Below are 57,671 nucleotides of genomic sequence, written 5' to 3'. Positions count from 1 at the left end.
CAAGACGCCTCGTGCATGAATACGCTCGCCATTGCCACCCAATACCCGCCCAGCCGCGGCAGCAACAATGTAAGGCGCGTTATCCAGAATGTGCGGGGTATCAACAATTCGATTGTGTAGCAAAAAGCGCTGGATGGCCTTGCGGGTATGGCTGTCCAGCACCTGCAGATGCGGTGGATAAATGTCAGTGGCGGGAGCGGGTACATGGGCCTCGGCGACCATGGCCCACAACAGCAAGACGAGTAGCGATTTCCTCATGGGGTGAATCTCCTTTATTATGTACGTTCGCGTGAAACGCCTTGGCCTTCGCGGCTTTCGAGCGTTTTCCACCGGCAGCCCGGGTCCATCCCGGTGCCGACTTGCCTTTACCTCACATGTGCAGCAATTACGCTTATGGCTATTTTGAACATCCTCGAATTTCCGGACTCACGCCTGCGCACTATCGCCAAGCCAGTGGCCGTAGTGGACGCCAAGGTTCGTCAGTTGGTCGATGACATGTTTGAAACAATGTATGAAGCACCGGGTATCGGCCTCGCCGCGACCCAGGTCGACGTGCATCAGCGCGTCGTGGTCATGGACCTGTCCGAAGATCGCAGCGAGCCTCTGGTGTTTATCAACCCAGAGTTCGAAACCCTGACCGACGAGATGGGCCAGTACCAGGAAGGTTGCCTGTCGGTACCGGACTTCTACGAGAACGTCGACCGCCCGCAGCAGGTCAAGATCAAGGCCCTGGACCGCGACGGCAAGCCGTTCGAGCTGGTTGCCGAAGGCCTGTTGGCGGTGTGCATCCAACACGAGTGCGATCACCTCAACGGCAAGTTGTTCGTCGATTACCTGTCCACGCTTAAACGCGACCGGATCAAGAAAAAGCTGGAAAAGAAACATCGCCAGCAAGCTTGATTCCTTTCTTTCAAAGGCTTGCTCCGGCAAGCCTTTTTCTTTTGTGAGACGTTTCCCATGACCGAGCCACTGCGCATCGTTTTTGCCGGTACCCCCGAGTTTGCCGCCGAACACCTCAAGGCCCTGCTCGACAGCCCCCACGAGATCGTCGCGGTTTATACCCAGCCGGACCGTCCGGCGGGTCGTGGTCAAAAACTGATGCCCAGCCCGGTCAAGCAGCTTGCTCTGGAGAACAATATTGTCGTGCTGCAACCGCCGACCCTGCGCAACGTCGAGGCCCAGGCCGAGCTCGCCGCGTTGAACCCCGACCTGCTGGTGGTAGTGGCCTATGGGTTGATCCTGCCCCAGGCGGTGTTGGATATCCCGCGACTGGGCTGCATCAACAGCCATGCGTCCTTGCTGCCGCGCTGGCGCGGTGCTGCGCCGATCCAGCGCGCCGTCGAAGCCGGTGATGCGATGAGCGGCGTGACCGTGATGCGCATGGAAGCAGGCCTGGACACCGGTCCGATGCTGCTGAAAGTCACCACACCGATCAGCGCTGAAGACACCGGCGGCAGCCTGCATGACCGCCTGGCCGAAATGGGCCCGCCCGCCGTCGTCCAGGCCATCGCCGCTCTGGCGGCAGGCACTCTGGAAGGCGAAATCCAGGACGATAGCCTCGCCACCTACGCCCACAAATTAAACAAGGACGAAGCACGCATCGACTGGAGCCGTCCGGCGGCTGAGCTGGAGCGACTGGTGCGCGCCTTCAACCCATGGCCGGTCTGCCACAGCACTCTCAATGGCGAAGCCTTGAAGGTCCTGAGCGCTAGCCTGAGCGAAGGTAAGGGCGCCCCAGGCGAGATCATCGGAGCCAGCAAAGACGGCCTGCTGGTCGCCTGCGGTGAACAAGCACTGTGTCTGACCCGTCTGCAATTGCCCGGCGGCAAGGCGTTGAACTTCAGCGATTTATTCAACAGTCGCCGTGAGAAATTTGCCGTCGGGATCATTCTCGGCCAAGCGGTGGACGCCCAATGAACCCACGTCTGGCCGCCGCCAAGGCCCTGGCCGCCGTGCTCAACGGCAAGGCTTCCCTCAACAGCTCGTTGCCGACCCAGTTGGATAAAGTCGAAGACCGTGACCGCGGCTTCACTCAAGACCTGGCCTTTGGCACCGCCCGCTGGCAGCCGCGTCTGTCCGCGCTGGCGGCCAAGTTGCTGCAAAAACCGTTCAAGGCTGCGGATGCCGATGTCGAGGCATTGCTGCTGGTGGGTCTCTACCAGTTGCTCTATACCCGCGTCCCGGCCCACGCCGCCATCGGCGAAACCGTCGGTTGCGCCGATAAACTAAAAAAACCTTGGGCCAAGGCCCTGCTCAACGCCGTGCTGCGCCGCGCCCAGCGCGAGAGCGAGGCGCTGCTGGCCGAGCTGGAACATGACCCGGTGGTGCGCACTGCTCATCCACGCTGGTTGCAAAAGTCCCTGAAAGCCTTCTGGCCCCAGCAATGGGAAGCCATCTGTACGGCCAACAACGCCCACCCTCCAATGATCTTGCGGGTCAATCGCCGTCATAACAGCCGCGGTGCTTACCTCAATCTGCTAAGCGAAGCCGGTATCGCTGCCACAGCGTGTGTCTACAGCCAGGACGGCATCGTGCTCGACGCCGCTGGCGATGTACGCAACCTGCCAGGCTTTGCCGAAGGCTGGATCAGCGTACAGGACGAAGCCGCCCAACTGGCCGCGGGCCTCTTGGACTTGGCCCCAGGCCAACGGGTGCTGGACGCTTGCTGCGCACCAGGCGGCAAGACTTGCCACATCCTGGAAGTCGAGCCCGGCCTGGCCAGCGTGGTGGCCGTGGACCTGGAAGCCAAACGCCTGGTGCGCGTGCGGGAAAACCTGGCGCGCCTGGGCCTGAGTGCCGAGCTGATCGCCGCCGATGGCCGCGACACAACCACTTGGTGGGACGGCAAACCGTTCCAGCGCATCCTGCTGGATGCCCCCTGCTCCGCCACCGGCGTGATTCGCCGCCATCCAGACATCAAGCTGACCCGCCAACCCGACGACATCGCCGCCTTGGCCGTGCTGCAAGGCGAGTTGCTTGACGCACTGTGGCCCACCCTGGAAGTCGGTGGCGTCCTGCTTTATGCCACCTGCTCGACGCTGCCCACCGAGAACACCCAAGTAATCGAAGCCTTCCTGGCCCGCACCAGCGGCGCGCGCGAGTTGGACCTCGACATTCAGGCCGGGATCAAGCAGCCTCATGGACGCCAGTTACTGGCCCAGGAAGGCGGCCACGATGGCTTCTACTACGCCAAGCTGATCAAGATTGCCGCCGCACGCGGCGCAATGGTTTAAGGGAGTAAATGGGTGAAAATCATCATCCTCGGCGCAGGGCAGGTCGGCGGTACGCTGGCCGAGCATTTGGCCAGCGAAGCCAATGACATCACCGTGGTCGACACCGACGGCGAACGCCTGCGTAACCTGGGCGATCGCCTGGACATCCGCACCGTCCAGGGTCACGCCTCGTTCCCCACGGTGCTGCGCCAGGCCGGAGCGGACGATGCCGACATGCTGGTGGCGGTCACCAACAGCGACGAGACCAATATGGTCGCCTGCCAGGTTGCCCACACGTTGTTCCACACTCCGACCAAAATCGCCCGGGTACGTGAGGCCGCCTACCTGACCCGCGCCGGGCTGTTCGACAACGACGCGATTCCGGTGGACGTACTGATCAGCCCGGAGCAGGTGGTTACCCATTACATCAAGCGCCTGATCGAGATTCCCGGCGCCTTGCAGGTGATCGACTTCGCCGAAGGCAAGGCCCAACTGGTGGCGGTCAAGGCCTATTACGGCGGGCCGTTGGTAGGCCAACAACTGCGGCAGTTGCGTGAGCATATGCCGAATGTCGAAACCCGAGTGGCCGCGATCTTCCGCCGCGACCGACCGATACTGCCCCAGGGTGATACGGTAATCGAGGCTGACGACGAAGTGTTTTTCATCGCCGCCAAGGCCAATATTCGCGCAGTGATGAGCGAAATGCGCCGCCTGGACGAGAACTACAAGCGTATCGTCATCGCTGGCGGCGGGCAGATCGGCGAGCGTCTGGCCGAGGCCATCGAAAGCCGCTATCAGGTGAAAATCATCGAGATGAATCCGAGCCGGTGCCGGTATTTGTCCGACACCCTCGACAGCACCGTCGTCTTGCAAGGCAGTGCCTCGGACCGCGATTTGCTACTGGAAGAAAATATCGCCGACGCCGACATCTTCCTGGCCCTGACCAACGACGACGAGGCCAACATCATGTCGTCCTTGCTGGCCAAGCGGTTGGGGGCGAAGAAGGTGATGACCATCATCAATAACCCGGCCTACGTCGACCTGATCCAGGGCGGCGATATCGACATCGCCATCAGCCCGCAACTGGCGACCATCGGTACTTTGCTGGCCCACGTGCGCCGCGGCGATATCGTCAGCGTGCACTCACTGCGCCGGGGCGCGGCTGAAGCCATCGAGGCGATTGCCCATGGTGACTCGAAGTCGAGCAAGGTGATAGGCAAGGCAATCCGTGACATTGGCTTGCCGCCTGGGACAACCATCGGCGCGATCATTCGTGATGAAGAGGTGATCATCGCCCACGACGACACAGTGATCGCCACGGGCGACCATGTGATTTTGTTCCTTGTGGATAAAAAACATATCCGCGACGTGGAGAAGTTGTTCCACGTGGGGTTGAGCTTTTTCTGATTAAACGGAGTACACCTGCATGCTCGAATCCCTGGAGAAGATGCTGGCCAAGGGTGTGGATAACTCGCTTCTTCGCTTCGGCTTGGGCAAGGGCTATCTGGATCTGAAGGACAATGCCAAGGCGGCGGAACATTTGCAGAAGTGCGTCGAATTTGATCCAAAGTATTCGGCGGCGTGGAAGCTGCTGGGCAAGGCGCAACTGGGGCAGGCTGATCACGCCGCTGCACGGCAAGCGTGGGAGAAGGGCATTGAAGCGGCCCAGGCCCATGGCGACAAGCAGGCCGAAAAAGAGATGAGCGTATTTCTGAAGAAGCTGGCCAAACAACAGTAGGAGCGAGCTTGCTCGCGAAGATCGTTAACGATGACGCGTACAGACTGAATGTACGCGGTGCTCTTGAGTTTTTCGCGAGCAAGCTCGCTCCTACAGGGTGATCGTTCCCACGTGGGAACGATCAGTCGATCAGTACCACCGCGCCTCACCCGGGGGGCGTTTCTTGAAGCGCTTCATGCTCCACATGTACTGGCTCGGATAAGCCCCGACATAGCGCTCCACGACCTTGCTCATCGCCGCGCATGAGGTGGCGGTGTCGGTGCTGTACATATCTTCTGGCGCAGCTTCCAGAATAACTTTATAGCCAGAGCCATCCGGCAGCCGCAGGGCGTGCAGGAATACCCCCACCGCTTTACCGCCCGCCAACATATTCGGCACAAACTTGCTGGTCAGCGCCTGGGTGGCGAAGAACGGCACGAAGATCCCGGCAGACTCTGACGGCTCCGGGTCGGCGGGAATGCCCACCTGACCGCCTTTGCGTACTTCCTTGATGACGCTGAGGATGCCTTCCTTGGTGGACGCCGCCACCCGGTTGCCCAATTGCACCCGCTGTTTGCGCAGCAGGTCATCCACCGCCTTGAGCTTGGGCGGGCGATAGAAAATGATCGGTTTGCACTGGCTGCAATAGAAATGGTTCAGCACTTCCCAGTTGCCCAAGTGGCTGGTGATGCCCACCACACCCTTGCCGGAGGCCAGCGCCTCATGGAGCACTTCCAGGCCTTCGACTTCGCGCACCAGGTCTATGGAGCGCTGGGCCGGCCAGATCCAGGCACAGGCGCTTTCGGTCAAGGACTTGCCAATGTCCATAAGGCTCTGGCCCGCAAGACGCTCACGCGCGGCCGGGTCCATGTCCGGGAAGCACTTGGAAAGGTTGATCCGCACCGTCTCGCGGGAGCGGTTAGGGGTTTTCCACATGATCCAGCCAATGGCTGTGCCTACCGCCTGGACAGCGCGCCAGGGCAGCAGGGCAAACAACCGAAGAGCGCCTACCAGCAAGGCGCCTTTAAACTTTTCCACAGGTCACTCCTGATATTGTGCGGTGCGCAAAGTGCACCATTCTAACCGGCGTTGACGAGGGTAGCGTAACGGTCACAGTCCTGGGTGTGATCCATGACCATGCCCGAGGCCTGCATGAATGCGTAACAGATGGTCGGGCCGACGAAGGTGAAGCCGGCTTTTTTCAAGGCGCGGCTCATGGCTTCGGCCTCTGGAGTAATCGCCGGGACTTGGCTGCGGTCCTTGAAATGATTGACCTTGGGCGCGCCACCGACAAACGACCAGAGCAACCCCACCGGGTCTTCCAGCGCCAGCCAGGCTGCGGCATTGCGCCGGGTGGCGTTGAGTTTCAGGCGGTTGCGCACGATGCCCGGATCCTGCATCAATGCCTCGATCTCGGCATCCGTCAACTGCGCCAGCCGTTGTGCATCAAAGCCGAACAAGACCTGTCGATAATGCTCGCGCTTGCGTAAAACGGTGATCCAGGACAGGCCCGCCTGGAACCCTTCGAGCAAAAGCAGTTCAAACAAACCCTGCGCATCGCGCAGCGGCGTTCCCCACTCCTGATCGTGATAAGCCATGTACAGCGGATCTTCAGAACACCAAAAGCAGCGTGGCATAAGGCTCCAGGGAGTGGTGGCGGGGCCGAATCGGGTATACTCCCGCTCTTTAAATCGCAGCCCAAGTAACAGGTGAATTTCGTGAGCCAGCCTACGCCAGCCGTGCGTACCTTCCAAGACTTGATCCTCGCCCTCCAGCAATACTGGGCCGAGCAAGGTTGTGTGGTACTTCAGCCCTACGATATGGAAGTAGGCGCCGGCACTTTCCACACCGCTACCTTCCTGCGGGCCATTGGCCCGGAAACCTGGAACGCCGCTTATGTGCAGCCCAGTCGTCGCCCGACTGACGGCCGCTACGGCGAAAACCCCAACCGCTTGCAGCACTACTACCAGTTCCAGGTAGTGTTGAAGCCCAACCCGGACAACTTCCAGGAGCTGTACCTCGGCTCGCTGAAACATGTCGGCCTGGACCCGCTGGTCCACGACATCCGTTTCGTCGAAGACAACTGGGAATCGCCGACCCTGGGCGCCTGGGGCCTGGGCTGGGAAGTCTGGCTCAATGGCATGGAAGTAACCCAGTTCACCTACTTCCAGCAAGCGGGAGGCATCGAGTGCTACCCAGTGACCGGCGAGATCACCTACGGTCTCGAACGCCTGGCCATGTACCTGCAGGGCGTCGATTCGGTCTACGACCTGGTATGGGCTGACGGTCCGTTCGGCAAAGTGACGTACGGCGACGTGTTCCACCAGAACGAAGTGGAGCAGTCGACCTATAACTTCGAACATGCCAACGTTGAAAAACTGTTCGAACTGTTCGACTTCTATGAAAGCGAAGCCAAGCGCCTGATCGAACTGGATCAGCCGCTGCCGTTGCCGAGCTACGAAATGGTCTTGAAGGCATCCCACACCTTCAACCTGCTGGATGCTCGCCGTGCCATCTCGGTGACCGCGCGCCAGCAATACATCCTGCGTGTACGTACCCTGGCGCGTTCCGTCGCCCAAGCCTACCTGCTGGCTCGCGCCAAGCTGGGCTTCCCGATGGCGACCCCGGACCTGCGTGATGAAGTGTTGGCTAAGCTGGAGGCTGCACAATGAGTGCTCAAGATTTCCTGGTTGAACTGGGCACCGAAGAGCTGCCACCCAAGGCACTGAATACCCTCGCCGACGCGTTCCTGGCCGGTATCGAAAAAGGCCTGCAAACCGCCGGCTTGAAGTTCGAAGCCAAGCAGGTCTACGCCGCGCCGCGCCGCCTGGCAGTCCTGCTCACTGCGCTGGAAACCCAGCAACCGGACCGCAACATCAATATCGACGGCCCGCCACGTCAGGCAGCGTTCGACGCCGAAGGCAACCCGACGCAAGCCGCCCTTGGTTTTGCCAAGAAGTGTGGCGTCGAGCTGAGCGAGATCGACCAGAGCGGCCCAAAACTGCGTTTCAGCCAAGTCATCCAGGGCAAACCCAGCGCCAGCCTGTTGCCGACCATCGTTGAAGACTCCCTGAACGACCTGCCAATTCCCAAGCGCATGCGCTGGGGCGCTCGCAAGGAAGAGTTCGTACGTCCGACCCAATGGCTGGTAATGCTGCTCGGTGACCAAGTCATCGACTGCACGATCCTCGCCCAAAAGTCCGGACGAGATTCCCGTGGTCACCGCTTCCATCATCCGGAAAGCGTGCGCATCACCTCGCCGGCCAACTACCTCAATGACCTGCGCGCCGCCTATGTGCTGGCTGATGCCAATGAGCGTCGCGAGCTGATCAGCAAGCGCACTGAAGAGCTGGCCCGCCTGCAGGAAGGCACCGCCATCGTGCCGCCAAGCCTGCTGGACGAAGTAACCGCGCTGGTTGAATGGCCGGTGCCGCTGGTGTGCTCGTTCGAGGAGCGTTTCCTCGATGTGCCGCAAGAAGCCTTGATCACCACCATGCAGGACAACCAGAAATATTTCTGCCTGCTGGATGCGGACGGCAAGTTGCTGCCACGTTTCATTACCGTGGCCAACATCGAAAGCAAGGACCCGCAACAGATCATCGCCGGTAACGAAAAAGTCGTTCGCCCGCGCCTGACCGACGCCGAGTTCTTCTTCAAGCAAGACAAGAAGCAGAAGCTGGAAGACTTCAACCTGCGCCTGCAGAATGTGGTGTTCCAGGAAAAGCTGGGCAGCGTCTACGACAAGGCCGTGCGGGTTTCCAAGCTGGCGGCCTACATCGCTCCACGCATTGGTGGCGACGCCGCCTGGGCAACACGTGCGGGCCTGCTGTCCAAGTGCGACCTGGCCACCGAAATGGTCGGCGAATTCCCTGAAATGCAGGGCGTTGCCGGTTACTACTACGCCCTCAACGATGGTGAGCCGGACGACGTCGCGCTGGCGTTGAACGAGCAATACATGCCGCGCAGTGCAGGTGCCGAGCTGCCAACCACGCTCACCGGTGCGGCCGTAGCCATTGCCGACAAGCTGGATACTCTCGTCGGAATCTTCGGTATCGGCATGCTGCCCACCGGCAGCAAAGACCCGTACGCCCTGCGCCGTGCGGCTCTGGGCGTGCTGCGGATCCTGATCGACAAGAAGCTCGACCTCGACCTGGCCCAGGCCGTGGTCTTCGCTGTCGGCCAGTTCGGCACCAAGGTCAAGCAAGCCGGCCTCGCCGAGCAAGTACTGGAATTCGTGTTCGACCGCCTGCGTGCGCGTTACGAAGATGAAGGCGTGGACGTTTCGGTGTACCTGTCGGTACGTGCTCTGCAGCCGGGTTCGGCACTGGACTTCGACCAGCGTGTGCAAGCTGTACAAGCATTCCGCAAACTGCCGGAAGCCGATGCACTGGCCGCCGTGAACAAGCGCGTGTCGAACCTGCTGAGCAAGGCCGACAACCTCGGCAATGCCGAAGTCGACCCGGGCCTGTTCGCCGATGCCAAGGAGTTCTCGCTGAACTCGGCGATCGCCAAGGCAGAAAACGCCGTGAAGCCGTTGATTGCCGAGCGTAACTACGCCGAAGCACTGGCGCGCCTGGCCAGCTTGCGTGAGCCGGTGGATGCGTTCTTTGAAGCGGTAATGATCAATGCCGAAGATGCGGGTGTACGGAAAAACCGCTACGCCATGCTGGCGCGTCTGCGCGGGTTGTTCGTCAATATCGCTGACATTTCGACGCTGAGCTGATCATGTTGAAACTGCTGATTCTCGATCGGGACGGGGTGATCAATTATGACTCCGACGCTTACATCAAGTCGGTGGCAGAGTGGATTCCACTGCCCGGCGCGATCGAGGCCATCGCGCAGTTGAGCAAAGCCGGCTGGACGGTGGCAATCGCCACCAACCAGTCCGGTATTGCCCGCGGTTACTACGATATCGCCACCCTGGAGGCCATGCACGCGCGCTTGCGCACGCTGGTGGCGGAGCAGGGCGGTGAGGTGGGGCTGGTGGTGTACTGCCCCCACGGGCCGGATGAGGGCTGCGATTGCCGCAAGCCCAAACCAGGCATGCTGAAAACCATTGCCGAATATTACAATACGCCGTTGACGGGCCTATGGTTCGTCGGGGACAGTCTCGGTGACTTGGAGGCGGCCAAGGCCGTCGACTCACAGCCAGTTTTGGTAAAAACCGGGAAAGGCGAAAAGACCCAGGGGAAACCCCTGCCGGTAGGCACCTTGATTTTTGACGATCTGGCGGCGGTTGCCGCAGAACTTATCAACAATTAGCAGCCCTCGACTTCCTGGCCAAGGATTGTTCGGGAGCGCGCTTTTAACAGACGGGCCTTGTCCCGCAACGGTAAATGCCGCCATGTCGATTTTGCAGGCCATCAGAACCTTCTTCTTTTACCTGCTGCTGGGCACCAGTTCGTTTCTTTGGTGCACCCTGAGCTTTTTTATTGCGCCCTTTTTGCCATTCAAGGCGCGCTATCGTTTCATCAACGTCTATTGGTGCCGCTGCGCGTTGTGGCTGACCAAGGTGTTCCTGAACATTCGTTTTGAGGTCAAGGGCGCGGAAAACGTCCCGGATCAGCCTTGTGTGATCCTGTCCAACCACCAGAGCACCTGGGAAACCTTTTTTCTTTCGGCGTACTTCTCACCCCTGAGCCAAGTGCTCAAGCGTGAGCTGCTGTATGTACCGTTCTTTGGCTGGGCCATGGCCATGTTGCGACCGATCGCCATCGACCGTGATAACCCCAAGGCGGCGCTCAAGCACGTGGCCAAGAAGGGTAATGAGTTGCTCAAGGACGGTGTTTGGGTGCTGATCTTCCCGGAAGGCACTCGGGTGCCCTTCGGCACCGTGGGCAAATTCTCTCGGGGCGGTACGGCGCTGGCAGTCAACGCCAACCTGCCCGTGCTGCCGATTGCCCACAATGCTGGCAGGTTCTGGCCGAAGACCGGTTGGGCCAAGCGTGCAGGTACCATCACCGTGGTAATCGGCGAGCCGATGTACGCCGAAGGTGAAGGACCACGGGCTATTGCAGCGCTCAACGACCGCGCGGCAGCGTGGAATGAAGCGCAACAGCAAGCTATGGGATCCTTGCCACCGACGCCTGTTGTGGTAGACCAGACGGTCATTTGAGTTTCTGTGGATAACCTGTGTACGATTTGTTCAAAAATTGGCATTTTTAATATGTAATACGATGATTTAATTACATATTTCTTAAGCTCATAAAACGACGAAAAAGGTGCATAAGTTTTTTTCGCATTAAAAAACCGGCTCTTGTGCCGGTTTTTTATACACAGGTAAAAAGTGCCTCGTGACCGTGGCGCTTCACTCTTTCCACATCGGCAGCTGCAAGCTGAAAGTGGTGCCTTTCCCCACCTCACTGTCACACTTGATACGACCACCATGGCGGTCCATCACCGCCTTGACCATGGTCAGCCCCAACCCTAATCCTTCGCTGCCCTGGGCCGATGTAAAACGCCGGTACTGACCGAACAACTCAGGCAAGTCCTCAGAGGCAATGCCCGGGCCCTGGTCACTGATCCGACAATCCAGCCAATCGCCCGCACTGCCAAGGCTCAATGTCACCGTAGTGCCGGACGGGCTGTATTTGATTGCATTCTCCAAAACGTTGAACAAGGCTCGGGTCAGCAGCGACTGGTCCGCCAGAACCATCTCCTCTCCGGACTCATCCAGGTCATGCACCAGGTGGATGCCTTTCAACTGGGCAAGCAGTGCGACTTGGTCAAACGCGTCCAGCACCAGCATGGCGAATAGGCTAGGCAGGAACTGGTAGCCGTCAGATTCGGCCTTGGCCAATTGAACAAATGACTCGGTGAGGTTCAAGGCGCGTCGCACCTGCTGTTCGACCAGGGCAAACACCGGCGCGCTCCCTGGATGTTCGTGGCGCTGTACGTCCAACAAGGCCAGGATGGCCGAATGAGGCGCACGCAAGTCATGAGACAAGAAGCGCAACAGGGTTTCTCGTTGCTGCTGGGCATCACGCTCGATGCTCAAGTCCGTCAGGCTCAGCAGCCAACCCAATGCGACATCGCCGTCTGCTGGCAGGAGGGGGGCCAGATCCAGGCGCAGGCTGCGATGCTGGATGTCACGAAACTCGACAATTTCCAACGTCGACAGCGCAGGACGAACGCCATCCTGCAGCGGTGGATAACCCAATGCAGCCAATTGTTCGAGCAAGCTTTCAGCAATCAATTCATTGCCAAACACATCTCGGGCAATTCGGTTGGCCAGCAGGATATTTCCCACCGGGTCGGTGATTAACGTCGCCACTGGCAAACATTCCAGGCCATCAGCCATAAAGCGCCGGGTATCGCGGGTGCGACTTACGGCCTGTTCCAGGGCAAAGATCCGCCCTTGCAATACATCGCCCTTGCTGGCGGGTGCACGACGGCGCTCCGGTAGCACCTTGGGTTCGTTGTCCAGTCGTGCCAACTCCCAGCCAAAATAGGCCAGGATTACACTCAGGCGACGCCAGTTCCAGATCAGATAGGCCAGCAACAAGCCGATCAAGCCGGCTGCTGGTGACCACCAGCCACCCAGCCGTAACAGGCCCCAGGAACCGAGGAGCGCGGCGCTCATACAACCCAAGGTCAACCACAGCGCATAGCGCGGACGAAACAGCAGCAGCCCCAACAGCAACGCCACCATAGCAGTGGATATCAGTGCCGCCAGCCAACCTGGCAAGACCACGATGCTGCGTTCCTGTAGCAAGCCATTGAGGACATTGGCCTGAATCTCGACGCCGGCAGTAGTGCCCGCACTGGCCGATAATGGCGTGACATAACGGTCGCCCATGCCGGGAGCAGTGGCGCCCACCAGGATCAAGCGATCACGTAAAATCTCAGGTGGCACCTCACCCCGCAACACGCTGACATAAGGCACGCTGGCAAAGCCATGACTGGCATCAATGAAAGGAATGCGAATGGCGTTTTCCCGTTGCCAATCGGAACGATCCGATGGATTGGACAAACCGGGCATGGCAGCCGCGTGCTCAACCTGCTCGAACGCCAGCCACGCCAACTGTGGCGTCATTCGACCAGGAGGCCCTTCACGTAGAAAGAGGCTACGAACAATACCGTCGCTGTCGGCCTCGACATTGATATGGCCAACTTCCCTGGCACAGTCTCGAAGGGGTAACACAGGCAGGATTTGCACCACCGGCTGGCCATAGCGGGGAGTACTTTCGCGGATCACGGGCAGCAACACATTACCAGCGTGGCAGATAGCTTCGGCCAAACGCTGATCATTGGCAGCTTCACGCGCTGGCTCGCTGAAAATCACATCAAATAAAATCCCCGTAGGCTTGGCAGCACTGAGGCGATCAATGAGCTCGGCATGCACTCGACGCGACCAAGGCCATTGACCCAGCTGTTTCAGGCTGCGGTCATCAATGGTCACCAGCAGAATTCGCGGATCAACCGGCAAGGGGCTCAAGCGGCGAAGGTGGTCATACAGCAGGTTATTTAGCGCCAGGCCTGGGCTTAGAGACAGGAATGCCGTCATGGGCAACAGCAGCAGGCTGATCCATAGCCACTCACGAACCAAGCCATTGAACAGCCGCTGAGCCTGGGTTGACTGGCGCTTTTCAGACCTGCGCCACAGCCTCACCGGCCAACTACCGAACTACTGCACACGAGTTGCGGGCGGGTAGTAGAAAATGTCATAGACCCCTGTGGCTCCCTCCAGTCCCTGTTCATCATAAGCAGACAAACGCACGTGATAAAACGATGCCTTCAGCCCAGTGAAGCGCATTTGCGGCTTGCTGGAGAAGTTTTCCTGCTTGATGTTCATGAATTCCTTATCAGTGGCTACTTGCGCACGATAACGCTGGGCACCTGGCAACGGTCGCAGGAACAAGGTCCAGATCGGAGAATCGCCTTTCTGGCCATCCTGGCCCACCAACGTGGGAGGGTCCAGCAGCTCCACCGGCTTGAGCTCCCCTTGTTTCTTGAACACCAACCCTTGGCGAGCACCGACCTTCACTTCGCCCGCCACTGGACCTATTACCGGTTTCTTTTTGGCTGCTTGCTGGCTTGGTGGCATCTCATCACGATTGACCGCCACTTGCCCATTGAGCACCTCGAGAACCGATTGCTCGCCATCGTTGCGAACCCTGAAGTGGGTACCGCGTACACCCAGCACGCCCACCGGGGTCACAATCTGGAAACGGTCATAATCGCTGGCACGCTTGATCACATAAGCCTCTACCTGGCCCTGCTCAAGAATGACCCGGGGAATCGCCTGCTCTTCAATCAGGTGCAACCGAACCTGAGAACTGGAAGGCAGCACGATCCGCGAACCATCCCCCAGCAACAAGCTGACAAACGCCGAAGTGGAGGTTTTCACACTCTCCTGCTCATCAATGACCATACCTTCGGTCAGCACACTCGACACGCCTTTGGCATCCAGCTTCCAGGCCTCGCCCGTCAGGTGCTGGACGACAGCCGGCAAGGGCTGGGCGCGGCAGAGTTGGTTGTCATCAATATAGGGAGCGCGGGGAGGGGTGGAGCGCGCCAGGGCAGGCAGACTCACAGCGCCAAGCGTGATAATCAGGACACAAAGGGCATGGCGGTGCTGGCAGGGAAAGAAGGTCATGGCGCTCATCAAGATTCTGGTTCTAATGGGTCATCAGAAAGCACTTTCAGAAAGCGTCTTGCAGCGAGAAGACCTTGAATGCGGCTTACGATACCTGATGATGCACCGCACTCGATAGACGTATTGTCTGGGGCGTGAAATCCATTGCAGAGGATGACACATCCTTGTGTCGAACCCGGCCTGTGAACCAGCCCGGGCATATCGAAGAAATGCCGTCCCTCTCATCCCTTCGACAACAGTCCGTGGCGAACCTCGAACTGTGATTGACACATCCTGTGTCGGAGCGCTTCCTACGCTCCAATCTGTGTGTCACTCAGCGAGAAAGAATTTACCTACAGCAGAGGTGCATCAGGGGAATCTGCGACATTTGTTCAGATTTGACATGGGCGATCGCTCGTCTCGACAGAGCATAAAGCCTGATTGCCATTGATCCTTTTCCTGACGGTCTCGAGCCGGTATCTTCTGCGCTTGGGTATTGACGATTTTCAATGGCTTAACGGCCATTTGATATCAGCGTACCCAGAGATTCAGGAGGCATGAGAATTGGCCATAATTGTTCAGATTCAACGGCCGGTATCTGCGCGTCTACACCGTGCAGCCCTGAGCGAAATAGGCTGATAGCTACCGCACTCTTCAAGAAGAAAGGACCCTCCCATGCGTGTCGCAATACTGGATGACGAACCTGCGGAACTACGGCGGGTGGAACAGACACTGCGACAAATCCCCTCCGCCTCGGAGCAGCCATGGACGCTGCATTGTTTTGAGCGCGGTGAAGACCTCCTTCGCCAATTGCGCAGAGAAACGTTTGACTTGCTGGTACTCGATTGGCAGTTGCCTGACCTCAGCGGGCTGGCAATTTTGCGCTGGACCCGCGAACACATGGAGGTGCCGCCGCCAGCCATCATGCTTACTAGCCGAGATGCCGAGAGCGATATCGTCCAGGCGCTCAACAGCGGCGCGGATGATTACGTCAGTAAGCCTTTTCGGCCTAATGAGCTCAAGGCACGGGTAATGGCCGTCCTGCGCCGCCATGGGCTGCAAAAGTCCACAACCAGCGAAGTACTGACCTTCAATGACCTGACGTTTGACGATGCCGAATTAACCGTCACCCGTGCCGGAAACCCCATCAGCCTGACCGAGCGAGAGTATCGCCTGGCCCGCTGCCTATTTGCCAACCTGGCACGACCGCTATCCCGAGAGTACCTCTACGAACGTTTTTGGACCCATGAGGAAATGGTGTCGTCGCGACCACTGGATACGCATATCTATCGACTGCGTAACAAGTTGGGGCTGACTGCTGATCGTGGTTGGCAGTTGCTGACGATCTATGGGTATGGGTATCGGTTGGAGAGCGTGACCACTACCCATAGCTAAAACGCAGCGGGTTTTGTTGATGTTCCACGTGGAGCATTTCAAAACCGTTGTTTTTCTCCCAATAAAAAGGCCAACGCTAAGCGTTGGCCTTTTTAGTTTTGCCTGTTGAGAACCCGATCAGAAATCCAGGTTGGACACGGCCAAGGCATTACTCTCAATGAAGTCGCGACGAGGTTCGACCGCATCACCCATCAGGGTGTTGAAGATCTGGTCCGCGCCAATGGCGTCTTCGATGGTCACACGCAACATACGACGCTGGCTTGGATCCATGGTGGTTTCCCACAGCTGATCCGGGTTCATTTCGCCCAGGCCTTTGTATCGTTGAATGGTGTGACGCTTGGTGCTTTCAGCCATCAACCAATCCAGGGCTTCCTTGAACTCCTTCACCGCCTTCTTACGTTCGCCACGTTGAATATAAGCACCGTCGTCCAACAGCGTGCTCAGTTGCGCACCGAGGGTAACAACAGTCTTGTAGTCATTGCTGCCGAAGAAGTCACGGTTGAAGGTGATGTAGTTCGACAGGCCGTGGGAAATCAGTTCGACCTCTGGCAGCCAGACGTTACGTTCACGGTCTTCACGCAGGCTGGCTTTGTAGACCAGGCCGGATTTTTCCACCGTACGCAGGCGGACTTCGTACTGGGCCAGCCAATCCTGCATGTGTGCATGATCGCCCAACTGTTCCAGGCTAACGGCTGGCAGGTAGATGAAGTGCTCGGTCAGCTCCTGAGGGTACAGGCGCGACAAACGCTTGAGAGTCTTCATCACCATGCGGAAGTCGTTCACCAGGCGCTCCAGCGCCTCACCAGAGATCCCTGGGGCTTCGTCGTTCAAGTGCAGGCTGGCATCTTCCAGGGCCGACTGCGTCATGTACTCTTCCATGGCGTCGTCGTCTTTGATGTACTGCTCTTGCTTGCCCTTTTTCACTTTGTACAACGGCGGCTGGGCGATGTAGATATAGCCACGCTCGATCAGCTCCGGCAACTGACGGAAGAAGAACGTCAGCAGCAGGGTACGGATGTGCGAACCGTCGACGTCAGCATCGGTCATGATGATGATGTTGTGGTAGCGCAGCTTGTCGATGTTGTACTCGTCGCGACCGATGCCACAACCCAGGGCTGTGATCAATGTGCCAACTTCCTGGGAGGAAATCATCTTGTCGAAGCGGGCTTTCTCAACGTTGAGGATCTTACCCTTCAGCGGCAAGATGGCCTGGGTACGACGGTTGCGACCCTGTTTGGCGGAACCGCCAGCAGAGTCACCTTCCACCAGGTACAGCTCGGAGAGGGCAGGGTCTTTCTCTTGGCAGTCAGCCAGTTTGCCCGGCAAGCCCGCGATATCCAGTGCGCCTTTACGACGAGTCATTTCACGGGCTTTACGCGCCGCTTCACGAGCCCGCGCGGCGTCGATCATCTTGCCGACAACCAACTTGGCTTCATTTGGGTTTTCCAGCAGGAAGTCGGAGAAGTATTTACCCATCTCCTGTTCCACGGCGGTCTTCACTTCGGAAGACACCAGCTTGTCCTTGGTCTGGGAGCTGAACTTGGGATCCGGGACCTTGACCGAGATAATCGCGGTCAGGCCTTCACGGGCATCATCACCGGTGGTGGCGACTTTGTGCTTCTTCGCCAGGCCTTCCGCTTCGATATAGGTATTCAGGTTACGCGTCAGCGCAGAACGGAAACCCACGAGGTGAGTACCGCCATCGCGCTGTGGAATGTTGTTGGTGAAGCACAACAGGTTCTCGTTGAAGCTGTCGTTCCACTGCAGGGCGATTTCTACACCGATGCCGTCTTCACGCTGGATGTTGAAGTGGAACACCTGGTTGACCGCAGTTTTGTTGGTGTTCAGATATTCAACAAACGCACGCAGGCCACCTTCGTACTTGAACAGTTCTTCCTTGCCGCTGCGCTCATCCTTCAGGACGATACCAACACCGGAGTTAAGGAAAGACAGCTCACGAATCCGCTTGGCCAGGACATCCCAGCTGAAGTGGATGTTCTTGAAGGTTTCGTCGGAAGGACGGAAGTGAATCTGGGTGCCGGTAGTTTCGCTCTCGCCAACGATTTTCATCGGTTCTTGCGGAACACCGTGAACGTAGGTCTGCTCCCAGATTTTGCCGCTGCGACGCACAGTCAGTACCAGCAATTCGGAGAGGGCGTTAACTACGGAAACACCTACACCGTGCAAACCGCCGGATACTTTATAGGAGTTGTCGTCAAACTTACCGCCGGCGTGGAGCACGGTCATGATGACCTCTGCCGCCGATACGCCTTCTTCTTTATGCACGTCTACCGGAATGCCGCGACCGTTGTCACGTACAGTGATGGACTCGTCCGGGTGGATGATGATGCTGATGTCGTCGCAATGACCGGCCAACGCTTCGTCGATCGAGTTATCGACCACCTCGAACACCATGTGGTGCAGACCGCTGCCATCATCGGTATCGCCGATGTACATACCGGGACGTTTGCGTACGGCATCTAAACCTTTAAGCACTTTAATGCTGGTCGAGTCGTACGTATTTTCTTCGCTCATGCCTTCACTCCCGATGGTCGTGGGTCTGGGTGATACGGCCTTGTTCCACGTGGAACAAAGCGACTGGCGTTTCCGTCTGCCAGCCTTCCCTCAATAATTCGTGGTCTACACAGGTAATAAAAACCTGGCAGCGTAAGTCTTCCAACAAGCGGCAAAGCGCGCGGCGGTGCTGCTCATCCAGCTCGGAAGGCAAGTCATCCACCAGATAAATACACTGGCCTCGTCGGGCCTGGCTCACCAGATGCCCTTGGGCGATACGCAACGCACAAACCACCAACTTCTGCTGACCGCGGGACAAAATGTCTGCAGCATTATGTGCACCTAATCTAAGGCGCAAATCAGCCCGTTGTGGCCCGGCTTGGGTATGGCCCATTTGCTGATCCCGCTGCAAGGACGTCGCGAGCACTGCACTCAGCTCTCGCTCTTTGTCCCAACCACGGTAATAGCTCAGCGTTAAACCTTCGAGTTCCAATAACTCACTCAAGGTGTGTTCAAAGACTGGTTTCAAGGCTTTGATATAGGCGCGGCGGTATTCATCTATTTCAGCGCTGGCCAGGCACAGTTCCCGGTCCCAGGCAGCTTGTGAAGCGGCATCAAGTGTACCATGCCGTAGCCATGAGTTCCGCTGCCGCAAGGCCTTCTGTAGGCGCTGCCAAGTGGCCATGAAACGCGGTTCCACGTGGAACACTCCCCAATCGAGGAATTGCCTACGGATTTTTGGTGCACCTTCCAGCAGCCGAAAGCTGTCAGGGTTGATCAGTTGCAGTGGCAGGATTTCCGCCAATTGCGCAGCACTGCGAGCGTTCTGCCCATCAATGCGAATCTGAAACTCTCCCTGACGATCACGGGATATCCCCAGGCTGCTATGGCCGCCTTCCGCTAATTCGACTTGGCCAAATACCGTGCAAGCCAATTGTTCGTACTGAATAACTGGCAGCAAACGGGCACTGCGAAAGGAACGGGCAAGACCCAGCAGGTGAATGGCTTCCAGCACACTGGTTTTGCCACTGCCGTTGGCGCCATGGAGGATATTGATGCGGGGAGAGGGGGAGAAGGTCACCGGGTGCAAATTGCGCACCGCGGTGACCGAGACGCGACTAAGGGACATCTAGCTTCTGCTGAACATGATTACAGGCGCATCGGCATGACAACGTAAGCCGAATCATCGTTGTCGGACTCTTGCACCAAAGCGCTGCTGTTGGAGTCAGACAGAATCAGGCGAACCTGCTCGGTAGTCATCACACCCAGCACGTCCAGCAGGTAGCTGACGTTAAAGCCTATTTCCAGCGAACCGCCGTTATAGTCAACGCCCACTTCTTCTTCTGCTTCTTCCTGCTCCGGGTTATTGGCCTGGATTTTCAACTGACCATTGGCCAGTTGCAGACGAATACCGCGGTACTTTTCGTTAGACAGAATCGCCGTACGGCTGAACGCTTCACGCAACGCCTGACGATCACCAATCACCAGCTTATCGCCGCCTTTAGGCAACACGCGCTCGTAGTCCGGGAACTTGCCGTCGACCAGCTTGGAGGTGAAGGTGAACTCGCCCGTGGTCGCACGAATGTGGTGCTGGCCCAGGACGATGCTGACGTTGCCGTCCGGCTCGGTGAGCAAACGCGCCAACTCAAGAATACCTTTACGCGGCACGATTACCTGGTGGCGATCTGGCTGACCGATGTCGGCCTTCATCGAGCACATGGCCAGACGGTGACCGTCGGTAGCTACGGCGCGGATGATGCCCTCGGAGACTTCCAACAACATACCGTTGAGGTAGTAACGTACATCTTGTTGGGCCATGGCGAAGCTGGTGCGTTCGATCAAACGGCGCAGCTTGCTTTGCTCCAGGCTGCAAGTCAGCGAGCCCGGGCCTTCTTCTACCGTCGGGAAGTCGTTGGCAGGCAAGGTGGACAGGGTGAAACGGCTGCGACCGGCCTTGACCACCAATTTTTGCTCATCGAGTTTAATGTCGATTAGCGCATCGTTGGGCAGGCTTTTGCAGATATCCATCAGCTTGCGCGCCGGAACGGTGATCTCACCGGGCTCGGCGGGCTCTTCCAGTTGGACGCGACCAACCAGTTCGACTTCCAGGTCGGTACCGGTCAACGACAATTGCTGGCCTTCGACAACCAGCAATACATTGGAAAGCACCGGCAAGGTCTGTCGGCGCTCGACGACGCCTGCGACCAGTTGCAGGGGTTTCAACAGGGCTTCGCGTTGAATGGTGAAATGCATGGTCTAGTCCCTTGCCTTAATAAGCTGCGCTGGTGTCATCAAGTAGTCAGTGTACGCAGCAGGTTCTTATAGTCCTCGCGAATATCCGCGTCGGATTCCTTAAGTTCGTTGATCTTGCGGCACGCATGCAAGACCGTGGTGTGGTCGCGACCACCAAACACATCGCCGATTTCCGGAAGGCTATGGTTGGTCAGCTCCTTGGAGAGCGCCATGGCCACCTGACGAGGACGTGCTACCGAACGCGAACGTCGCTTGGAAAGCAGGTCGGAAATCTTGATCTTGTAGTACTCGGCCACCGTGCGCTGAATGTTATCCACACTGACCAGTTTGTCTTGCAGCGCCAACAAGTCTTTCAGGGATTCGCGAATCAGCTCGATGGTAATGTCGCGCCCCATAAAGTGCGAGTGAGCGATGACCCGCTTGAGCGCGCCTTCCAGCTCTCGTACGTTGGAACGAATGCGCTGGGCAATGAAGAACGCAGCGTCGTGGGGCAGATCAACTTTTGCCTGGTCAGCCTTCTTCATCAGGATTGCGACCCGGGTTTCCAGCTCCGGTGGCTCTACCGCCACGGTCAGGCCCCAGCCAAAGCGCGACTTCAGGCGCTCTTCCAGGCCTTCAATTTCCTTTGGATAACGATCACTGGTCAAAATGACCTGCTGGCCACCTTCGAGCAGGGCATTGAACGTGTGGAAAAACTCTTCCTGGGAACGTTCCTTACGGGCGAAGAATTGAATGTCATCGATCAACAGTGCATCAACGGAACGGTAGAACCGTTTGAACTCGTTGATGGCGTTGAGCTGCAACGCCTTGACCATGTCTGCCACGAAGCGCTCCGAGTGCAGGTACACAACCTTGGCATTCGGGTTCTTCTTTAACAGATGGTTACCCACAGCGTGCATCAAGTGAGTCTTACCCAAGCCAACACCGCCATAAAGGAAGAGGGGGTTGTAACCATGCTTGGGGTTGTCAGCCACCTGCCAGGCGGCCGCACGGGCTAACTGGTTGGATTTGCCTTCGACAAAGTTCTCGAACGTGAACGTACGGTTCAGGTAGCTGGTGTGCTTGAGCGCACCTTCAACCTGCACGGTGCGCTGTTCGGCACGAACCGGTGCCTGCTGTGAGCTGGCGCCCGCCATCGGATCGAAACTGGCGCGGGACGGCTCTGCGTTTACCGACGCGCTTTTCTGCGACGAAGAGCTCGAAGAGGCCGGGGTCGCCGGAACGGAAGCTGTGTTGTTGACGGGTGCGGCAGCAGCCTGGGCATGCGAGACGGAAGCTGCCAGTGGTGCATTCGGCGCAGCCCGAGGTGCAGAACTACGTTTGCTGCCTATTAATAAGGAGAGTACCGGGGCTAGCCCATTGCCATGTTCATCGAACAACTCGAGAACGCGGCTCAGGTACTTCTCGTTAACCCAATCGAGAACAAAGCGATTGGGTGCGTAGACACGCAACTCGTCGCCTTCGGCTTCGACCTGTAGCGGGCGGATCCAGGTGTTGAATTGCTGGGCAGGCAGTTCATCGCGCAAAAGCTCCACGCACTGCTGCCAAAGTTCCACTGACACGGATATCCCCTAAGTTGAAAGCCGGTGAGGCAAAAACAGTCGCCATTGTAGCGATCAGTCGCCCACTTATCCACATGTAGCTTGCTCACAGATCACCAAGAATCAAGGCCTTAACTGTAGAAAAGGCGACAAATGGTCTGTGCATAAGCTCTGTGGATAAGCGCCCCTAAGCTCGTTGTACAAGTGGGGGCGAAAGTCTGTGGGTAACCGGCCTGTGGATAACTACCCCATTCATGCACAGCTTATCCGATAGCGCAGCACAGGCAGAGCACCGTTTCTCCCCCATGTTGTCATTCTCTGTACAGCACGTAAATCGTGGCCTTAAGGTAGTTATCCACAGAAGATGGCGACCCTAGCTTTTATAAGCTTTACAGAAAAGCTTTAAATAACTTCCTTCTTTATTTTTATATCTATGGCATTGCTCATGAAAGCCCATGAGCTGAAAATGGCCTGGATACCTAATTGAAGGAAAAGCTGGTTGGAAATTGACCTAGAGGCTTGCTTTCTCTAGAATCGCCGGTCTCTTAAAACGGGGGCCATTCCGGCCCGTTGTGGACGAACCAGGTAACACGCCATGAAACGTACTTTCCAACCAAGCACCATCAAACGCGCCCGCACTCACGGCTTCCGTGCTCGCATGGCTACCAAGAACGGCCGTGCTGTCCTGTCGCGTCGTCGCGCCAAAGGTCGTGCGCGTCTGGCAGTTTGATAATCCGGCACTGGTGGTGAGTCAGGACTTCAGTCGGGAAAAGCGTTTGCTAACCCCTCGACATTTCAAGGCAGTCTTTGACTCCCCCACCGGCAAGGTTCCGGGGAAAAATCTCCTGCTCCTTGCGCGTAACAACGATCTTGATCACCCCCGTCTCGGGTTAGTGATTGGCAAGAAGAGCGTAAAGCTCTCCGTTGAGCGCAATCGCCTCAAGCGTCTGATGCGCGAATCGTTTCGCCTCCACCAGGACACTCTGGTTGGTTGGGATATTGTTATCGTCGCGCGCAAAGGCTTGGGGGATGTAGAAAACCCCGAATTGATTCAGCATTTCGGCAAGCTCTGGAAACGTTTGGCGCGTACCAACAAGCCAGCACCAGCAGTCGGCACCGAAACTGTAGGGGTAGACAGTACTGATGCGTAAACTGGCCCTCGTTCCGATCCAGTTTTACCGCTATGCCATTAGTCCTCTGATGGCAAATCACTGTCGTTTCTACCCCAGTTGTTCCTGCTACGCGTTGGAAGCCATAGAAAACCATGGCCTTCTACGCGGTGGCTGGCTGGCCTTTCGTCGTTTAGGTCGCTGTCATCCGTGGAATCCCGGTGGTTATGACCCGGTTCCACCTATCCCTACCTCCCGTTCTTCTTCGATGGCCGAGTAATCATGGATATTAAACGCACGATCCTGATCGTTGCCCTGGCAATCGTGTCCTACGTTATGGTTCTTAAGTGGAACCAGGACTATGGCCAAGCTGCCCTGCCGACTCAGAATGTTGCTACCAATCAGGCTGCACCGGCTATTCCGGACACGCCGCTGGGTAACAATGCTTCCGCCAGTGCCGATGTACCCAGCGCGAATGCCGATACCAATGCCCCTCTGGAAACGCCAGTCGTTACCAATAAAGACCTCATCCATGTCAAAACGGATGTGCTGGAGCTGGCGATCGATCCACAAGGTGGTGATATAGCCCAGTTGAAGCTGCCGCTGTATCCACGTCGTCAAGACCACCCGGATGTTCCGTTCCAGCTGTTCGATAACGGCGGCGAACGTACTTATCTGGCACAAAGTGGCCTGACCGGCACTGACGGTCCGGATGCTCGTGCTACCGGTCGTCCGATTTATTCGACCGAACAAAAGTCTTATCAGCTGGCTGATGGCCAGAACCAGTTGAGCGTCGACCTGAAATTCAGTCAAGACGGCGTCAACTACATCAAGCGTTTCAGCTTTACTCGCGGTTTGTACGATCTGAAAGTTACTTATCTGATCGATAACACCAGCGACAAAGCCTGGACCGGCAACCTGTTTGCCCAGCTCAAGCGGGATGCCAGCTCCGATCCATCTTCCAGCACCGCCACCGGCACCGCGACTTACCTGGGCGCCGCCCTGTGGACAAGTAGCGAGCCGTACAAAAAAGTGTCGATGAAAGATATCGACAAGGGTTCGGTGAAAGAAACGGTTCAAGGGGGTTGGGTTGCCTGGTTGCAACATTACTTCGTGACCGCGTGGATCCCGGCCAAGGCTGATTCCAACCTGGTTCAAACCCGCAAAGACAGCCAAGGCAACTACATCATTGGCTTCACTGGCCCGGCGTTGTCCGTCGCACCAGGCGCCAAGGCTGAAACCAGCGCTACCTTGTACGCCGGCCCGAAAAGCCAGGCTGTGCTCAAAGAGTTGTCCCCAGGCCTGGAACTGACTGTGGATTACGGCTTCCTGTGGTTCATTGCCCAGCCGATTTTCTGGCTGCTGCAACATATCCACAGCATCGTGGGTAACTGGGGCTGGTCGATCATCTTCCTGACCATGCTGATCAAGGGGATCTTCTTCCCATTGTCGGCCGCCAGTTACAAGTCGATGGCACGCATGCGCGCCGTGGCTCCAAAACTGGCAGCGCTGAAAGAACAACATGGCGATGATCGGCAGAAAATGTCGCAATCCATGATGGAGCTGTACAAGAAAGAGAAGATCAACCCGCTGGGTGGATGCTTGCCGATTCTGGTGCAGATGCCAGTGTTCCTATCGCTGTACTGGGTGCTCCTGGAAAGCGTGGAAATGCGCCAAGCCCCGTTCATGCTGTGGATAACTGACCTGTCGATCAAAGACCCGTTCTTTATCCTGCCGATCATCATGGGCGCTACCATGTTTATCCAGCAGCGCCTGAACCCGACACCTCCGGACCCGATGCAGGCCAAGGTGATGAAAATGATGCCAATCATCTTCACCTTCTTCTTCCTGTGGTTCCCGGCTGGCCTGGTACTGTACTGGGTGGTCAACAACGTGTTGTCGATCTCTCAACAGTGGTACATCACACGTAAGATCGAAGCGGCTACCAAAAAAGCCGAAGCGTAACTTACTCTGTGGATAACCACTCAAGACGCCCCCTAGTGGGGCGTCTTGCTTTCCGTCACTTTTGTCTGGGTACCCGTTGATGAGCGCTCCTCGTGAAACCATTGCCGCCGTTGCCACCGCTCAAGGTCGCGGTGGCGTTGGCATTGTCCGCATTTCCGGGCCGCTCGCCCGCGTGGCGGCGCAAGCCATCACTGGCCGTGAACTGAAGGCACGGTATGCCCATTACGGCCCATTTTTGGACAACAACGAGGAAGTTCTGGACGAAGGCATTGCCCTGTATTTCCCGGGACCTAACTCTTTCACCGGTGAAGATGTGCTGGAATTGCAAGGCCATGGCGGGCCAATTGTCCTGGACATGCTGCTGCAGCGTTGCCTGCAATTGGGTTGCCGCCTGGCTCGGCCGGGCGAATTCAGCGAGCGGGCATTTCTCAATGACAAACTTGACTTGGCCCAGGCCGAAGCCATTGCCGACCTGATCGAGGCCAGTTCTGCACAGGCGGCGCGCAATGCCTTGCGCTCTTTGCAAGGCGCGTTCTCCTTGCGTGTGCATAACCTTACCGAACAGTTGATCAGCTTACGGATCTACGTCGAGGCGGCGATTGATTTTCCAGAAGAGGAAATCGACTTTCTTGCCGATGGCCACGTTCTGGCGATGCTCGATAAAGTCCGCGATGAGTTATCCACAGTACTGCGCGAAGCCGGGCAAGGTGCCTTGCTGCGTGACGGCATGACCGTGGTCATCGCCGGGCGGCCGAATGCCGGAAAATCCAGCCTGCTGAATGCCTTGGCGGGACGTGAAGCGGCGATCGTTACCGAGATTGCCGGCACTACCCGGGATGTCTTGCGCGAACATATCCACATCGATGGCATGCCGCTGCACGTGGTCGACACCGCAGGCTTGCGCGATACCGACGACCAGGTGGAAAAAATTGGTGTGGAGCGGGCGCTCAAGGCCATCAGCGAAGCGGATCGAGTGCTACTGGTGGTGGATGCCACTGCGCCCGAAGCCATGGATCCTTTTGCCCTGTGGCCGGAATTCCTGGAACAGCGGCCGGATCCGGCCAAGGTCACGTTGATTCGCAACAAGGCCGACCTCACTGGCGAGGTGATTGCCCTCGAAGTCAGCGAGGATGGCCACGTAACCATCAGTCTCAGCGCCAAGTCTGTGGGGGATGGCCTGGAGTTGCTGCGAGAGCACCTCAAGGCATGCATGGGCTACGAGCAGACGTCGGAAAGCAGCTTCAGCGCTCGCCGCAGGCACCTGGAAGCACTGCGCCATGCCAGCGCGGCCCTTGAGCACGGTAGGGCACAGTTGACCCTGGCAGGGGCTGGTGAGTTGCTGGCTGAAGATTTGCGTCAGGCGCAACAGCTGTTGGGGGAAATCACTGGGGCGTTCAGTTCTGATGATTTGCTGGGACGGATCTTTTCCAGCTTCTGTATCGGTAAATAACCCTTCGTTGTTCACAGACAGGCCATTCGTGCCTGTCTGTTGCGACCACTTCGAGGCACCTCCTTCCATTTTTTGATAATCGCCAAGGCCGCGACGGCTTTGTGTGGGCGAAATTTGCCTTGGCTTCCTTTTTTCTGTGGATTAAGCCCTGTGAATAACCGCCCTTGTGCCCGGTTGATAACCAAGCTTGAAACCTGAGTAAAAACCCATCTGTGGATAACCATCTGTTTAATCCACAGGCTTAAACCACTTATCCAACGGCCTCGTTGCCACCTGATCACAGACTTTTGAATCTCTGTACATTAAGTATATAAAGGGCTGTAGAGATCTATCCACAGAAAATAGCCTCAGTAGTAATAAACATAAAAACAAAGATTTAATAAATCTCTCTCTTTTAATTTCTATTGTCTGTGATTCATCCACAGCTGGTTAAATTTTGTGCAAAGGGTTCTTTAGGAAGGGCGAAGTCCCTATACTTGCCGCCAAAGCTCTAAAACCAGTTAAACAATCAATTCCTAATTACCTACAGATAAGCAGGCACGAGGTGCGTGGTGGATTTCCCTTCCCGTTTTGAAGTGATCGTCATCGGCGGCGGTCATGCCGGTACCGAGGCAGCACTGGCGTCAGCACGCATGGGGGCAAAAACCCTGTTGCTGACGCATAACGTGGAAACCCTCGGCGCCATGAGCTGCAACCCCGCCATTGGCGGGATCGGCAAAAGCCATTTGGTCAAGGAAATCGACGCCCTGGGCGGTGTGATGGCCATGGCTACCGATAAGGGTGGTATTCAATTTCGCGTTTTGAACAGCCGCAAAGGCCCGGCCGTGCGAGCCACTCGGGCTCAAGCCGACCGGATCCTCTACAAGGCCGCTGTTCGCGAAACCCTGGAAAACCAGCCGAACCTGTGGATATTTCAACAAGCGGCTGATGACCTGATCGTTGAACAGGATCAAGTGCGTGGTGTTGTCACCCAAATGGGCCTGCGGTTCTTCGCAGAGTCCGTGGTGCTGACCACCGGTACATTCCTCGGCGGACTTATCCACATCGGTATGCAGAACTATTCCGGTGGTCGCGCCGGTGATCCACCGTCAATCGCCCTGGCTCAGCGCCTTCGCGAACTGCCATTACGTGTAGGCCGCCTGAAAACCGGTACGCCGCCGCGTATCGATGGCCGGTCTGTGGATTTCTCGGTGATGACCGAGCAAGCCGGTGACACGCCGATTCCGGTCATGTCGTTCATGGGATCCAAGGAACAGCATCCCAAGCAGGTCAGTTGCTGGATTACCCACACCAACGCCCGAACCCACGAAATCATTGCCGCGAACCTCGACCGTTCGCCGATGTATTCCGGAGTGATCGAAGGTATTGGCCCGCGTTACTGCCCATCGATCGAAGACAAGATCCACCGCTTTGCCGACAAGGAAAGCCATCAGGTCTTCATCGAGCCGGAAGGCCTGACTACTCACGAGCTGTACCCGAACGGGATTTCCACGTCCCTGCCGTTCGACGTGCAAATCCAGATCGTGCAGTCGATTCGCGGTATGGAAAATGCCCATATCGTGCGTCCTGGTTATGCCATCGAGTACGACTACTTCGATCCGCGTGACCTGAAATACAGTCTTGAAACCAAAGTTATCGCCGGTCTGTTCTTTGCCGGGCAAATCAACGGCACCACCGGTTACGAAGAAGCAGGTGCCCAAGGTTTGCTGGCCGGAGCCAACGCGGCACTGCGTGCACAGGGCAAAGACAGTTGGTGCCCACGTCGCGACGAAGCGTACATCGGTGTGTTGGTGGACGACCTGATTACCCTGGGAACCCAGGAACCGTATCGGATGTTCACGTCCCGAGCCGAATACCGCCTGATCCTGCGTGAAGACAACGCCGACCTGCGCTTGACCGAAAAGGGTCGCGAACTGGGCCTGGTGGATGACATGCGTTGGGCGGCTTTCTGCAAAAAACGCGAAAGCATCGAAGTCGAAGAGCAGCGCCTGAAAAGCACCTGGGTTCGCCCGGGTACCGAGCAAGGCGATGCCATTGCCGAAAAGTTCGGCACGCCGCTGACTCACGAATACAACTTGCTGAACCTGCTGTCCCGTCCGGAAATCGACTACGCTGGTCTGATCTCGGTGACTGGCGGCGGTGCAGAAGATCCACAGGTCGCCGAGCAGGTTGAAATCAAGACCAAATACGCCGGTTACATTGATCGCCAGCAGGATGAGATCGCTCGTTTGCGGGCCAGTGAAGACACCAAACTGCCTGTGGATATTGATTACACGAACATCTCGGGTCTCTCCAAGGAGATCCAAAGCAAGCTGGGGATAACTCGGCCTGAAACTCTGGGCCAGGCGTCGCGTATTCCGGGCGTCACCCCGGCAGCCATTTCGCTGTTGATGATTCATTTGAAAAAACGCGGCGCGGGCCGTCAGTTGGAGCAAAGCGCTTGAGTTCGTTGGTCACCTCGCAACACGCCGAAGAGTTATCCACAGGTGCTCGCCAGCTTGGCGTCAACCTGACCGAGGCCCAGCACGAGTTGCTGCTGGGTTATCTGGCCCTGTTGATCAAATGGAACAAGGCTTACAACCTCACCGCAGTGCGTGATCCGGACGAGATGGTCTCGCGTCATCTGCTGGACAGTCTCAGTGTGATGCCGTTTATCGAAAACGGCCGCTGGCTCGACGTCGGCAGTGGTGGTGGGATGCCCGGCATACCGTTGGCAATCCTGTTTCCCGAGTCCCAAGTGACCTGCCTGGACAGTAACGGCAAGAAAACCCGCTTCCTGACTCAAGTCAAACTCGAACTCAAGCTGGATAATCTGCAAGTTATCCACAGTCGTGTCGAAGCCTTCACGCCTGAGCAGCCGTTCAACGGAATTGTTTCCCGGGCGTTCAGCAGCATGGAGAATTTCAGCAACTGGACCCGCCATCTTGGCGACCGCGATACCCGTTGGCTGGCAATGAAGGGCGTTCATCCAAGCGACGAGCTGTTAGCATTGCCGGCAGACTTCCACCTCGATAGCGAACACGCCTTGGCCGTACCCGGTTGCCAAGGCCAACGTCATCTGCTGATACTGCGCCGCACGGCATGATTGGGAACACAAGCAAGAATGGCTAAGGTATTCGCAATAGCGAACCAGAAAGGTGGCGTGGGTAAAACCACCACCTGCATCAACCTCGCAGCATCCCTGGTGGCTACCAAGCGCCGGGTGCTGTTGATCGATCTCGATCCACAGGGCAACGCCACCATGGGTAGCGGTGTGGATAAACACGGCCTGGAAAACTCGGTCTACGATTTGCTGATTGGCGAATGCGACCTGGCCCAGGCCATGCACTACTCCGAGCACGGCGGTTATCAACTGCTGCCGGCCAACCGCGATTTGACCGCGGCAGAAGTGGTGCTGCTGGAAATGCAGATGAAAGAAAGCCGTCTGCGTAGCGCCCTGGCGCCGATCCGCGAGAATTACGACTACATTTTGATCGATTGCCCACCGTCGCTGTCGATGCTCACGCTAAACGCGCTGGTCGCTGCCGATGGGGTGATTATCCCCATGCAGTGCGAGTACTTCGCCCTTGAAGGCTTGAGCGACCTTGTGGATAACATCAAGCGTATCGCTGAACTGCTTAACCCGAACCTGAAAGTCGAAGGTTTGCTGCGGACCATGTATGACCCGCGGCTTAGCCTGATGAATGACGTATCGGCGCAGCTCAAGGAACACTTCGGCGATCAGTTGTACGACACAGTGATTCCACGCAATATTCGCCTGGCTGAAGCACCGAGCTATGGCATGCCTGCGCTGGCGTACGACAAATCATCTCGTGGTGCTATTGCTTACCTGGCCCTGGCAGGCGAGATGGTTCGTCGCCAACGTCGTAACTCACGCACCGCTGCAGCCCAGCCAACTTAAGGAACCCCCATGGCCGTCAAGAAACGAGGTCTCGGACGTGGACTGGATGCACTGCTGAGCGGTCCGACTGTCACGACCCTTGAAGAGCAAGCGACACAGGCCGATCAGCGTGAGTTGCAGCACCTGCCGCTGGACCTGATCCAGCGTGGCAAATACCAGCCGCGCCGGGACATGGACCCACAGGCATTGGAAGAGCTGGCCCAATCGATCAAGGCCCAGGGGGTCATGCAACCGATCGTGGTTCGCCCGATTGGCGATGGTCGCTTTGAAATCATCGCGGGCGAACGCCGCTGGCGTGCCAGCCAACAAGCTGGCCAGGAAACCATCCCGGCGATGGTTCGCGATGTGCCGGATGAAACTGCCATCGCCATGGCGCTGATTGAAAACATCCAGCGTGAGGACCTCAATCCCATCGAGGAAGCGATTGCCCTGCAGCGTTTGCAGCAGGAATTCAAACTGACTCAGCAGGAAGTGGCCGACGCGGTAGGCAAGTCTCGGGTTACTGTCTCGAATCTGCTTCGCCTGATCGCACTTCCTGAAGTCATCAAAACCATGCTTTCCCATGGCGACCTGGAAATGGGTCACGCCCGTGCGTTGCTCGGTTTGCCGGAAAATCAACAGGTTGAAGGGGCGCGACACGTTGTCGCACGAGGTCTCACTGTTCGTCAGACCGAGGCGCTGGTTCGCCAGTGGCTCAGCGGTAAACCTGCACCGGCCGAAACGGTGAAACCTGACCCGGACATTGCACGCCTGGAGCAGCGCCTGGCCGAGCGCCTAGGCTCTGCGGTGCAGATTCGCCATGGGAAGAAAGGCAAAGGGCAATTGGTCATCGGATATAACTCATTGGATGAGCTGCAGGGCGTCCTTGCCCACATCCGCTGAAACATTTGCTTATGTAGCGCGTGATCGGAAATCACTACCTGGCAGTTGAATAGGGGCTGAACCGCCCCTATACTCTGCGCGCATTTTGTCGGCACAAATTATGCCAAGTTATTGATTTCCGGCAGCCGACCATTGAGGAGCAAGAGTGATGGAAACCCGCACGCCAAACACGTTGCCGTTCCATCGCCTGGCTGTTTTTCCGGTTTTATTGGCTCAGTTTGTCATCCTGCTAATTGCCGCATTGGCGCTTTGGTACTGGCATGGAGTCGTAGCCGGATATTCAGGACTCTGCGGAGGCCTGATAGCCTTGCTGCCCAATATGTATTTTGCTCACAGGGCCTTTCGGTTTTCCGGCGCCCGAGCAGCCCAGGCTATCGTCCGGTCTTTTTATGCCGGCGAGGCGGGGAAACTGATTTTGACGGCAGTGCTGTTCGCACTGACCTTTGCAGGTGTGAAGCCATTGGCGCCGCTAGCTGTATTCGGCGTCTTCGTGCTGACCCAACTGGTCAGCTGGTTCGCTCCCCTGCTGATGAAAACAAGACTTTCGAGACCTTAGGGCGTTTGAGGCAACCATGGCAGAGACAACCGCTTCGGGCTATATCCAGCACCACTTGCAGAACCTGACCTTCGGGCAGCTACCTGACGGCGGCTGGGGATTTGCTCACACCGCAGCAGAAGCCAAAGAGATGGGCTTCTGGGCTTTCCACGTCGATACTCTTGGCTGGTCGGTCGCACTAGGCCTGATCTTCGTCCTGATTTTCCGCATGGCGGCAAAGAAGGCGACTTCCGGGCAACCAGGTGCTTTGCAGAACTTCGTTGAAGTATTGGTCGAATTCGTCGATGGCAGCGTGAGAGACAGCTTCCATGGCCGTAGCCCGGTGATTGCACCGCTGGCACTGACCATCTTCGTCTGGGTGTTCCTGATGAACGCCATCGACCTGATCCCGGTCGACTGGATTCCTCAGTTGGCCATCCTGATCAGCGGCGATGCACACATTCCATTCCGTGCGGTTTCGACCACAGACCCTAACGCCACCCTGGGCATGGCCCTGTCGGTGTTCGCGTTGATCATTTTCTACAGCATCAAGGTCAAGGGCATTGGCGGTTTCATCGGCGAACTGACCCTGCACCCGTTTGGCAGCAAGAACATTTTCCTGCAAGCGCTGCTGATCCCGGTGAACTTCCTGCTGGAATTCGTCACCCTGATCGCCAAGCCTATTTCCCTGGCGCTGCGACTGTTCGGCAACATGTATGCCGGCGAGTTGGTGTTTATCCTGATCGCTGTGATGTTCGGCAGCGGTCTGCTCTGGCTTAGCGGCCTGGGCATTGTTCTGCAGTGGGCGTGGGCTGTGTTCCACATCCTGATCATCACCCTGCAGGCCTTCATCTTCATGATGCTGACCATCGTCTACCTGTCGATGGCGCACGAAGAGAACCATTAAGACCAGTCTCGACTAGTCTGATGTCCTTCCCGGTGAAACGGGAAGGTGGCCTGAAAGGGCTATGAAACGATTTGTTTTACCGCTTTAAAATCTAAAAAACCTAAACCATACGACGTAAAAGTCGGGAGGAAAGATGGAAACTGTAGTTGGTCTAACCGCTATCGCTGTTGCACTGTTGATCGGCCTGGGCGCCCTGGGTACTGCCATTGGTTTCGGCCTGTTGGGCGGCAAGTTCCTGGAAGGCGCAGCGCGCCAGCCAGAAATGGTTCCAATGCTGCAAGTTAAAATGTTCATCGTCGCCGGCCTGCTCGACGCCGTGACTATGATCGGCGTTGGTATCGCTCTGTTCTTCACCTTCGCGAACCCCTTCGTTGGTCAACTCGCTGGCTAATCACTCGAATTTTCGAGTTGATTGGTGTGATGGACAACGAACGAGCGAGGTGTTGGCGTGAACATTAATGCAACCCTGATTGGCCAGTCCGTTGCGTTCTTCATTTTTGTACTGTTTTGCATGAAGTTCGTGTGGCCTCCGGTCATCGCGGCTTTGCACGAACGTCAGAAGAAGATCGCAGATGGATTGGACGCTGCCAGCCGTGCAGCTCGCGACCTGGAGCTGGCCCAAGAAAAAGCGGGCCATCAACTGCGCGATGCGAAAGCACAGGCAGCTGAAATCATTGAGCAAGCCAAGAAACGCGGTAACCAGATCGTCGAAGAGGCTGTTGATAAAGCCCGCGTCGAAGCTGAACGTGTGAAGGCACAGGCGATTGCCGAGATCGAACAGGAACTGAACGGCGTCAAAGACGCGCTGCGTGCCCAACTGGGTGCTCTGGCGGTCGGCGGTGCTGAGAAGATCCTCGGTGCCACAATCGATCAAAACGCGCACGCGGAGCTGGTTAACAAACTGGCTGCTGAAATTTAAGCGAGGGCGATCATGGCAGAATTGACCACGTTGGCCCGACCTTACGCTAAGGCAGCCTTCGAGCACGCCCAGGCCCACCAGCAACTGGCCTCTTGGTCAGCCATGCTCGGCCTGGCTGCAGCAGTGTCGCAAGATGACACCATGCAGAGCGTGCTCAAGGCCCCGCGCCTGACGAGCGCAGACAAGGCCGCCACGTTTATTGACGTGTGCGGTGACAAGTTTGATGTGAAAGTGCAGAACTTCATCCACGTCGTTGCCGAAAACGACCGTCTCCCGCTTTTGCCGGAGATTGCCGCTCTGTTTGACCTGTACAAGGCCGAACAAGAGAAATCGGTAGATGTTGAAGTCACCAGTGCTTTTGCATTGAACCAAGAACAGCAAGACAAACTCGCCAAGGTTCTCAGTGCACGACTCGACCGGGAAGTGCGCCTGCAAGTTGCGGAGGATGCCACCCTGATTGGTGGTGTCATCATTCGCGCCGGCGACCTGGTTATCGATGGCTCGGTTCGTGGCAAACTCGCGAGCCTTGCCGAAGCATTGAAATCTTGAGTTTGAAGGGGCAGCAGAGCAATGCAGCAACTCAATCCTTCCGAAATAAGTGAAATTATCAAGGGCCGCATCGACAAGCTCGATGTGACCTCCCAAGCCCGTAACGAAGGCACTGTCGTCAGCGTATCTGACGGCATCGTGCGGATTCACGGTCTGGCCGACGTCATGTACGGCGAGATGATCGAGTTTCCGGGCGGCGTCTTCGGTATGGCCCTCAACCTGGAGCAAGACTCCGTAGGTGCCGTTGTATTGGGCGCTTACCAGTCTCTGGCCGAAGGCATGAGCGCCAAGTGCACAGGCCGCATCCTGGAAGTTCCGGTTGGTAAGGAATTGCTGGGTCGCGTTGTCGACGCACTGGGTAACCCAGTTGACGGCAAAGGTCCGCTGAACAACACCGAGACCGATGCGGTCGAGAAAGTTGCTCCAGGCGTGATCTGGCGTAAGTCTGTAGACCAGCCTGTACAGACTGGCTACAAGGCTGTCGATGCCATGATTCCTGTCGGCCGTGGCCAGCGTGAGCTGATCATCGGTGACCGTCAGATCGGTAAAACCGCTCTGGCAATCGACGCGATCATCAACCAGAAAGACAGCGGCATTTTCTGCGTCTACGTAGCCATTGGTCAGAAGCAATCGACCATCGCCAACGTGGTTCGCAAGCTGGAAGAAAACGGCGCCCTGGCCAACACGATCATCGTGGCTGCCAGTGCTTCGGAATCTCCTGCGCTGCAGTTCCTGGCACCGTACTCCGGTTGCACCATGGGTGAATTCTTCCGCGACCGCGGTGAAGACGCACTGATCGTTTATGACGATCTGTCCAAGCAAGCAGTGGCTTACCGCCAGATTTCCCTGCTGCTGCGCCGTCCACCAGGCCGTGAAGCCTACCCAGGCGACGTGTTCTATCTCCACTCCCGTCTGTTGGAGCGCGCATCCCGCGTTTCGGAAGAGTACGTAGAGAAGTTCACCAATGGCGCAGTGACCGGCAAAACTGGTTCCCTGACCGCACTGCCGATCATCGAAACCCAGGCTGGCGACGTTTCCGCGTTCGTTCCGACCAACGTGATTTCCATCACTGACGGTCAGATCTTCCTGGAATCGGCCATGTTCAACTCCGGGATCCGTCCTGCTGTGAACGCCGGTGTTTCGGTATCCCGTGTGGGTGGTGCCGCTCAGACCAAGATCATCAAGAAGCTCTCCGGTGGTATCCGTACCGCTCTGGCTCAGTACCGTGAACTGGCGGCATTCGCCCAGTTCGCTTCTGACCTGGACGAAGCGACCCGTAAGCAACTTGAGCATGGTCAGCGCGTTACCGAGCTGATGAAGCAGAAGCAATACGCCCCAATGTCGATCGCTGACATGGCGTTGTCGCTGTATGCCGCTGAGCGTGGGTTCCTGACTGACGTCGAAATCGCCAAGGTCGGCAGCTTTGAACAAGCGCTGATTGCTTACTTCAACCGAGATCATGCCGATTTGATGGCCAAGATCAACGTGAAGGGTGACTTCAATGACGAAATCGACGCTGGCATGAAAGCCGGTATCGAGAAGTTCAAGGCCACCCAAACCTGGTAAGCCGCAGCGGGAGCCGCAAGGCTTCCGCTTGCTAACCTGATAGGTGTTACATGGCAGGCGCAAAAGAGATTCGCAGTAAGATTGCGAGCATCAAAAGCACGCAAAAGATTACCAGCGCCATGGAAAAAGTGGCGGTCAGCAAAATGCGCAGGGCACAAATGCGCATGGCTGCTAGCCGTCCTTATGCGGAGCGTATCCGCCAGGTAATTGGGCATTTGGCCAACGCCAACCCGGAATACCGCCACCCGTTCATGATCGACCGCGAAGTTAAGCGCGTTGGTTATGTCGTCGTGAGCAGTGACCGTGGTTTGTGCGGTGGTTTGAATACCAACCTGTTCAAGGCCCTGGTCAAGGACATGGCGGTAAACCGCGAAAACGGCGTCGAGATCGATCTGTGTGTCGTTGGTAGCAAGGGTGCGGCCTTTTTCCGCAACTTCGGCGGTAACGTCGTTGCAGCTATCAGCCACCTGGGTGAAGAGCCGTCGATCAATGATTTGATCGGCAGCGTCAAGGTGATGCTGGATGCGTACCTGGAAGGCCGGATTGACCGCCTGTCCGTGGTATCCAACAAGTTCATCAACACCATGACCCAGCAGCCTACCGTGGAGCAGTTGATTCCATTGGTGGCGACCCCGGATCAGGAACTCAAGCACCACTGGGACTACCTCTACGAACCAGACGCCAAAGAGCTGCTTGACGGCTTGATGGTGCGCTACGTGGAGTCGCAGGTGTACCAGGCGGTGGTCGAGAACAACGCAGCTGAACAAGCGGCGCGGATGATCGCGATGAAAAACGCTACCGACAACGCCGGTGATTTGATCAGTGATTTGCAACTGATCTACAACAAGGCGCGTCAGGCTGCGATCACCCAAGAGATCTCGGAAATCGTCGGCGGCGCTGCCGCGGTTTAACGGTTCAAATATTCAGAGGATCCAGCTATGAGTAGCGGACGTATCGTTCAAATCATCGGCGCCGTTATCGACGTGGAATTTCCACGCGACAGCGTACCGAGCATCTACAACGCTTTGAAAGTCCAAAGCGATGCCGGCACCACTCTTGAAGTTCAGCAGCAGCTGGGCGACGGCGTGGTTCGTACCATTGCGATGGGGTCCACCGAAGGCTTGAAGCGCGGTCTGGGCGTTGTCGACACAGGTGCTGCCATTTCCGTACCGGTCGGTAAAGCGACCCTGGGCCGGATCATGGACGTACTGGGCAACCCGATTGACGAAGCTGGCCCGATCGACACCGAAGAGCGTTGGGGCATTCACCGTCCTGCGCCGTCGTTCGCAGAGCAGGCAGGCGGTAACGACCTGCTGGAAACCGGCATCAAGGTTATCGACCTGGTTTGCCCGTTCGCCAAGGGCGGTAAAGTCGGTCTGTTCGGTGGTGCCGGTGTAGGCAAAACCGTAAACATGATGGAATTGATCCGTAACATCGCCATCGAGCACAGCGGTTATTCCGTGTTCGCCGGTGTGGGTGAGCGTACTCGTGAGGGTAACGACTTCTACCACGAGATGAAGGATTCCAACGTTCTGGACAAAGTGGCACTGGTTTACGGTCAGATGAACGAGCCGCCGGGTAACCGTCTGCGCGTGGCACTGACTGGCCTGACCATGGCCGAGAAGTTCCGTGACGAAGGTAACGACGTTCTGCTGTTCGTCGACAACATCTACCGTTACACCCTGGCCGGTACTGAAGTATCCGCACTGCTGGGCCGTATGCCTTCTGCAGTAGGTTACCAGCCGACCCTGGCTGAAGAGATGGGCGTTCTGCAAGAACGTATCACTTCCACCAAGGAAGGTTCGATCACCTCGATCCAAGCGGTATACGTACCTGCGGATGACTTGACCGACCCGTCGCCAGCGACCACCTTCGCCCACTTGGACGCCACTGTTGTACTGTCCCGTGACATCGCCTCCCTGGGTATCTACCCAGCGGTCGATCCACTGGACTCGACTTCGCGCCAGCTGGACCCGAACGTGATCGGCCAGGAGCACTACGACACCGCTCGCGGCGTTCAGTACGTGCTGCAGCGTTACAAAGAACTGAAGGACATCATTGCGATCCTGGGTATGGACGAGCTGTCGGAAACCGACAAGCAGTTGGTATCCCGCGCTCGTAAGATCCAGCGTTTCTTGTCGCAGCCGTTCTTCGTGGCTGAAGTCTTCACCGGTGCTTCGGGTAAATACGTTTCCCTGAAAGACACCATTGCTGGCTTCAAAGGCATCCTCAACGGTGACTACGACCACCTGCCAGAACAAGCGTTCTACATGGTCGGCGGCATCGAAGAAGCGATCGAGAAAGCCAAGAAACTGTAATCCCGGCGCCCGGCAACGGGCGCTCATCAGGTTGAGGCAATCAGATGGCTATGACAGTCCATTGCGATATCGTCAGCGCGGAAGGGGAAATCTTCTCCGGTCTGGTAGAAATGGTGATTGCACACGGCGAGTTGGGTGACCTGGGTATTGCCATGGGCCACGCACCGTTGATCACCAGCTTGAAGCCGGGTCCGATCCGCTTGATCAAGCAGGGTGGAGAAGCCGAGGTGTTTTACATCTCTGGTGGTTTCCTCGAGGTTCAGCCGAACATGGTCAAGGTACTTGCCGACACTGTGCAACGTGCTGCCGACCTGGATGAAGCCTCCGCTCAGGAAGCCGTCAAGGCTGCCGAGAAGGCCCTGAATGAAAAAGGCGCAGATTTCGACTACGGTTCTGCTGCTGCACGTCTGGCCGAGGCCGCAGCTCAGCTGCGTACCGTCCAGCAGATCCGCAAGAAGTTTGGCGGTTAAGCCGTTACGCTTCATGTGTGATTGATTAAAAAGGGTAGCCTCGGCTACCCTTTTTCTTTTTTGCAAAATACTTCTTTGGTCTTAAGTCTGACCGCCCAGGATTGGTAGCCATTCATGTCTCTCGAAATCGTAATTCTTGCCGCAGGCCAGGGTACCCGCATGCGTTCGGCCCTACCCAAGGTGTTGCACCCGGTTGCTGGAAACTCCATGCTCGGCCATGTTATCCACAGCGCCCGGCAACTGGACCCACAGCGTATTCACGTGGTGATTGGCCATGGTGCCGATGTGGTACGTGAGCGCCTGGCAGCGGACGACTTGAATTTCGTATTGCAGGACAAGCAACTGGGCACTGGCCATGCCACCGCCCAAGCCGTGCCGTTCATCACTGCCGACACCGTACTTATCCTCTACGGCGACGTGCCCCTGATCGAAGTGGAAACCCTGCAGCGCCTGCTCAAGCACGTAGTGCCTGGGCAAATGGGCCTGCTGACCGTAGAACTGGAAGACCCCACCGGTTACGGCCGTATCGTACGCAACGCTGACGGCAAGGTTGCCGCTATCGTCGAGCATAAAGATGCCAGCGAAGCCCAGCGTGCCATCACCGAAGGCAACACCGGAATCCTTGCGGTGCCGGCTGACCGATTGGCTGATTGGATGAGCCGCTTGTCCAACAACAATGCTCAGGGCGAGTACTACCTGACCGATGTCATCGAAATGGCCGTCAGTGATGGCTTGGTGGTCGCCACCGAACAGCCTCACGACCCGATGGAAGTGCAGGGCGCCAATGACCGCAAGCAACTGGCGGAACTGGAGCGTCACTACCAGCAGCGCGAAGCCCGCCGTCTCATGGCGCTGGGTGTGACCTTGCGCGACCCCGCACGCTTTGACGTGCGGGGCGACATCACCGTGGGCCGCGACGTGCTGATCGACATCAACGTAATCCTCGAAGGCCGGGTGGTCATTGAAGACAATGTGGTGATCGGCCCGAACTGCGTGATCAAGGACAGTACCCTGCGCCAAGGTGTTGTGATCAAGGCCAACAGCCATATCGATGGTGCGGTGATGGGCGAGGGCAGCGATGCCGGCCCATTCGCGCGGTTGCGTCCTGGTAGCGTGTTGGGAGCCAGGGCTCATGTCGGTAATTTCGTCGAACTGAAAAACGCGCAGATGGGCGACGATGCCAAGGCTGGCCATCTTGCCTACTTGGGTGATGCGGTGATCGGCGCTCGCAGCAATATCGGCGCCGGCGCGATCACCTGCAACTACGATGGCGCAAACAAGTACCAGACGACCATTGGCGAAGACGTGTTCATCGGCTCGAACAACTCGTTGATTGCCCCTGTGACGATCGGTGATGGTTCAAACACTGCAGCAGGTTCAACCATCAACCAGGATGTGGATAAGTCGCAACTGGCCGTAGCTCGCGCCCGCCAACGCAACATCGACGGTTGGAAACGCCCGGTCAAAATCAAAAAGACCTGAGTTATCCACAACCCGCAATACCTTGTAGGAGCGAGGCGGCCCCTCGCTCCTAGAGTTTTTTATAGCCCACTCTTGACGATTTCCCGTCAATAGGTTTTGATTGCCTTCGTTATCTTTCGAAACGAAACTTATCACTACCATGTCGAAACGAAATACTCCCCAGCGCCGCCACAACATCCTCACCTTGCTCAACGAGCAGGGTGAAGTCAGCGTGGACGAATTGGCCAAGCGTTTCGAGACATCGGAAGTGACCATCCGCAAAGACCTGGCCGCTCTCGAGAGCAACGGCTTGCTACTGCGCCGCTATGGCGGTGCTATCACTATGCCCCAGGAACTGGTGGGCGACCCCGCCCAGCCCATTTCGGTCTACAAGCGCGCCATTGCCCGCGCGGCCGTCAAGCGCCTGCGTGAGCATGCGCGGATCATTATCGACAGCGGCAGCACCACCGCCGCGATGATCCCCGAGCTGGGGCCTCAGCCCGGCCTGGTGGTGATGACCAATTCCCTGCACGTGGCCCGCGCCTTGAGCGAACTGGAACACGAGCCGGTGTTGTTGATGACAGGCGGTACCTGGGACCCGCATTCGGACTCGTTCCAGGGCCAGGTCGCCGAGCAAGTGCTGCGCTCCTACGACTTTGATCAACTGTTTATCGGCGCCGACGGCATTGATCTGCAGCGCGGTACCACCACCTTCAACGAATTACTGGGCCTGAGCCGCGTGATGGCCGAGGTCGCCCGCGAAGTGGTGGTGATGGTCGAATCCGACAAGATCGGCCGCAAGATCCCCAACCTGGAGCTGCCTTGGGGCAACGTCCATACCCTTATTACCGATGATCGCCTGCCGCTTGAGGCCCGCGACCAGATTCAAGCCCGCGGCATCACGCTGATTTGCGCGGCAGTCATCTAGGAGAGAAACCATGTGTGGAATTGTAGGCGCAGTCGCTGAACGCAACGTCACTGCCATTTTGCTCGAAGGCCTCAAGCGCCTTGAATACCGTGGCTATGACAGCGCTGGTGTGGCGCTCTTTACCCATTCTGGCAAGCTTGAGCGCATGCGCCGCCCGGGCAAGGTCAGCGAACTGGAGCAGGCTTTGGCCGGCGAGCCTCTGGCAGGCCGCCTGGGTATTGCTCACACTCGCTGGGCGACTCACGGTGCCCCGTGTGAACGCAATGCCCACCCGCACTTCTCCGGTGACTTGGCTGTGGTGCACAACGGCATCATTGAAAACCACGAAGTGCTGCGCGAACAGCTCAAAGGCCTCGGCTATGTATTTACCTCGGACACCGACACCGAAGTCATCGCTCACCTGCTGGACCATAAGCTCAAGGACCACAGCGACCTGACCACTGCCCTCAAGGCCACCGTCAAGGAACTGCACGGGGCCTATGGCCTGGCCGTGATCAGCGCGAGCCAGCCGGACCGGCTGGTTGCCGCCCGCAGTGGCAGCCCGTTGGTGATCGGTCTCGGCCTGGGTGAGAACTTCCTTGCTTCCGACCAATTGGCCCTGCGTCAGGTCACCGACCGCTTCATGTACCTGGAGGAAGGCGATATTGCTGAAATCCGTCGTGAAAGCGTGCAGATCTGGGACGTTAACGGCTTGTCCGTTGAACGTGAAGCGGTGCAGTACCGTGACGGTGCCGAAGCCGCCGAGAAGGGCGAGTTCCGCCATTTCATGCTCAAGGAAATCCATGAGCAGCCGTCCGTGGTGCAACGCACCCTGGAAGGTCGATTGAGCCAGAACCAAGTGCTGGTCAATGCCTTTGGCCCGCAAGCCGCCGAGCTGTTTGCCAAGGTACGCAATGTACAAATCGTTGCCTGCGGCACCAGTTACCACGCCGGTATGGTTGCCCGTTACTGGCTGGAAGAACTGGCCGGTATCCCGTGCCAGGTGGAAGTGGCCAGCGAATTCCGCTACCGCAAAGTAGTGGTTCAACCGGACACCTTGTTTGTAACCATCTCCCAGTCCGGCGAAACCGCCGATACCCTGGCTGCCCTGCGTAATGCCAAAGAATTGGGCTACCTCGCCAGCCTGGCGATTTGCAACGTCAGCATCAGTTCCCTGGTGCGTGAGTCGGACCTGACGCTGCTGACCCAGGCCGGTCGTGAAATCGGCGTGGCTTCTACCAAAGCCTTCACGACTCAACTCGTCGGCCTGTTGCTGCTGACCCTTTCCCTGGGCCAAGTACGCGGGACCCTGGCCGATGGTGTTGAAGCCACTCTTGTAGAAGAGCTACGCCGCCTGCCGACCCGCCTGGGCGAAGCCCTGGCGATGGATGGCACCGTGGAGAAAGTCGCCGAGCTGTTCGCCGACAAGAACCACACCTTGTTCCTCGGCCGTGGCGCGCAGTACCCGGTGGCGATGGAAGGTGCCCTGAAACTCAAGGAAATTTCCTATATTCACGCCGAAGCCTACCCGGCCGGTGAACTGAAGCATGGCCCGTTGGCCCTGGTCGACGACGACATGCCCGTGGTCACTGTGGCACCGAACAACGAACTGCTGGAGAAGCTCAAGTCCAACCTGCAGGAAGTGCGCGCCCGTGGCGGCCAACTGATTGTGTTTGCCGATGAGAAGGCCGGCATGACCAATGGTGAAGGCACTCACGTCATCAACATGCCGCATATCCACGACACCCTGTCGCCGATCCTCTACACCATCCCGTTGCAGCTATTGTCGTACTACGTGGCGGTGCTCAAGGGTACCGACGTTGACCAGCCGCGTAACCTGGCCAAGTCGGTGACCGTGGAGTAACACCTGGCGGTAATTAGAAGGGCATGGTTTTAGAGAATAAAACTGTCGCGGGAGCCGGCTAGGTCTGTCCTACCGCCTCCTGCCTTTCGCAACTGGCTCCGCTCCTACCCTTGACCATCCAACGCGCCGTTCAGGCACGGAAAGCGAGGCCCCGTCCTTGGGGGATCCTCGCGCCTGATGGACGAACACTGGGCAAAAGGCGCAATTATAGGTGGAAATCGCCCGCAGCCTCCGGCTGGTAAAGCACTTTCCTGATCTCAATCCGGCGGGTCCGATCAGAAATTCGCCAGTCGATGGCGTCCCCCTCCTGATAGCCCAGGATGGCGGCGCCGATGTCGGAATACACGGAATGCTTCCCTGCGTTGCTGTCCGCGTCTTCAGGGTAGACCAAGGCCACTTCGATCTCTTCGTCGTCCAGCTGCAGCAAGGCCCTAGAGTTCATCGTGACGACATTGCACGCCACCTGCTGCGGCTTGACGACAATGGCTCGCTCAAGCTCATGTTCGAGTTCAACAATGGCCGGGCCTTGCTCGAGCGCGATTAGACTCTCGAGCCTGGCCTTGTCGATTTCAGTGATGTAGATCCTAGTGGAGTCGCCACCGGCACCTTCGCGCAAGAACTGGAGATAGCGCCCCGCCGTCATGGAAAATGACTTCAATGCCGGCGTTTCGCTCTCAAGCAGAAAGCCGCTGCGCAGAAAGGCTTTCAGCGAGCGCGTGTTGTCCGGGTGGATCTTGGCGATGAGCTTCTTGGCCCGCATGTCGAGGAAGGCCAGTTTCATGCCTTCGCGGATCGTGCGGGCGCCAAGGTTTCGGCCCCATTTGTCACTGTCTCCGATGACCAGGACTATCTCGCAATTTGAGCCGGTCTTGATTAGACGGACAAAGCCCACCGGGGCGTCATGTCGGTCATAGGCCATGAAGAATCGGCCGCCCCGGTTGAATAGATGGGTCAGGATCGGCAATTGAGTTCGATCGATGACTTGCTCGATGGAGCGGGAGACATGGCGCGAATCGCTCAGATAGCAGGTGACGCGCTCATCCTCCAACCAATCCATCAGCGTCAGCGCGTGCGCCCGAGTAATTTCAGGGCACAGCGAAATGAAAGGCTTGTTCATCTTAACCACACTTATTTGTAACGGATGGAAGCCCGTCATGGCTATGGCCATGACGGTTCTTTCGGCAACCGGCTATTTTAAGACATAACGCGGGTAATGCCGAACAGCCTGGAGAGTTCCCAATCCTTATCCAGCAAAGGGTAGCCAGGGGCTGGCCAGGATGATGGCCAATGTCAGCAGCACTTGTGCGACCAACAGGTACGCTTGCTTGCGCAATAGCTTGAGGGCGCCACGACGACGTTCGGCCCACGGCCTGCCAGCGCGTTTGGCCGATTGCAGGCCGAGGTTCTGCAACGCCTGGTCGAGGTCGGGGGTGCGTTCCAGGTCACGAGCCATCAGCGTGAACAGGTCAGCGTCGAAAGCCACCCGCAGCGCCCAATATTTTTGCAGCAGGCCCAGGACGATCAGCCAGCCGCTGAGAATCAGGCAGATGGGGGTAATCGTCGCCATCAGCAGCTGCGCAAGGCCAAACAGCACACCGAGCAATGTCAGCCCTGTGGATAACTGATCCAGGGAGCGACCCCGGCGTAGCAGACTGGCGACTACCTGTAATTCCAAATCAGCGGGCATAAGACAGACCCTCCAAGACTTTACGATGGGTGGGATGCAGGACCCACATGGGCGCGTGCTGTTCGCGCATCGCAAAACATTTTCTGGAGTGTGACGATTAATCGCAGCGGACACTAGTGATGGCTAGTGTTTCTGGGGGGTTGTCACTCCCCTTATGCAATCGAACAAAAATTTCACGCCTTGTGTTATATGGTAACGAATTGTGTATGGACGGGCGTGTGTGCATGCGAGTGGATCTAGACGCTGAAGGCGCATTGGTGGACGGCCTGCCACGCTTTCAACAAGGGATAGTTCATGCCCGGCGGTTACGCCAGGCGGGTGTCAGCCTGACAGTCATGGCCATCGGCGGCTGGGTGCTGGCGTTATTCGTGACGTTGTTCGCGCCGCTGTCGATTTGGCCGGTGGTGCTCATCAACTGTGCCTCCTCCTTGCTGGTGCTGGTGGCCGGGTTGCAATCGGCCTGGTGGGTGGCCGATTGGCGGGCCCAGGCATTGGAAGACCCGACGGCGTCGTTGATTGAGCCGCCGCAGGCCGTGGAAGATTCCGGTTGGTATGAGCGCCTGCTCGGCCGCATCAGCAGCGGCTGGGGTGGCCTGTTGGCGCAGATAGGCGCGCCCGTCCTGTGGTTGTGCGGCGGGTCCTTGCTGGCACTGCTCAGCATCGTAGAGTTCTGGAACCTGGCGTTGCCACCCGCTGTGGTGGGGCAGGCCGCCAGTGTTGGCGCTGCGGTCGCGCTGTTGCTGGCCTTCGGCTTGCTGGTATTTGAACGACGCCTGGCCCAGGAAAGCACTGCCCAATGGCCGGAAGCAGGGCAACTGGCGCAGTTGAGCCGGGTGGCAATCATCTGTCTGGCGCTCAGTGCGATTTGCCTGTTATTTGCCAGCGAAGAATCCGTCTGGCCATTGCGCCTGGCGGTGTTGATCGGTTTGCTGCCAGCGTTGGTGGCATTGGAGTTTCTGCTGCGGGCGGCGCTGTCTCTGTTCAGCCCACGCCAGGAGCGCCTGGAGCCTCGGTTGATGGCGCAAAGCTTTATTGCCGACCTGCTGCGCTGGCCGCCACAGCCGCTGCTCGCCTTGCAACACGAATTGCACAACCGCTTCGGCATCGACCTGCGACAGATCTGGGCGTTTACCTATATGCGCCGGGCGTTTTTGCCGATATTGGTCGTGGTGTTGGCGGTGGGTTGGTTACTGACGGGCGTGCATGAAGTAGCCCTGCAAGGCCGTGGGATTTATGAACGCTTTGGCAAACCAGTGGAGGTCTTCGGGCCGGGCCTGCACGTGGGGTTGCCATGGCCGTTGGGCCGGGTGCTGAGTGTGGAAAATGGCGTGGTCCACGAGTTGGCCACCAGCGTCGGCGAGACGGCCACCACAGAATTGGCGCCCGCCGAAGGCCCTGCACCACTGATCGCCAATCGTCTGTGGGACGCCAGCCATGTGAATGACAAGTCCCAGGTGATCGCCAGCAGCAGCGGCGACAAGCAGAGCTTCCAGATCGTCAACATGGACGTGCGCTTCGTTTATCGTATCGGCCTGACTGATCAGGCCGCGCTTGCCGCCACCTACAACAGTGCCGATGTCCCCACGCTGATTCGCAGCACCGCCAGCCGCATTCTCGTGCATGACTTTGCCTCGCGTACCCTTGATGAATTGCTTGGGGAGCAGCGCACCGGCCTGGCCGATGCAATAGGCCGGACGGTACAAGCCGATTTGCAGAGACTCGACAGCGGCGTGGAAATCCTCGCCACCGTGGTGGAAGCCATTCACCCGCCCGCTGGCGCGGCCAACGCCTACCATGGCGTGCAAGCGGCGCAAATTGGTGCCCAGGCGTTGATCTCCCGTGAGCGCGGCGTGGCCAGCGAACAAACCAATCAGGCGTTGCTGCAAGCCAGCACGGCCCAGGATTTGGCCCAGGCCACGGCCCATGAGGTCAACGCGGGTGCCCGGGCGGCGGACCTGCGCTTTGTCGCCGAGCAAAAGGCTTACGCCCATGCCGGCCAAGCGTTCGTGCTGGAGCAGTACCTCGGCCAACTGAGCCAGGGCCTGAGCCACGCCAAGTTGCTTATTCTTGATCATCGCCTGGGTGGCAGCAGCGTCCCGACGATCGATCTGCGTTCTTTTACTTTGCCGGCCGACCCTTCGGTGCCGCGTAAAGCCGTTCAATAAGGAGTTGTCTGTTGAGCGCTCATTCTCATGATCATGGTCACCACCACGGCCACCACCATCATCACCATCACGGGGAAGAACAAGACGCCGGCCCGTTCCCTTGGCGGCGCATGGCCTGGGCGATGTTGCTGGTGCTGTTCGCCGTTGCCGCCGCCAGCCTGGTGCAAGTGCGTTCCGGCGAGGCCACGGTGATCACCCGGTTCGGCAACCCTGCGCGGGTGCTGCTGGAGCCTGGCCTTGGCTGGCGCTGGCCGGCGCCGTTCGAGGCGGCGATCCCGGTGGATTTGCGCTTGCGCACCACTTCCAGCGGTTTGCAGGACGTGGGCACGCGGGATGGTTTGCGGATCATCGTCCAGGCCTATGTGGCCTGGCAGGTCCAGGGTGATGCCGACAACGTGAAACGTTTTATGCGCGCCGTGCAGAACCAGCCGGACGAAGCGGCGCGGCAGATTCGTACCTTTGTCGGTTCGGCTCTTGAAACCACCGCCAGCAGTTTCGATTTGGCCAACCTGGTGAACACTGACGCCAGCCAGGTGCGGATCGCCGATTTCGAAGCGCAGTTGCGCCAACAGATTGATCAACAGTTGCTCACTACCTATGGCGTGCGTGTGGTGCAGGTGGGTATCGAGCGGCTGACCTTGCCTTCGGTGACCCTGGCGGCCACCGTCGACCGCATGCGTGCCGAGCGGGAAACCATTGCCACCGAACGCACCGCCGTGGGCAAGCGCGAAGCGGCGCAGATCCGCTCCGCCGCCGAGCGTGACGCGCGTATCGTCCAGGCTGATGCCACGGTGAAAGCCGCAGACATCGAAGCCCAATCCCGTGTGGAAGCGGCGCAAATCTACGGCCGTGCCTACGCCAGCAACCCGCAGTTGTATAACTTGCTGCGTTCCCTCGATACCTTGGGCACGGTGGTAACGCCGGGCACTAAAATCATCCTGCGCACCGATGCCGCACCGTTCCGTGCATTGGTGGACGGGCCCAAGGATCCACAGCCATGAGTCTGTCGTCCAAAGACCCGGACAGCCTCGACAGCCCGTGGATCCAGGCCGGGCGCCTGACCTTCCTCGCACTGTATGCGGTGACCGTGCTGGCCGCGCTGGCCTGGGCGTTTTCCAACGTGCGGCAGATCGATCCGCAGAACCGTGCCGTGGTCTTGCACTTCGGCGCATTGGATCGGATTCAGAATGCTGGGCTGCTCTTGGCTTGGCCGCGTCCCTTTGAACAAGTGGTGTTGTTGCCGGCGGCGGATCGGGTAATTGAGCGCCGTGTGGAAACTCTCCTGCGCTCCGACGCTGCGATCCAGGCGGACCGCGTCGCCAGTTTGGCCACGCCCCTGAGTGATGCCCTGGCCGGTTCCGGTTACCTGCTGACGGGTGATGCCGGCGTGGTGCAACTGGATGTGCGGGTGTTCTACAAGGTCACTGAGCCTTACGCCTTTGTGTTGCAGGGTACTCACGTGTTGCCGGCGCTGGATCGGTTGGTTACCCGTAGCGCCGTGGCCCTGACGGCCGCTCGGGACCTGGACACTATTCTGGTGGCGCGTCCCGAACTGATCGGCGCCGACAACCAGGCTGCCGAACGCCGTGAACGCTTGCGCGGGGATCTGGTGCAAGGCATCAACCAGCGCCTGGTAGACCTGGCGTCTACAGGCCTGGGCCTGGGTATCGAAGTGACCCGGGTCGATGTGCAATCGAGCTTGCCGAGCCCGGCGGTGAATGCCTTCAACGCGGTACTGACTGCCAGCCAGCAAGCCGACAAGGCTGTGGCCAACGCCCGCACCGACGCCGAGAAACTGACCCAGGGCGCCACTCAGGACGCCGACCGACTGGTGCAAGTGGCTCACGCTGGCGCCCGCGAACGCCTGGCCAATGCCCAGGCACAAACCGCCACCGTGGCCAGCCTGGCTCAGGTCAAAGACCCCGGCCTTTTACTGCGCCTGTACCGCGAGCGCCTGCCGAAGATCCTCGGTCAGGCCGGTTCCGTGACCACAGTCGACCCTAAAGATGATTCCCGCCTGATTATTCAGGGAGCCGAACAATGACCGCTCATGCAGCCCCCATGCTGACGTCGGCCGAGCAGCGCAGTGCCGCTCGGCAATTGACGTTGGCGATGTTGGCCCTCGGCCTGCTCGCCCTGGGCCTGGCCTGGCGCTGGCTGAGCCCTGATCAGAGCGGCGTCAGCCAGCTGTTGCTGGGCGTCGCCTCCTTGCTGGTGGCCGTGCCGGTGATGCGTTCGGCCTGGTACAGCCTGCGCTACCCGAGCCTGCATGGCATCACCGACCAGTTGATCGCCCTGGCGATGCTGGGAGCCTGGGCTACCGGTGACCTGCTGACCGCTGCCTTGTTGCCAATCATCATGATCTTTGGTCATGTGCTGGAAGAGCGCAGTGTCATCGGTTCTCAAGAAGCCATTCACGCCTTGGGCAAGCTGACCCGCAGCCACGCACGCTTGGTGCAGGCCGACGGGACGATTGTCGAAGTGGATAATGGCACCCTGAAGACCGGTGACATCGTTGAAGTACGCGCCGGCGACCGAGTGCCCGCCGATGGCGTGGTGCTGTCGGGTCAGGCCAGCCTGGACACCGCGCCGATCACCGGTGAGTCGGTGCCGCTGGAGGCCAGTGTGGGCGTGCAGGTATTTGGTGGCGCGATCAATCTGGACGGCTTGCTGCGTCTGGAAGTGACCCGTACCGGCAACGAATCGACCTTGGGTAAAGTCATCGCCCTGATGCAAAGCGCCGAGCGTTCCAAGCCGCCGATCACCCGGTTGTTGGAGCGGTATGCCGGCAGTTACATGGTGTTGGTGTTGTTGCTGGCGGCGGTCACCTGGTTTGTGACCAATGATGCCCAGGCGATGCTGGCCGTGCTGGTGGCTGCGTGCCCGTGTGCGTTGGTATTGTCGGCACCGGCCACGGCAATTGCCGGGATTGCGGTGGCGGCGCGTCACGGGATTCTGATTCGCAGCTCGGCGTTCCTGGAAGAGCTGGCGGACCTGACTTCCCTGGTGGTCGACAAGACCGGCACCCTGACATTTGGCACCCTGCGCTTGCAGTCCATTGAAACCGCTGTGCCGGACCGCCAAGTGTTATTGAACCTGGCAGCCAGCCTGGGCTCGGCCAGCAGCCACCCCGTCAGCCGTGCGTTGGCGAAGCTCGCCAGCCAAGAACAGCTGTTGGTGCTCTCGGATATTCGCGAACGCCAGGGCTTGGGTGTGGTGGCGCAGACCGAACAGGGCGAAGCGGCCCTCGGTCGGCCGGAGCTCTTTGAGCAGTTGAGCATTGCGACCACCCCTGTGCCCAGGCACGACGGCCCGATTGCCGGGTTGGCGCTCAATGGGCAATTCCTCGCCTGGCTCTTGCTCGCCGACAGCATCAAGCCGGAGGCGCGCCAGGCCATGAAGGAGCTCCGGGAACTGGGCCTGGGCCGTCAATTGCTGCTCACCGGCGACCGCCAGAGCGTGGCTGACAGCCTGGCGCTGGAAGTGGGCATCGGTGATGTCGAAGCCCAGGCTTTGCCGGAGGACAAACTCAACCGTGTACTGGGGGAAATCGGCAGCGGGTTCCGGCCGATGGTAGTAGGCGACGGGATCAACGATTCCCTGGCCCTCAAGGCCGGCGTGGTGGGCGTGGCCATGGGCGCGGGCGGGGCAGATATTGCCCTGGCCTCGGCGGACGTGGTGCTGATCGGCAGCGATCTGCGACGCCTGGGTACCTGTGTGCGGCTGAGTCGGCAGTGCCGGCATACGTTGCAGGTCAATGTGATCATCGGCCTGGGTTGGACGTTGGCAATTGTGGTGTTTGCGGCTTTCGGTTGGCTGGGCGCGGCGGGGGCAATGATTGCAGCGGTGTTGCACAACCTCAGTACTTTGCTGGTGCTGGGTAACGCCGGGCGTTTACTGCGGTTCCAGGAGCCGCTGTCGAAGCTTGCGGAATAAATTTCGGAAATTATTCAGTCTCGATGTAACGGCACCAGGGCCCCTCACTCTAGTGCTGTGTCGGGACTGAACACTCCGTTTGGCCGACTCCATTACCGATCATGAGGAATACAAGAATGAGCATTAAATCCGCTGCTGCTGGTGCTGCCTTTGCTATCGCTGCTGCTGGCATGTTTGCCGGGGTCGCCACCCAGGTGCAGGCTGCAGATGCCCAGGTTCATTGCTACGGCGTGACTTCCTGCAAAGGTATGAACGATTGCAAAACCGCTGAAAATGCCTGCAAAGGCCAGGCTGTTTGCAAGGGCCACGGCTTCAAGGCGATGACTCAGTCGGCGTGCGATAAAGCAGGCGGCAAAGTCGGCGAGTAACCGGCAATCGAGTGCCACCGCAGCGGGCCCCCCGCCGCTGCGGACACTTTGCCTTGGAGTGTGTGATGTCTGGTTCCCTTCCCAGCCTGGGTTACGGCCTCGGGTTACGCAGCGTTTATTATCAAGAGATTCTCGAACAGTCGCCGGCCGTGGACTGGTTTGAAATCGTCTCCGAGAATTACTTGGTGCAAGGCGGCAAAGCCTTGTACTACCTGGACGCTATTGCCGAGCGTTATCCGTTGGTGATGCACGGTGTGTCCCTGTCCATTGGCGGGCCCCATGACCTCGACCGCGATTACCTGAAGCAACTCAAGCAACTGGCCGAACGGATCCAGCCGGCGTGGGTTTCCGACCATCTGTGTTGGAGCCGTGGTAGCGCGCATCAGTTGCATGACCTGTTGCCGCTGCCTTATACCGAAGAAAGCCTGTACCACGTCGCCAATCGCGTGCGGCAGGTGCAGGATGTGTTGCAGCGCCCCCTGGTACTGGAAAACGTCTCCAGCTATGTGCGATCCAAGGCAGATGAGTTCACCGAGTGGGAATTTCTCAATGCCCTGACACACCTCAGCGGTTGCCAGCTGTTGCTGGACGTCAATAACGTCTACGTCAGTTCCCGCAACCATGGGTTCGATGCCTGGACCTTTATCTGCAACCTGCCCCCCGAAAGTATCCGCCAGTTGCACTTGGCCGGGCACATGGACTATGGCGACTACGTGATCGATACCCATGATCACCCGGTGTGCGACCCGGTCTGGGCGTTGTATCAACAGACCCTGGAACACCTGGGCCCGGTCTCGACGCTACTGGAGCGCGATGGCCACTTTCCACCCTTTGAAGAGTTACTCTGCGAGTTGGCCAAGGCCCGGGAGCTGGGTGCGATGGTCCTGGCCAAGAGGCCTTTATGCGCCTGACGGACTGGCAACTGGCTTTTGAGCAACAGGTATTATCAGAGACAGTAAGTAGCGGCTTCAGCGCCACGCTGATCGGCGGTCCGACGCTGGACGTCGAGACGGGCCTGGCTATTTACCACAACGCTTATCAGGCCCGGTTGCAGGAAGTGCTACAGGGTGACTTCGGCGCCGTTTGGTACTGGCTCGGGGACGATGAGTTTGCGCAGTTGGGCGCGGCTTATATTCGTCGTTATCCCTCTACCCATTACAGTTTGCGCTGGTTCGGCGAGCGGTTTTGCGAGTTTGTCCTTGAACATTTGGTGGCCGAACAAAGCGTACCGTTGGCCGAGCTAGTACGTCTTGAATGGGCATTTACCCTGGCCTTTGATGCACCACAAGGCGAGCCGTTGACGTTGCAGTACATGGTGCAGTTGCCTCCCGAGGCCTGGCCGGGGCTGCAAGTGCAGCTGGCGTCTTCGGTGCAGCAAATACTCTGTTGCTTCAATAGCGTGGCGATTTGGCGATCAAGCAAGGAGCAAGCGGACTTTCCCGGCAGCGAAGCCTTGCCCGAAGCCCAGGTTTGCCTGATCTGGCGCCACCAGAACATAGGTCAATACCGCACCCTGGCGCCAGTCGAGGCCTGGGCCTTGGCTGGAATGGTGAGCACGGGCTGGAATTTTTCAGAACTGTGCGCCGAGTTGGCAGTCACTTATCAAGAGGGCGCGGCATTGCAAGCGGTTACCTGGCTGAAACAGTGGGTCCAGGAGGGTTTGCTTGAATGTCGGGCACCATAGAAAATAGCTATTAATTCGATAGCCTCCTACTTTTTCTGTGGATGGTCTACCCTCACTTCAGACGTCTGAAACAAGGGGGACTTTTTATGCTCGCGCAACTTCCACCGGCCTTACAGAATCTTCAGCTTCCGCTGCGTCTGCGACTCTGGGACGGCCATGAATTCAATTTGGGCCCGGAGCCCAGTGTCACTATTGTGGTCAAGGATCCCACAATGGTCACGAAGTTGACCCATCCAACGCTCGATTCCCTGGGCAAAGCCTTTGTTGAGGGCAAGCTGGAGTTGGAAGGCTCCATATCCGAAGTGATCCGGGTGTGTGACGAGTTGAGTCACGCCCTGATTGATGACGACTTGCAAAGTCGTCCGGTACGCTCGATCCACGACAAGGCCACTGATGCAGCGGCTATTTCTTACCATTACGACCTGTCGAACGCGTTCTATCAGCTCTGGCTGGACCGCGACATGGCTTATTCCTGTGGGTATTTCGAGACCGGCAGCGAATCCCTCGATCAAGCCCAACAAGATAAATTCCGTCACTTGTGCCGCAAGCTGCGACTGCAGCCGGGAGAATATCTGCTGGACGTGGGCTGTGGTTGGGGCGGGCTGTCGCGGTATGCCGCGCGGGAGTTCGGGGTAAAAGTGTTTGGTATCACCCTGAGCAAGGAACAGTTGGAACTGGCCCAAGAGCGGGTGAAAGCCGAAGGGCTGGAAGGCCAGGTGGAACTGCAACTGCTTGATTACCGCGACCTGCCGCAAGACGGGCGTTTCGACAAAGTCGTCAGCGTAGGTATGTTCGAACACGTCGGCCACGCCAACCTGGCACAGTACTGCCAGATTCTGTTCGGCGCGGTGCGTGAGGGCGGCCTGGTGATGAACCACGGCATTACCGCCAAGCACACCGATGGCCGGCCGGTGGGCCGTGGCGCCGGGGATTTTATCGAGCGCTATGTGTTCCCCAACGGCGAGCTGCCGCATCTGTCGATGATGACGACGGAGATCAGCGAAGTGGGGCTGGAAGTGGTCGATGTGGAAAGCCTGCGTCTTCATTACGCTCGAACCCTGGATCATTGGAGCGAGCGCCTGGAAGATAACCTGGAAGCCGCGGCGAAGATGGTGCCGGAGCAGGCGTTGCGGATCTGGCGGCTGTACCTGGCGGGCTGTGCGTATGCCTTTGCCCGGGGCTGGATCAATCTGCATCAGATTCTGGCGGTGAAACCTCATGCCGATGGCAGCCACGAATTGCCGTGGACGCGCGATGACCTCTATCGCTAAGTGGGAACACTGAAGGGCTAATGTGGGGCTTGCTGTAGCCGCTGCCGAGGCACGAGGCTGCATGCGGTCCGCATGTGTTTTGGCATGAGCCTACAAAATCGGTGAAATTAGCCGTGCGACACGCATACCCAGTTGTTGCAGGCGATGAGTCTGGCGGTTTTCTTCCTGGCTGATTTCATGGGCCAGGTCGAAATCGTCCATCAGCATCTTCTCCACTTCGCTGGCAAATGCTTCATCCACTGTCAGCAACATCACTTCGAAATTGAGCCGGAATGAGCGGTTATCCAGATTGGCACTGCCAATGGCGCTGATTTCGTTGTCCACCAACACCACTTTCTGATGCAAGAAGCCGGGCGTGTAGCGGAACACGCGTACTCCGGCGCGCACCGCTTCGCTGGCATACAGGCTGGATGCGGCATAGACGATGCGGTGATCAGGCCGCGACGGCAGCAGCAGGCGCACATCTACCCCGCGCAGGACCGCGAGCCTGAGGGCGGCGAATACCGCTTCATCCGGCACAAAGTACGGACTGGTGATCCATACTCGCTCAGTGGCCGCATGAATCGCCTCGACGAAAAATAACGAACAGGTTTCATAAGGGTCGGCCGGGCCGCTGGCCAGCAGTTGGCAGAGCACGCCGGCATCCGGGTAGGTATCCGGAAGGAGCAGCGGCGGCAGTTCCCGTGCGGCCCAGAACCAGTCTTCGGCAAACGACTCTTGCAGGCACGCCACCACCGGGCCGCTGACCTGTACATGAGTATCGCGCCAGGGTGCCAGGGGCGGTTTCTTGCCCATGTATTCATCGCCGATGTTATGCCCGCCGACAAAGCCCGTAGCGCCGTCCACTACCACAATCTTGCGATGGTTACGGAAGTTGACCTGGAAGCGGTTGAGCCAGCCACTGCGGGTGGCAAAGGCTTTGACTTGCACACCGGCATCACGCAAGGGCTGCACATAGCTGTGGGGGAGGGAGTGGCTGCCAATGCGGTCATACAGGACGTAAATGGCTACGCCTTCGGCGGCTTTTGCCTTGAGCAGGGTTTGCAGTTGGCGACCGAGTTCGTCGTCGTGAATGATGAAAAACTGGATCAGCACAGCGGTTCTCGCCGAACGAATCGTCTCGAAAATTGCACCGAAGGTCGCGTCGCCATTGATCAGCAACCGCACCTGGTTGTTTGCCAGGCACGGCATGCGTCCCAGTTTTGGCATGGCACGCAGGGACGCATAGGCGAGGGAGTTGCGAGCGCTCAGTGCTTCCTCGACCCAGGGCCGCCAGTTCAACTCGGCGATGGCCTTGTGCATCTCCTGATTGGCCTGGCGTCGGGCCTGGATATAGGCATCGAACGTGCTGCGGCCGAAGATCAGGTAGGGGATCAACGTCAGGTAAGGAATGAATATCAGGGACAGGGCCCAGGCAATCGAGCCTTGGGCGGTCCGCACGGTCAGTACCGCGTGGATGGCGGCGAGGGTACCGAGCGAGTGCAGCAATGCAATCAGGTAGCCGAGCAGGTGCGGGCCAAAAAACTCCATGGATGACGATACTCCCGACAATTCAATGCCTAACAGACCATGTTCGGTCTCCAATGTCGCTATTTTATTTGCTGTGCAACACTGGCTTCTTTGCGGCGTCTAACGCCGACAATTGTCCAGGAGTTACCCGATGAATGCTCGCCTGCTTGGTTTGGCCATGGTTGTTGGTTTATCGCTGCCTGTGGCGGCGCACGCGCAGATGTTGGCGCCGGGGCTGTGGGAGTTGACGACCAGCAATATGAAAGTCGATAACCAGGCGCTGCCAGACCTGTCGTTGATTCTCGGTCAACTGAAGCAACAGATGACCCCGGAACAACGCGCGATGCTGGAAAAACAAGGCATCACCATGGCCGGCAAAGGGGTTCAGGTGTGCCTGACCCAGGCCCAAGTAGCGTCCGACTCGATTCCGCTGACAGACCCGCAGTCGGGCTGCAAACAGGAAGTGACGGACAAGACCGGCAACCAGTGGAAATTCCGTTTCAGTTGCCCGAAAGCCCAGGGTACCGGCGTGGCGACATTCCAGAGCCAGAAGCAATTCACTACCACCGTCAACGGCACGTTCAATGCCACCGGGATTCAGCAAAACGGCAGCCTGGACACTCACGCACAGTGGCTGGGGGACAACTGCGGTACCGTCAAGCCTCGTACTTAACGTTGAAAATGCAGGGGCAACCCCTGGCAGCTGTCGACCACCTGCCCCTCGTGCCAGGCCAGGTTGCCAGAGACCAGGGTGGTGCTGACACTGTGACGCAAGCTGCGCCCGGCGAAGGGTGTCCAGCCGCAGTGGGCGAGGATCGGCTGGCTGTTGACGGGCTTGCCGCGGGGCTCGGGTTTGATCAGCACCAGGTCGGCCCAATAACCTTCGCGCAGGTAGCCGCGGTCAGGAATGGCGAACAGGTCGGCGACGCGGTGGCTGGTTTTTGCCACCAGGGTGGTCAATGGCAGCAGGCCGTCGGCCACCAACTCCAGCAATGCCGGCAGGGCGTGTTGTACCAGCGGCAAGCCTGAGGGTGCCTCGCAGTAGGGCAACTGCTTTTGTGCCCAGGTATGTGGAGCATGATCGCTGCCGATGACATCCAGGCGATTGCCCAGCAGGGCCAGGCGCAGGGCATCGCGATCGGCTCGGGTCTTGATCGCCGGGTTGCATTTGATCTGGTGGCCAAGCTGCGCATAGTCGCGGTCATCGAACAGCAAATGATGAAGGCAGACTTCGGCGCTGATATGTTTTTCCGTCAGGGGCTTGTCTTCGAACAGCGCCAGTTCCCGTGCGCTGGTCAGGTGCAGCACGTGCAGGCGCGTGCCGTGGCGGCGGGCCAGTTCGACGGCCAGGGAGGAAGAGCGATAACAGGCTTCGGCGTCGCGAATCAACGGGTGTGCCACGGCGGGAATATGATCGCCAAAGCGATTTCTCAACCGTTGTTCGTTAGCCTGGATGCTCGGCGTGTGTTCGCAATGGGCTAGCAGGAGGGTGGGGACCACGGCAAACAGACGCTCCAGGATTCGCGGATCATCCACCAACATATTGCCGGTTGAGGCACCCATGAACACCTTGACCCCGGCCACCTCTCGCGGATCAAGGGCGGCGACGGTGTCGAGGTTGTCGTTACTGACGCCAAAGTGAAAGCCGTAGTTGGCCACCGAATGCAGGGCGGCGCGGCGCTTTTTATCGGCCAGGGCATCCAGGGTGAGAGTTGCAGGCTGAGTGTTGGGCATGTCCATGAAGCTGGTGATGCCGCCGGCCACGGCTGCGCGGGATTCACTGTAGAAACTGCCCTTGTCCGGCGCGCCGGGTTCACGAAAGTGCACTTGGTCGTCAATCATCCCCGGCAGCAGCCATTGGCCTTGAGCGTCGATTTCCAGCGCAAGGTTTTGTCCGTCGATGCTGCTGGCAATCTTCTCGATGCGGCCATTGGAGACCAGCACATCAGCGTCGAATTCCTGGCCTTCGTTCACCAGGCGAGCGTTGCGGATCAGTAGGCGGCTCATGTTCAGAACTCGTTTTGCAGGGCTTTGTAGCC

54 protein-coding genes (2 of these 54 only partly in view) are annotated in these 57,671 nt (G+C 58.2%); 40 read left to right on the top strand and 14 right to left on the bottom strand.

The genetic code is table 11. The features are described from left to right. A protein-coding gene (locus tag GIR22_RS01025; RefSeq protein WP_154741476.1) for a peptidoglycan-binding protein crosses the window boundary here: on the bottom strand, positions 1-258 show its 5' portion. It extends 543 nt beyond the left edge of the window; only the first 258 of its 801 coding nucleotides appear in the window; the start codon lies at positions 256-258; its stop codon lies beyond the left edge, outside the window. A gap of 135 nt (positions 259-393) precedes the next feature. On the opposite strand from GIR22_RS01025, the gene def reads away from it, so the two are divergent. The 5 genes from def to GIR22_RS01000 are packed head-to-tail and all read left to right on the top strand — an operon-like array spanning position 394 to position 4,950. Then, on the top strand, positions 394-900 hold the full coding sequence (gene def, locus GIR22_RS01020; protein WP_154741475.1) for a peptide deformylase: 507 nt from the start codon (positions 394-396) through the stop codon (positions 898-900). Positions 901-957: 57 nt separating this feature from the next. Further along, complete coding sequence (gene fmt / locus GIR22_RS01015; protein ID WP_154741474.1) at positions 958-1,917, top strand: methionyl-tRNA formyltransferase; 960 nt, start codon at positions 958-960, stop codon at positions 1,915-1,917. Then, positions 1,914-3,233, top strand: coding sequence for a 16S rRNA (cytosine(967)-C(5))-methyltransferase RsmB (rsmB, locus tag GIR22_RS01010; protein WP_154741473.1), 1,320 nt, complete (start codon positions 1,914-1,916; stop codon positions 3,231-3,233). The genes fmt and rsmB overlap by 4 nt, the downstream gene beginning before the upstream one ends. Before the next feature lie 12 nt (positions 3,234-3,245). Continuing rightward, positions 3,246-4,619 (top strand): Trk system potassium transporter TrkA, encoded by a 1,374-nt coding sequence (gene trkA / locus GIR22_RS01005; protein ID WP_178122020.1) that lies wholly within the window; start codon positions 3,246-3,248, stop codon positions 4,617-4,619. Between the two features lie 19 nt (positions 4,620-4,638). After that, the gene (locus tag GIR22_RS01000) at positions 4,639-4,950 is read left to right on the top strand and encodes a tetratricopeptide repeat protein (protein WP_154741472.1); all 312 of its coding nucleotides are present in this window, start codon (positions 4,639-4,641) and stop codon (positions 4,948-4,950) included. 129 nt (positions 4,951-5,079) lie between these two features. Here GIR22_RS01000 and GIR22_RS00995 read toward each other — a convergent pair whose 3' ends face one another. Continuing rightward, positions 5,080-5,967: a lysophospholipid acyltransferase gene (locus GIR22_RS00995; RefSeq protein ID WP_178122019.1), complete on the bottom strand. Its 888-nt coding sequence runs from the start codon at positions 5,965-5,967 to the stop codon at positions 5,080-5,082. Positions 5,968-6,008: 41 nt separating this feature from the next. Further along, positions 6,009-6,566 (bottom strand): DNA-3-methyladenine glycosylase I, encoded by a 558-nt coding sequence (locus tag GIR22_RS00990; protein WP_154741471.1) that lies wholly within the window; start codon positions 6,564-6,566, stop codon positions 6,009-6,011. 81 nt (positions 6,567-6,647) lie between these two features. Here GIR22_RS00990 and glyQ point away from each other — a divergent pair, with 81 nt between their 5' ends. From glyQ to GIR22_RS00970, 4 genes are all read left to right on the top strand, one after another. Next, positions 6,648-7,601 (top strand): glycine--tRNA ligase subunit alpha, encoded by a 954-nt coding sequence (gene glyQ, locus GIR22_RS00985; protein WP_003213601.1) that lies wholly within the window; start codon positions 6,648-6,650, stop codon positions 7,599-7,601. Beyond that, positions 7,598-9,652, top strand: coding sequence for a glycine--tRNA ligase subunit beta (gene glyS / locus GIR22_RS00980; RefSeq protein WP_154741470.1), 2,055 nt, complete (start codon positions 7,598-7,600; stop codon positions 9,650-9,652). The genes glyQ and glyS overlap by 4 nt, the downstream gene beginning before the upstream one ends. Then, entirely contained in the window at positions 9,652-10,191 is a 540-nt protein-coding gene (gene gmhB / locus GIR22_RS00975) for a D-glycero-beta-D-manno-heptose 1,7-bisphosphate 7-phosphatase (RefSeq protein WP_178122029.1), read from the top strand. The genes glyS and gmhB overlap by 1 nt, the downstream gene beginning before the upstream one ends. Before the next feature lie 82 nt (positions 10,192-10,273). Further along, on the top strand, positions 10,274-11,044 hold the full coding sequence (locus GIR22_RS00970; protein WP_154741469.1) for a lysophospholipid acyltransferase family protein: 771 nt from the start codon (positions 10,274-10,276) through the stop codon (positions 11,042-11,044). A gap of 192 nt (positions 11,045-11,236) precedes the next feature. Here the strand turns inward: GIR22_RS00970 and GIR22_RS00965 are convergent, their stop codons facing one another. Together GIR22_RS00965 and GIR22_RS00960 are read right to left on the bottom strand one after the other, a co-directional pair. Further along, on the bottom strand, positions 11,237-13,540 hold the full coding sequence (locus GIR22_RS00965; protein ID WP_178122018.1) for a CHASE2 domain-containing protein: 2,304 nt from the start codon (positions 13,538-13,540) through the stop codon (positions 11,237-11,239). 15 nt (positions 13,541-13,555) lie between these two features. Next, positions 13,556-14,536, bottom strand: coding sequence for a FecR family protein (locus tag GIR22_RS00960; protein WP_377663159.1), 981 nt, complete (start codon positions 14,534-14,536; stop codon positions 13,556-13,558). A gap of 645 nt (positions 14,537-15,181) precedes the next feature. Here GIR22_RS00960 and GIR22_RS00955 point away from each other — a divergent pair. Continuing rightward, positions 15,182-15,901: a response regulator transcription factor gene (locus GIR22_RS00955; protein ID WP_154741468.1), complete on the top strand. Its 720-nt coding sequence runs from the start codon at positions 15,182-15,184 to the stop codon at positions 15,899-15,901. Positions 15,902-16,018: 117 nt separating this feature from the next. On the opposite strand, the gene gyrB is transcribed toward GIR22_RS00955, so the two are convergent. Genes gyrB through dnaA form a run of 4 tightly spaced genes read right to left on the bottom strand, consistent with a single transcriptional unit; the run spans position 16,019 to position 22,230 of the window. Further along, positions 16,019-18,436, bottom strand: coding sequence for a DNA topoisomerase (ATP-hydrolyzing) subunit B (gene gyrB, locus GIR22_RS00950; protein WP_154741467.1), 2,418 nt, complete (start codon positions 18,434-18,436; stop codon positions 16,019-16,021). A 4-nt stretch (positions 18,437-18,440) separates the two neighbouring features. Further along, positions 18,441-19,544 (bottom strand): DNA replication/repair protein RecF, encoded by a 1,104-nt coding sequence (gene recF / locus GIR22_RS00945; protein ID WP_154741466.1) that lies wholly within the window; start codon positions 19,542-19,544, stop codon positions 18,441-18,443. A gap of 20 nt (positions 19,545-19,564) precedes the next feature. Further along, positions 19,565-20,668 carry a DNA polymerase III subunit beta gene (gene dnaN, locus GIR22_RS00940; protein WP_154741465.1) on the bottom strand — a complete coding sequence of 368 codons (1,104 nt, stop codon included), beginning with the start codon at positions 20,666-20,668 and terminating at the stop codon, positions 19,565-19,567. Between the two features lie 38 nt (positions 20,669-20,706). Then, positions 20,707-22,230: a chromosomal replication initiator protein DnaA gene (gene dnaA / locus GIR22_RS00935; RefSeq protein ID WP_178122017.1), complete on the bottom strand. Its 1,524-nt coding sequence runs from the start codon at positions 22,228-22,230 to the stop codon at positions 20,707-20,709. A gap of 574 nt (positions 22,231-22,804) precedes the next feature. Here dnaA and rpmH point away from each other — a divergent pair. The 21 genes from rpmH to glmS all read left to right on the top strand — a co-directional run bounded on the left by rpmH (position 22,805) and on the right by glmS (position 43,012). After that, positions 22,805-22,939, top strand: coding sequence for a 50S ribosomal protein L34 (gene rpmH / locus GIR22_RS00930; RefSeq protein ID WP_003213577.1), 135 nt, complete (start codon positions 22,805-22,807; stop codon positions 22,937-22,939). A 13-nt stretch (positions 22,940-22,952) separates the two neighbouring features. Further along, positions 22,953-23,360 (top strand): ribonuclease P protein component, encoded by a 408-nt coding sequence (rnpA, locus tag GIR22_RS00925; RefSeq protein WP_377663161.1) that lies wholly within the window; start codon positions 22,953-22,955, stop codon positions 23,358-23,360. After that, positions 23,353-23,598: a membrane protein insertion efficiency factor YidD gene (yidD, locus tag GIR22_RS00920; protein WP_077430980.1), complete on the top strand. Its 246-nt coding sequence runs from the start codon at positions 23,353-23,355 to the stop codon at positions 23,596-23,598. Before rnpA ends, yidD begins: the two co-directional genes overlap by 8 nt. Before the next feature lie 2 nt (positions 23,599-23,600). Continuing rightward, the gene (gene yidC, locus GIR22_RS00915) at positions 23,601-25,283 is read left to right on the top strand and encodes a membrane protein insertase YidC (protein ID WP_154741464.1); all 1,683 of its coding nucleotides are present in this window, start codon (positions 23,601-23,603) and stop codon (positions 25,281-25,283) included. Positions 25,284-25,362: 79 nt separating this feature from the next. Beyond that, positions 25,363-26,733 carry a tRNA uridine-5-carboxymethylaminomethyl(34) synthesis GTPase MnmE gene (gene mnmE, locus GIR22_RS00910; protein WP_154741463.1) on the top strand — a complete coding sequence of 457 codons (1,371 nt, stop codon included), beginning with the start codon at positions 25,363-25,365 and terminating at the stop codon, positions 26,731-26,733. Between the two features lie 551 nt (positions 26,734-27,284). After that, positions 27,285-29,177, top strand: a complete 1,893-nt coding sequence (gene mnmG / locus GIR22_RS00905) for a tRNA uridine-5-carboxymethylaminomethyl(34) synthesis enzyme MnmG (protein ID WP_178122015.1) — start codon at positions 27,285-27,287, stop codon at positions 29,175-29,177. Continuing rightward, positions 29,174-29,818: a 16S rRNA (guanine(527)-N(7))-methyltransferase RsmG gene (rsmG, locus tag GIR22_RS00900; RefSeq protein ID WP_003213561.1), complete on the top strand. Its 645-nt coding sequence runs from the start codon at positions 29,174-29,176 to the stop codon at positions 29,816-29,818. Before mnmG ends, rsmG begins: the two co-directional genes overlap by 4 nt. Positions 29,819-29,836: 18 nt before the next feature. Further along, positions 29,837-30,634: a ParA family protein gene (locus tag GIR22_RS00895; protein ID WP_005792605.1), complete on the top strand. Its 798-nt coding sequence runs from the start codon at positions 29,837-29,839 to the stop codon at positions 30,632-30,634. A gap of 9 nt (positions 30,635-30,643) precedes the next feature. Further along, a complete protein-coding gene (locus GIR22_RS00890; protein WP_154741462.1) occupies positions 30,644-31,516 on the top strand; it encodes a ParB/RepB/Spo0J family partition protein in 873 nt (290 codons plus the stop codon). 148 nt (positions 31,517-31,664) lie between these two features. After that, positions 31,665-32,072, top strand: a complete 408-nt coding sequence (locus tag GIR22_RS00885; protein ID WP_071485335.1) for a F0F1 ATP synthase subunit I — start codon at positions 31,665-31,667, stop codon at positions 32,070-32,072. Between the two features lie 16 nt (positions 32,073-32,088). Beyond that, entirely contained in the window at positions 32,089-32,958 is an 870-nt protein-coding gene (gene atpB / locus GIR22_RS00880; RefSeq protein WP_154741461.1) for a F0F1 ATP synthase subunit A, read from the top strand. 133 nt (positions 32,959-33,091) lie between these two features. After that, positions 33,092-33,349, top strand: a complete 258-nt coding sequence (atpE, locus tag GIR22_RS00875) for a F0F1 ATP synthase subunit C (RefSeq protein ID WP_002555987.1) — start codon at positions 33,092-33,094, stop codon at positions 33,347-33,349. Positions 33,350-33,406: 57 nt separating this feature from the next. Further along, on the top strand, positions 33,407-33,877 hold the full coding sequence (locus GIR22_RS00870) for a F0F1 ATP synthase subunit B (RefSeq protein WP_178122014.1): 471 nt from the start codon (positions 33,407-33,409) through the stop codon (positions 33,875-33,877). A gap of 12 nt (positions 33,878-33,889) precedes the next feature. Then, the gene (locus tag GIR22_RS00865) at positions 33,890-34,426 is read left to right on the top strand and encodes a F0F1 ATP synthase subunit delta (RefSeq protein WP_154741460.1); all 537 of its coding nucleotides are present in this window, start codon (positions 33,890-33,892) and stop codon (positions 34,424-34,426) included. A 21-nt stretch (positions 34,427-34,447) separates the two neighbouring features. Further along, positions 34,448-35,992: a F0F1 ATP synthase subunit alpha gene (gene atpA / locus GIR22_RS00860; protein WP_084378365.1), complete on the top strand. Its 1,545-nt coding sequence runs from the start codon at positions 34,448-34,450 to the stop codon at positions 35,990-35,992. 50 nt (positions 35,993-36,042) lie between these two features. Further along, entirely contained in the window at positions 36,043-36,903 is an 861-nt protein-coding gene (gene atpG, locus GIR22_RS00855; protein ID WP_154741459.1) for a F0F1 ATP synthase subunit gamma, read from the top strand. Positions 36,904-36,930: 27 nt separating this feature from the next. Then, positions 36,931-38,310, top strand: a complete 1,380-nt coding sequence (gene atpD, locus GIR22_RS00850) for a F0F1 ATP synthase subunit beta (RefSeq protein WP_154741458.1) — start codon at positions 36,931-36,933, stop codon at positions 38,308-38,310. A 44-nt stretch (positions 38,311-38,354) separates the two neighbouring features. Continuing rightward, positions 38,355-38,780 (top strand): F0F1 ATP synthase subunit epsilon, encoded by a 426-nt coding sequence (locus GIR22_RS00845; RefSeq protein WP_154741457.1) that lies wholly within the window; start codon positions 38,355-38,357, stop codon positions 38,778-38,780. Positions 38,781-38,894: 114 nt separating this feature from the next. Continuing rightward, entirely contained in the window at positions 38,895-40,262 is a 1,368-nt protein-coding gene (gene glmU, locus GIR22_RS00840) for a bifunctional UDP-N-acetylglucosamine diphosphorylase/glucosamine-1-phosphate N-acetyltransferase GlmU (protein WP_154741456.1), read from the top strand. Positions 40,263-40,401: 139 nt separating this feature from the next. Next, positions 40,402-41,169 carry a DeoR/GlpR family DNA-binding transcription regulator gene (locus GIR22_RS00835; protein ID WP_154741455.1) on the top strand — a complete coding sequence of 256 codons (768 nt, stop codon included), beginning with the start codon at positions 40,402-40,404 and terminating at the stop codon, positions 41,167-41,169. 10 nt (positions 41,170-41,179) lie between these two features. After that, positions 41,180-43,012, top strand: coding sequence for a glutamine--fructose-6-phosphate transaminase (isomerizing) (gene glmS, locus GIR22_RS00830; protein ID WP_154741454.1), 1,833 nt, complete (start codon positions 41,180-41,182; stop codon positions 43,010-43,012). Positions 43,013-43,217: 205 nt separating this feature from the next. Here glmS and GIR22_RS00825 read toward each other — a convergent pair whose 3' ends face one another. Continuing rightward, the gene (locus GIR22_RS00825; protein ID WP_178122013.1) at positions 43,218-44,180 is read right to left on the bottom strand and encodes a bifunctional GNAT family N-acetyltransferase/nucleoside diphosphate kinase regulator; all 963 of its coding nucleotides are present in this window, start codon (positions 44,178-44,180) and stop codon (positions 43,218-43,220) included. 75 nt (positions 44,181-44,255) lie between these two features. Next, entirely contained in the window at positions 44,256-44,699 is a 444-nt protein-coding gene (locus GIR22_RS00820) for a hypothetical protein (protein ID WP_154741453.1), read from the bottom strand. A gap of 224 nt (positions 44,700-44,923) precedes the next feature. Here GIR22_RS00820 and hflK (GIR22_RS00815) point away from each other — a divergent pair, with 224 nt between their 5' ends. The 8 genes from hflK (GIR22_RS00815) (at position 44,924) to cfaB (ending at position 54,123) form a co-directional block, all read left to right on the top strand. Then, on the top strand, positions 44,924-46,864 hold the full coding sequence (gene hflK, locus GIR22_RS00815) for a protease modulator HflK (protein WP_154741452.1): 1,941 nt from the start codon (positions 44,924-44,926) through the stop codon (positions 46,862-46,864). Between the two features lie 11 nt (positions 46,865-46,875). Next, positions 46,876-47,865 carry a protease modulator HflC gene (gene hflC, locus GIR22_RS00810; RefSeq protein WP_178122012.1) on the top strand — a complete coding sequence of 330 codons (990 nt, stop codon included), beginning with the start codon at positions 46,876-46,878 and terminating at the stop codon, positions 47,863-47,865. Further along, on the top strand, positions 47,862-48,908 hold the full coding sequence (hflK, locus tag GIR22_RS00805; RefSeq protein ID WP_154741450.1) for a protease modulator HflK: 1,047 nt from the start codon (positions 47,862-47,864) through the stop codon (positions 48,906-48,908). Before hflC ends, hflK (GIR22_RS00805) begins: the two co-directional genes overlap by 4 nt. After that, the gene (locus GIR22_RS00800; protein WP_154741449.1) at positions 48,905-50,800 is read left to right on the top strand and encodes a cation-translocating P-type ATPase; all 1,896 of its coding nucleotides are present in this window, start codon (positions 48,905-48,907) and stop codon (positions 50,798-50,800) included. The genes hflK (GIR22_RS00805) and GIR22_RS00800 overlap by 4 nt, the downstream gene beginning before the upstream one ends. Before the next feature lie 116 nt (positions 50,801-50,916). Continuing rightward, positions 50,917-51,168, top strand: coding sequence for a BufA2 family periplasmic bufferin-type metallophore (gene bufA2 / locus GIR22_RS00795; RefSeq protein WP_154741448.1), 252 nt, complete (start codon positions 50,917-50,919; stop codon positions 51,166-51,168). Between the two features lie 65 nt (positions 51,169-51,233). Next, positions 51,234-52,079 carry an MNIO family bufferin maturase gene (gene bufB / locus GIR22_RS00790; protein WP_154741447.1) on the top strand — a complete coding sequence of 282 codons (846 nt, stop codon included), beginning with the start codon at positions 51,234-51,236 and terminating at the stop codon, positions 52,077-52,079. Beyond that, positions 52,070-52,852: an HvfC/BufC N-terminal domain-containing protein gene (locus tag GIR22_RS00785; protein WP_154741446.1), complete on the top strand. Its 783-nt coding sequence runs from the start codon at positions 52,070-52,072 to the stop codon at positions 52,850-52,852. The genes bufB and GIR22_RS00785 overlap by 10 nt, the downstream gene beginning before the upstream one ends. A gap of 86 nt (positions 52,853-52,938) precedes the next feature. Beyond that, positions 52,939-54,123 carry a C17 cyclopropane fatty acid synthase CfaB gene (cfaB, locus tag GIR22_RS00780; protein WP_154741445.1) on the top strand — a complete coding sequence of 395 codons (1,185 nt, stop codon included), beginning with the start codon at positions 52,939-52,941 and terminating at the stop codon, positions 54,121-54,123. A 90-nt stretch (positions 54,124-54,213) separates the two neighbouring features. On the opposite strand, the gene cls is transcribed toward cfaB, so the two are convergent. Continuing rightward, positions 54,214-55,653, bottom strand: coding sequence for a cardiolipin synthase (cls, locus tag GIR22_RS00775; RefSeq protein WP_154741444.1), 1,440 nt, complete (start codon positions 55,651-55,653; stop codon positions 54,214-54,216). 130 nt (positions 55,654-55,783) lie between these two features. Between cls and GIR22_RS00770 the strand changes: the two genes are divergently transcribed. After that, positions 55,784-56,305: a DUF3617 domain-containing protein gene (locus tag GIR22_RS00770; protein WP_154741443.1), complete on the top strand. Its 522-nt coding sequence runs from the start codon at positions 55,784-55,786 to the stop codon at positions 56,303-56,305. Here GIR22_RS00770 and GIR22_RS00765 read toward each other — a convergent pair. Next, positions 56,302-57,639: a dihydroorotase gene (locus GIR22_RS00765; RefSeq protein ID WP_154741442.1), complete on the bottom strand. Its 1,338-nt coding sequence runs from the start codon at positions 57,637-57,639 to the stop codon at positions 56,302-56,304. The genes GIR22_RS00770 and GIR22_RS00765 overlap by 4 nt on opposite strands. Before the next feature lie 2 nt (positions 57,640-57,641). After that, on the bottom strand, positions 57,642-57,671 hold the end of the coding sequence (locus tag GIR22_RS00760) for a gamma carbonic anhydrase family protein (protein ID WP_154741441.1). 531 nt of this gene lie beyond the right edge of the window; the window shows 30 of its 561 coding nt (coding positions 532-561); its start codon lies off the right edge, out of view; the stop codon is at positions 57,642-57,644.

It is taken from the genome of Pseudomonas karstica (assembly GCF_009707515.1).
Classification (GTDB): Bacteria; Pseudomonadota; Gammaproteobacteria; order Pseudomonadales; family Pseudomonadaceae; genus Aquipseudomonas; species Aquipseudomonas karstica.
This window is presented reverse-complemented; position numbering and strand designations above follow the sequence as displayed.

What these genes read in the sequence shown, in the direction of transcription:
- atpG (WP_154741459.1), top strand. Translation starts at nt 36,043, where the DNA reads ATGGCAGGCGCAAAAGAGATTCGCAGTAAGATTGCGAGCATCAAAAGC.
- bufA2 (WP_154741448.1), top strand. Translation starts at nt 50,917, where the DNA reads ATGAGCATTAAATCCGCTGCTGCTGGTGCTGCCTTTGCTATCGCTGCT.
- bufB (WP_154741447.1), top strand. Translation starts at nt 51,234, where the DNA reads ATGTCTGGTTCCCTTCCCAGCCTGGGTTACGGCCTCGGGTTACGCAGC.
- atpA (WP_084378365.1), top strand. Translation starts at nt 34,448, where the DNA reads ATGCAGCAACTCAATCCTTCCGAAATAAGTGAAATTATCAAGGGCCGC.
- hflK (WP_154741450.1), top strand. Translation starts at nt 47,862, where the DNA reads ATGAGTCTGTCGTCCAAAGACCCGGACAGCCTCGACAGCCCGTGGATC.
- dnaN (WP_154741465.1), bottom strand. Translation starts at nt 20,668, where the DNA reads ATGCATTTCACCATTCAACGCGAAGCCCTGTTGAAACCCCTGCAACTG.
- gyrB (WP_154741467.1), bottom strand. Translation starts at nt 18,436, where the DNA reads ATGAGCGAAGAAAATACGTACGACTCGACCAGCATTAAAGTGCTTAAA.
- GIR22_RS00770 (WP_154741443.1), top strand. Translation starts at nt 55,784, where the DNA reads ATGAATGCTCGCCTGCTTGGTTTGGCCATGGTTGTTGGTTTATCGCTG.
- GIR22_RS00955 (WP_154741468.1), top strand. Translation starts at nt 15,182, where the DNA reads ATGCGTGTCGCAATACTGGATGACGAACCTGCGGAACTACGGCGGGTG.
- GIR22_RS00865 (WP_154741460.1), top strand. Translation starts at nt 33,890, where the DNA reads ATGGCAGAATTGACCACGTTGGCCCGACCTTACGCTAAGGCAGCCTTC.
- yidD (WP_077430980.1), top strand. Translation starts at nt 23,353, where the DNA reads ATGCGTAAACTGGCCCTCGTTCCGATCCAGTTTTACCGCTATGCCATT.
- recF (WP_154741466.1), bottom strand. Translation starts at nt 19,544, where the DNA reads ATGTCCCTTAGTCGCGTCTCGGTCACCGCGGTGCGCAATTTGCACCCG.
- def (WP_154741475.1), top strand. Translation starts at nt 394, where the DNA reads ATGGCTATTTTGAACATCCTCGAATTTCCGGACTCACGCCTGCGCACT.
- cfaB (WP_154741445.1), top strand. Translation starts at nt 52,939, where the DNA reads ATGCTCGCGCAACTTCCACCGGCCTTACAGAATCTTCAGCTTCCGCTG.
- GIR22_RS00835 (WP_154741455.1), top strand. Translation starts at nt 40,402, where the DNA reads ATGTCGAAACGAAATACTCCCCAGCGCCGCCACAACATCCTCACCTTG.
- GIR22_RS00785 (WP_154741446.1), top strand. Translation starts at nt 52,070, where the DNA reads ATGCGCCTGACGGACTGGCAACTGGCTTTTGAGCAACAGGTATTATCA.
- mnmE (WP_154741463.1), top strand. Translation starts at nt 25,363, where the DNA reads ATGAGCGCTCCTCGTGAAACCATTGCCGCCGTTGCCACCGCTCAAGGT.
- glmS (WP_154741454.1), top strand. Translation starts at nt 41,180, where the DNA reads ATGTGTGGAATTGTAGGCGCAGTCGCTGAACGCAACGTCACTGCCATT.
- rsmB (WP_154741473.1), top strand. Translation starts at nt 1,914, where the DNA reads ATGAACCCACGTCTGGCCGCCGCCAAGGCCCTGGCCGCCGTGCTCAAC.
- fmt (WP_154741474.1), top strand. Translation starts at nt 958, where the DNA reads ATGACCGAGCCACTGCGCATCGTTTTTGCCGGTACCCCCGAGTTTGCC.
- GIR22_RS00800 (WP_154741449.1), top strand. Translation starts at nt 48,905, where the DNA reads ATGACCGCTCATGCAGCCCCCATGCTGACGTCGGCCGAGCAGCGCAGT.
- glmU (WP_154741456.1), top strand. Translation starts at nt 38,895, where the DNA reads ATGTCTCTCGAAATCGTAATTCTTGCCGCAGGCCAGGGTACCCGCATG.
- glyS (WP_154741470.1), top strand. Translation starts at nt 7,598, where the DNA reads ATGAGTGCTCAAGATTTCCTGGTTGAACTGGGCACCGAAGAGCTGCCA.
- atpD (WP_154741458.1), top strand. Translation starts at nt 36,931, where the DNA reads ATGAGTAGCGGACGTATCGTTCAAATCATCGGCGCCGTTATCGACGTG.
- GIR22_RS00960 (WP_377663159.1), bottom strand. Translation starts at nt 14,536, where the DNA reads ATGAGCGCCATGACCTTCTTTCCCTGCCAGCACCGCCATGCCCTTTGT.
- cls (WP_154741444.1), bottom strand. Translation starts at nt 55,653, where the DNA reads ATGGAGTTTTTTGGCCCGCACCTGCTCGGCTACCTGATTGCATTGCTG.
- hflK (WP_154741452.1), top strand. Translation starts at nt 44,924, where the DNA reads ATGCGAGTGGATCTAGACGCTGAAGGCGCATTGGTGGACGGCCTGCCA.
- GIR22_RS00990 (WP_154741471.1), bottom strand. Translation starts at nt 6,566, where the DNA reads ATGCCACGCTGCTTTTGGTGTTCTGAAGATCCGCTGTACATGGCTTAT.
- GIR22_RS00825 (WP_178122013.1), bottom strand. Translation starts at nt 44,180, where the DNA reads ATGGCCATAGCCATGACGGGCTTCCATCCGTTACAAATAAGTGTGGTT.
- atpB (WP_154741461.1), top strand. Translation starts at nt 32,089, where the DNA reads ATGGCAGAGACAACCGCTTCGGGCTATATCCAGCACCACTTGCAGAAC.
- GIR22_RS00845 (WP_154741457.1), top strand. Translation starts at nt 38,355, where the DNA reads ATGGCTATGACAGTCCATTGCGATATCGTCAGCGCGGAAGGGGAAATC.
- atpE (WP_002555987.1), top strand. Translation starts at nt 33,092, where the DNA reads ATGGAAACTGTAGTTGGTCTAACCGCTATCGCTGTTGCACTGTTGATC.
- GIR22_RS00970 (WP_154741469.1), top strand. Translation starts at nt 10,274, where the DNA reads ATGTCGATTTTGCAGGCCATCAGAACCTTCTTCTTTTACCTGCTGCTG.
- GIR22_RS00820 (WP_154741453.1), bottom strand. Translation starts at nt 44,699, where the DNA reads ATGCCCGCTGATTTGGAATTACAGGTAGTCGCCAGTCTGCTACGCCGG.
- GIR22_RS00890 (WP_154741462.1), top strand. Translation starts at nt 30,644, where the DNA reads ATGGCCGTCAAGAAACGAGGTCTCGGACGTGGACTGGATGCACTGCTG.
- yidC (WP_154741464.1), top strand. Translation starts at nt 23,601, where the DNA reads ATGGATATTAAACGCACGATCCTGATCGTTGCCCTGGCAATCGTGTCC.
- GIR22_RS00895 (WP_005792605.1), top strand. Translation starts at nt 29,837, where the DNA reads ATGGCTAAGGTATTCGCAATAGCGAACCAGAAAGGTGGCGTGGGTAAA.
- GIR22_RS00765 (WP_154741442.1), bottom strand. Translation starts at nt 57,639, where the DNA reads ATGAGCCGCCTACTGATCCGCAACGCTCGCCTGGTGAACGAAGGCCAG.
- GIR22_RS00885 (WP_071485335.1), top strand. Translation starts at nt 31,665, where the DNA reads ATGGAAACCCGCACGCCAAACACGTTGCCGTTCCATCGCCTGGCTGTT.
- rpmH (WP_003213577.1), top strand. Translation starts at nt 22,805, where the DNA reads ATGAAACGTACTTTCCAACCAAGCACCATCAAACGCGCCCGCACTCAC.
- GIR22_RS01000 (WP_154741472.1), top strand. Translation starts at nt 4,639, where the DNA reads ATGCTCGAATCCCTGGAGAAGATGCTGGCCAAGGGTGTGGATAACTCG.